General features: G+C 65.9%; 48 protein-coding genes (1 of these 48 running past the window's edge). 21 read left to right on the forward strand and 27 right to left on the reverse strand.

All coding sequences use genetic code 11. From position 1 onward, the window contains the following. The 7 genes from JQ633_RS04390 to JQ633_RS04420 all read left to right on the forward strand — a co-directional run. Nucleotides 1–241, forward strand: a 241-nt coding sequence (locus JQ633_RS04390) for a chemotaxis protein CheW (RefSeq protein ID WP_211982845.1), incomplete at its 5' end; no start/stop codon positions are given. Nucleotides 242–284: 43 nt separating this feature from the next. Beyond that, on the forward strand, nt 285–674 hold the full coding sequence (locus tag JQ633_RS04395) for a response regulator (protein ID WP_211982847.1): 390 nt from the start codon (nt 285–287) through the stop codon (nt 672–674). Nucleotides 675–708: 34 nt separating this feature from the next. Next, entirely contained in the window at nt 709–1,572 is an 864-nt protein-coding gene (locus tag JQ633_RS04400) for a CheR family methyltransferase (protein ID WP_211982849.1), read from the forward strand. A 3-nt stretch (nt 1,573–1,575) separates the two neighbouring features. After that, a complete protein-coding gene (locus tag JQ633_RS04405; protein ID WP_211982851.1) occupies nt 1,576–1,893 on the forward strand; it encodes a PilZ domain-containing protein in 318 nt (105 codons plus the stop codon). A 294-nt stretch (nt 1,894–2,187) separates the two neighbouring features. Next, complete coding sequence (locus JQ633_RS04410; RefSeq protein ID WP_211982853.1) at nt 2,188–2,823, forward strand: response regulator transcription factor; 636 nt, start codon at nt 2,188–2,190, stop codon at nt 2,821–2,823. 213 nt (nt 2,824–3,036) lie between these two features. Beyond that, nucleotides 3,037–4,776, forward strand: coding sequence for an L-arabinonate dehydratase (gene araD, locus JQ633_RS04415; RefSeq protein ID WP_211982860.1), 1,740 nt, complete (start codon nt 3,037–3,039; stop codon nt 4,774–4,776). Between the two features lie 83 nt (nt 4,777–4,859). After that, on the forward strand, nt 4,860–5,579 hold the full coding sequence (locus JQ633_RS04420; RefSeq protein WP_211982862.1) for a ribonuclease activity regulator RraA: 720 nt from the start codon (nt 4,860–4,862) through the stop codon (nt 5,577–5,579). Nucleotides 5,580–5,843: 264 nt separating this feature from the next. On the opposite strand, the gene JQ633_RS04425 is transcribed toward JQ633_RS04420, so the two are convergent. The 8 genes from JQ633_RS04425 to JQ633_RS04460 all read right to left on the reverse strand — a co-directional run bounded on the left by JQ633_RS04425 (nt 5,844) and on the right by JQ633_RS04460 (nt 17,398). Next, a complete protein-coding gene (locus JQ633_RS04425) occupies nt 5,844–7,943 on the reverse strand; it encodes a S9 family peptidase (protein ID WP_211982864.1) in 2,100 nt (699 codons plus the stop codon). Nucleotides 7,944–8,124: 181 nt separating this feature from the next. Further along, nucleotides 8,125–9,846 (reverse strand): ABC transporter permease, encoded by a 1,722-nt coding sequence (locus JQ633_RS04430; RefSeq protein ID WP_211982866.1) that lies wholly within the window; start codon nt 9,844–9,846, stop codon nt 8,125–8,127. Nucleotides 9,847–10,045: 199 nt separating this feature from the next. Beyond that, nucleotides 10,046–11,110 (reverse strand): ABC transporter substrate-binding protein, encoded by a 1,065-nt coding sequence (locus tag JQ633_RS04435; protein ID WP_211982868.1) that lies wholly within the window; start codon nt 11,108–11,110, stop codon nt 10,046–10,048. A gap of 21 nt (nt 11,111–11,131) precedes the next feature. Then, the gene (locus JQ633_RS04440) at nt 11,132–12,184 is read right to left on the reverse strand and encodes an ABC transporter ATP-binding protein (protein WP_349631531.1); all 1,053 of its coding nucleotides are present in this window, start codon (nt 12,182–12,184) and stop codon (nt 11,132–11,134) included. A gap of 306 nt (nt 12,185–12,490) precedes the next feature. Beyond that, the gene (locus tag JQ633_RS04445) at nt 12,491–13,675 is read right to left on the reverse strand and encodes a pyridoxal-phosphate-dependent aminotransferase family protein (protein ID WP_211982872.1); all 1,185 of its coding nucleotides are present in this window, start codon (nt 13,673–13,675) and stop codon (nt 12,491–12,493) included. Nucleotides 13,676–13,810: 135 nt separating this feature from the next. Further along, nucleotides 13,811–14,644 (reverse strand): LssY C-terminal domain-containing protein, encoded by an 834-nt coding sequence (locus JQ633_RS04450; RefSeq protein WP_349631516.1) that lies wholly within the window; start codon nt 14,642–14,644, stop codon nt 13,811–13,813. Nucleotides 14,645–14,709: 65 nt separating this feature from the next. Then, the gene (locus tag JQ633_RS04455; protein ID WP_211982874.1) at nt 14,710–15,435 is read right to left on the reverse strand and encodes a thermonuclease family protein; all 726 of its coding nucleotides are present in this window, start codon (nt 15,433–15,435) and stop codon (nt 14,710–14,712) included. Between the two features lie 235 nt (nt 15,436–15,670). Further along, on the reverse strand, nt 15,671–17,398 hold the full coding sequence (locus JQ633_RS04460) for a hypothetical protein (RefSeq protein ID WP_211982876.1): 1,728 nt from the start codon (nt 17,396–17,398) through the stop codon (nt 15,671–15,673). 379 nt (nt 17,399–17,777) lie between these two features. Here JQ633_RS04460 and JQ633_RS04465 point away from each other — a divergent pair, with 379 nt between their 5' ends. Continuing rightward, nucleotides 17,778–18,617, forward strand: a complete 840-nt coding sequence (locus JQ633_RS04465) for a caspase family protein (RefSeq protein WP_211982878.1) — start codon at nt 17,778–17,780, stop codon at nt 18,615–18,617. Between the two features lie 156 nt (nt 18,618–18,773). Here the strand turns inward: JQ633_RS04465 and JQ633_RS04470 are convergent, their stop codons facing one another. From JQ633_RS04470 to JQ633_RS04485, 4 genes are all read right to left on the reverse strand, one after another. Beyond that, the gene (locus JQ633_RS04470) at nt 18,774–19,649 is read right to left on the reverse strand and encodes an efflux RND transporter periplasmic adaptor subunit (protein ID WP_211982880.1); all 876 of its coding nucleotides are present in this window, start codon (nt 19,647–19,649) and stop codon (nt 18,774–18,776) included. Between the two features lie 244 nt (nt 19,650–19,893). Next, entirely contained in the window at nt 19,894–20,262 is a 369-nt protein-coding gene (locus JQ633_RS04475; protein ID WP_211982882.1) for a hypothetical protein, read from the reverse strand. Between the two features lie 365 nt (nt 20,263–20,627). Next, nucleotides 20,628–23,057 carry an adenylate/guanylate cyclase domain-containing protein gene (locus JQ633_RS04480; RefSeq protein WP_211982884.1) on the reverse strand — a complete coding sequence of 810 codons (2,430 nt, stop codon included), beginning with the start codon at nt 23,055–23,057 and terminating at the stop codon, nt 20,628–20,630. Between the two features lie 117 nt (nt 23,058–23,174). After that, a complete protein-coding gene (locus JQ633_RS04485) occupies nt 23,175–25,226 on the reverse strand; it encodes an AsmA family protein (RefSeq protein WP_211982886.1) in 2,052 nt (683 codons plus the stop codon). 223 nt (nt 25,227–25,449) lie between these two features. On the opposite strand from JQ633_RS04485, the gene JQ633_RS04490 reads away from it, so the two are divergent. Then, nucleotides 25,450–26,124 (forward strand): Crp/Fnr family transcriptional regulator, encoded by a 675-nt coding sequence (locus JQ633_RS04490; protein WP_211982888.1) that lies wholly within the window; start codon nt 25,450–25,452, stop codon nt 26,122–26,124. Between the two features lie 240 nt (nt 26,125–26,364). Here JQ633_RS04490 and JQ633_RS04495 read toward each other — a convergent pair whose 3' ends face one another. The 4 genes from JQ633_RS04495 to JQ633_RS04510 all read right to left on the reverse strand — a co-directional run bounded on the left by JQ633_RS04495 (nt 26,365) and on the right by JQ633_RS04510 (nt 33,042). Continuing rightward, nucleotides 26,365–29,511: an efflux RND transporter permease subunit gene (locus JQ633_RS04495; RefSeq protein WP_211982890.1), complete on the reverse strand. Its 3,147-nt coding sequence runs from the start codon at nt 29,509–29,511 to the stop codon at nt 26,365–26,367. A 12-nt stretch (nt 29,512–29,523) separates the two neighbouring features. Beyond that, nucleotides 29,524–30,441, reverse strand: a complete 918-nt coding sequence (locus tag JQ633_RS04500; protein WP_211982892.1) for an efflux RND transporter periplasmic adaptor subunit — start codon at nt 30,439–30,441, stop codon at nt 29,524–29,526. A gap of 207 nt (nt 30,442–30,648) precedes the next feature. After that, complete coding sequence (locus JQ633_RS04505; protein ID WP_211982894.1) at nt 30,649–31,299, reverse strand: OmpA family protein; 651 nt, start codon at nt 31,297–31,299, stop codon at nt 30,649–30,651. 144 nt (nt 31,300–31,443) lie between these two features. After that, the gene (locus JQ633_RS04510) at nt 31,444–33,042 is read right to left on the reverse strand and encodes a caspase family protein (protein WP_211982895.1); all 1,599 of its coding nucleotides are present in this window, start codon (nt 33,040–33,042) and stop codon (nt 31,444–31,446) included. Nucleotides 33,043–33,415: 373 nt separating this feature from the next. On the opposite strand from JQ633_RS04510, the gene JQ633_RS04515 reads away from it, so the two are divergent. Then, on the forward strand, nt 33,416–34,222 hold the full coding sequence (locus tag JQ633_RS04515; protein ID WP_211982897.1) for an N-acyl homoserine lactonase family protein: 807 nt from the start codon (nt 33,416–33,418) through the stop codon (nt 34,220–34,222). A gap of 41 nt (nt 34,223–34,263) precedes the next feature. Then, complete coding sequence (locus JQ633_RS04520) at nt 34,264–35,145, forward strand: NAD(P)-dependent oxidoreductase (protein WP_211982899.1); 882 nt, start codon at nt 34,264–34,266, stop codon at nt 35,143–35,145. A 144-nt stretch (nt 35,146–35,289) separates the two neighbouring features. On the opposite strand, the gene JQ633_RS04525 is transcribed toward JQ633_RS04520, so the two are convergent. Next, entirely contained in the window at nt 35,290–35,850 is a 561-nt protein-coding gene (locus tag JQ633_RS04525) for a MarR family winged helix-turn-helix transcriptional regulator (protein ID WP_433995624.1), read from the reverse strand. Between the two features lie 163 nt (nt 35,851–36,013). Here JQ633_RS04525 and JQ633_RS04530 point away from each other — a divergent pair, with 163 nt between their 5' ends. From JQ633_RS04530 to fahA, 5 genes are all read left to right on the forward strand, one after another. Then, complete coding sequence (locus JQ633_RS04530) at nt 36,014–37,642, forward strand: FAD-dependent oxidoreductase (RefSeq protein WP_211982901.1); 1,629 nt, start codon at nt 36,014–36,016, stop codon at nt 37,640–37,642. 9 nt (nt 37,643–37,651) lie between these two features. Next, complete coding sequence (locus tag JQ633_RS04535; protein WP_211982903.1) at nt 37,652–37,879, forward strand: DUF2783 domain-containing protein; 228 nt, start codon at nt 37,652–37,654, stop codon at nt 37,877–37,879. 27 nt (nt 37,880–37,906) lie between these two features. Further along, complete coding sequence (locus JQ633_RS04540) at nt 37,907–38,863, forward strand: MBL fold metallo-hydrolase (RefSeq protein ID WP_211982905.1); 957 nt, start codon at nt 37,907–37,909, stop codon at nt 38,861–38,863. A 2-nt stretch (nt 38,864–38,865) separates the two neighbouring features. Then, nucleotides 38,866–40,212, forward strand: coding sequence for a homogentisate 1,2-dioxygenase (gene hmgA / locus JQ633_RS04545; protein WP_211982907.1), 1,347 nt, complete (start codon nt 38,866–38,868; stop codon nt 40,210–40,212). 109 nt (nt 40,213–40,321) lie between these two features. Next, nucleotides 40,322–41,593: a fumarylacetoacetase gene (gene fahA / locus JQ633_RS04550; protein WP_211982914.1), complete on the forward strand. Its 1,272-nt coding sequence runs from the start codon at nt 40,322–40,324 to the stop codon at nt 41,591–41,593. A 120-nt stretch (nt 41,594–41,713) separates the two neighbouring features. Here the strand turns inward: fahA and JQ633_RS04555 are convergent, their stop codons facing one another. Next, nucleotides 41,714–42,025 (reverse strand): DUF1272 domain-containing protein, encoded by a 312-nt coding sequence (locus JQ633_RS04555; RefSeq protein WP_211982916.1) that lies wholly within the window; start codon nt 42,023–42,025, stop codon nt 41,714–41,716. Nucleotides 42,026–42,111: 86 nt separating this feature from the next. Continuing rightward, nucleotides 42,112–42,585 (reverse strand): Lrp/AsnC family transcriptional regulator, encoded by a 474-nt coding sequence (locus JQ633_RS04560; RefSeq protein WP_211982918.1) that lies wholly within the window; start codon nt 42,583–42,585, stop codon nt 42,112–42,114. A 121-nt stretch (nt 42,586–42,706) separates the two neighbouring features. Here JQ633_RS04560 and hppD point away from each other — a divergent pair, with 121 nt between their 5' ends. After that, on the forward strand, nt 42,707–43,825 hold the full coding sequence (gene hppD, locus JQ633_RS04565) for a 4-hydroxyphenylpyruvate dioxygenase (RefSeq protein WP_211982920.1): 1,119 nt from the start codon (nt 42,707–42,709) through the stop codon (nt 43,823–43,825). A gap of 166 nt (nt 43,826–43,991) precedes the next feature. On the opposite strand, the gene JQ633_RS04570 is transcribed toward hppD, so the two are convergent. The 4 genes from JQ633_RS04570 to JQ633_RS04585 all read right to left on the reverse strand — a co-directional run bounded on the left by JQ633_RS04570 (nt 43,992) and on the right by JQ633_RS04585 (nt 49,025). Beyond that, entirely contained in the window at nt 43,992–45,104 is a 1,113-nt protein-coding gene (locus JQ633_RS04570; RefSeq protein WP_211982922.1) for a CaiB/BaiF CoA transferase family protein, read from the reverse strand. Nucleotides 45,105–45,302: 198 nt separating this feature from the next. After that, nucleotides 45,303–46,103 (reverse strand): FAD binding domain-containing protein, encoded by an 801-nt coding sequence (locus JQ633_RS04575; RefSeq protein ID WP_211982924.1) that lies wholly within the window; start codon nt 46,101–46,103, stop codon nt 45,303–45,305. A 13-nt stretch (nt 46,104–46,116) separates the two neighbouring features. Next, on the reverse strand, nt 46,117–48,456 hold the full coding sequence (locus tag JQ633_RS04580; protein ID WP_211982926.1) for a xanthine dehydrogenase family protein molybdopterin-binding subunit: 2,340 nt from the start codon (nt 48,454–48,456) through the stop codon (nt 46,117–46,119). Between the two features lie 83 nt (nt 48,457–48,539). Beyond that, entirely contained in the window at nt 48,540–49,025 is a 486-nt protein-coding gene (locus JQ633_RS04585) for a (2Fe-2S)-binding protein (RefSeq protein WP_211982928.1), read from the reverse strand. A gap of 409 nt (nt 49,026–49,434) precedes the next feature. Between JQ633_RS04585 and JQ633_RS04590 the strand changes: the two genes are divergently transcribed. The 4 genes from JQ633_RS04590 to JQ633_RS04605 all read left to right on the forward strand — a co-directional run bounded on the left by JQ633_RS04590 (nt 49,435) and on the right by JQ633_RS04605 (nt 53,932). Then, nucleotides 49,435–51,150 carry a PQQ-dependent dehydrogenase, methanol/ethanol family gene (locus JQ633_RS04590; RefSeq protein WP_249158827.1) on the forward strand — a complete coding sequence of 572 codons (1,716 nt, stop codon included), beginning with the start codon at nt 49,435–49,437 and terminating at the stop codon, nt 51,148–51,150. A gap of 28 nt (nt 51,151–51,178) precedes the next feature. Beyond that, nucleotides 51,179–52,360, forward strand: a complete 1,182-nt coding sequence (locus JQ633_RS04595; protein WP_349631532.1) for a c-type cytochrome — start codon at nt 51,179–51,181, stop codon at nt 52,358–52,360. 35 nt (nt 52,361–52,395) lie between these two features. Then, on the forward strand, nt 52,396–53,076 hold the full coding sequence (locus JQ633_RS04600) for a response regulator (protein WP_211982930.1): 681 nt from the start codon (nt 52,396–52,398) through the stop codon (nt 53,074–53,076). A 115-nt stretch (nt 53,077–53,191) separates the two neighbouring features. Beyond that, nucleotides 53,192–53,932 (forward strand): response regulator, encoded by a 741-nt coding sequence (locus tag JQ633_RS04605; protein ID WP_211982932.1) that lies wholly within the window; start codon nt 53,192–53,194, stop codon nt 53,930–53,932. On the opposite strand, the gene JQ633_RS04610 is transcribed toward JQ633_RS04605, so the two are convergent. The 4 genes from JQ633_RS04610 to exaC form a co-directional block, all read right to left on the reverse strand. Beyond that, nucleotides 53,927–55,300, reverse strand: a complete 1,374-nt coding sequence (locus tag JQ633_RS04610; RefSeq protein WP_211982934.1) for an ATP-binding response regulator — start codon at nt 55,298–55,300, stop codon at nt 53,927–53,929. The two genes, JQ633_RS04605 and JQ633_RS04610, sit on opposite strands and share 6 nt — an antisense overlap. Continuing rightward, nucleotides 55,297–56,469, reverse strand: a complete 1,173-nt coding sequence (locus tag JQ633_RS04615; RefSeq protein WP_211982936.1) for an FIST N-terminal domain-containing protein — start codon at nt 56,467–56,469, stop codon at nt 55,297–55,299. Before JQ633_RS04615 ends, JQ633_RS04610 begins: the two co-directional genes overlap by 4 nt. A gap of 380 nt (nt 56,470–56,849) precedes the next feature. Continuing rightward, on the reverse strand, nt 56,850–57,221 hold the full coding sequence (locus JQ633_RS04620) for a DUF779 domain-containing protein (protein ID WP_211982938.1): 372 nt from the start codon (nt 57,219–57,221) through the stop codon (nt 56,850–56,852). Nucleotides 57,222–57,345: 124 nt separating this feature from the next. Further along, a protein-coding gene (gene exaC / locus JQ633_RS04625) for an acetaldehyde dehydrogenase ExaC (protein WP_211982940.1) crosses the window boundary here: on the reverse strand, nt 57,346–57,671 show its 3' portion. The gene runs 1,195 nt beyond the window's last position; 326 of the gene's 1,521 nt are visible here — the last part of the coding sequence; its start codon lies off the right edge, out of view; the stop codon is at nt 57,346–57,348.

Raw genomic sequence — 57,671 nt, forward strand, 5'->3', positions numbered from 1 at the left:
GATGGCGGTCGGCGTCGACCAGCGCGGCGAATCCTATGGCCTGCTGATCGACCAGATCGGCGAGGTGCTGCGGCTAGCCGATGCCGGCCGCGAGGACAATCCGGTCAACCTCGATCCGCGCATGGCCAAGCTTGCCGGCGGCGTCCACCGCCTCGACGGCCAGCTCATGGTCGTGCTCGACGTCGATCGTGTGCTCGAATTGATGCCCAAGACAGATCTAAAGACGGCTGCTGCAGCGTAATGCCCCGCCGCGAAGACGGCGGGCTCAATAGGGAGTTCAACAGATGAAGACATGTCTTGTCGTCGACGATTCCGGTGTGGTGCGCAAGATCGCGCGCCGCATCCTCGAAGGAATGGGATTCTCCGTCATCGAGGCCGAGGACGGCGCGGTGGCGCTCGAAGCTTGCAAGCGCGCGATGCCGGAGGCCGTGCTGCTCGACTGGAACATGCCTGTCATGGACGGCTTCGAATTCCTCGTGCAGCTGCGCCGGCTGCCCGGCGGCGATCAGCCCAAGGTGGTGTTCTGCACCACCGAGAACGGCATCGACCACATCTCGCGCGCGCTGCACGCCGGCGCCAACGAGTACATCATGAAGCCGTTCGACAAGGACATCGTCGTCGCGAAATTCCAGGAAGTGGGCCTGATCGCGCTCGACGTGCCGGCCGAAGCGTGAAGCCAGTTTCATCCCTTGTCTCAGTGAGGCTCCCGTGACGCCCCCCGACTACGAGTATCTGCGCAAGCTGTTCAAGGACCATTCCGGTCTCGACCTGTCCTCGGACAAGCAGTATCTGATCGAGAGCCGCTTGCTGCCGCTGGCGCGCAAATGCGGCCTTGCCGGCATTCCCGACCTGATCGCGAAGATCAGAAGCGGCTCGACCCAGCACATCGTGCAGGCGGTCGAGGCGATGACCACCAACGAGACGTTCTTCTTCCGCGACAAGGTGCCGTTCGATCATTTCCGCGACACCATCATGCCGGAGCTGCTGAAAGCGCGCGCCGCACGGCGTGCCTTGCGGATCTGGTGCGCCGCCGGCTCGACCGGCCAGGAGCCCTATTCGTTGGCGATGTGCCTGAAGGAGATGGGCGCGGCGCTGGCGGGATGGCGGGTCGAGATCATCGCGACCGACCTGTCGCAGGAGGTGCTGGAGAAATCCAAGGCCGGCATCTACAGCCAGTTCGAGGTGCAGCGCGGGCTGCCGATCCAGATGCTGGTCAAGTACTTCAAGCAGTCGGGCGAATTCTGGCAGATCACCCCGGAGCTGCGCTCGATGATTCAGCATCGCCAGCTCAACCTGCTGCACGATTTCTCCCAGCTCGGCAGCTTCGATGTGGTCTTTTGCCGCAACGTGCTGATCTATTTCGACCAGGACACCAAGATCAACGTCTTCAACCGGCTCGCCCGGTTGATGGACGGCGATGGCTTCCTGGTGCTGGGCGCCGCCGAAACGGTGGTCGGCCTCACCGACACGTTCAAGCCGGTCCCCGACCGCCGCGGCCTGTACCGGCCGAACGGCCTGCGGGCGGGTGCGGGCGCGATGCCGAGGGCGGCCGCGGTGGCAGCCGGACGTTGAGCCATGACGGAAGAGGGCAAACTCGTTGAGCGAGTCACCTTCAGCCGGGGCTTCGACGTCTGCATCATGGCGATCGACGGCACCTGGCGGCGGGATTGCCTGCTCAATGCCATCTCCGACTCCGACGCATCGCTCACGGTCGAAGGCTCCATCCAGGGGCTCAACCTGAAGGAGTTCTTCCTCCTGCTGTCGTCGACCGGGCTCGCCTACCGCCGCTGCGAACTCGTTCGTGTCAACGGCACGGAGATGGACATCTGCTTCATCAGGGGCCGGCCGGGCAAGAAGCGCGCCGGTGGCGATGCCGATCGGGTCGGGGCCTGAGCTTGCCGCGACGCGGAAGCTCGGAACCGATCGTTGCCGCGGCGGGTTTGACTCTATGGTGAATCAGCAAGGGCGCGTCGGCGTCTGGCTCGGTGAGCGGGGCCTCACTTGCCATCGCCGCCCGCAGGCTGTTGCACTTATTGACGCATTTTCTCCCTGGCCTCACTTTTAGGGAGCGCGCTGCTACTTGTGCGTTAGGCTGGCGTCCCGTACAAATACGGGACCATTGATCGCGAATGATCGAGAGACTTGTTGTGCGGTCACGCACGATGCTGCACCTGACGGACGATGCATATGGCTGAGAATGGTGCTCCCCGCGGGGAGATTTTCGTAGTCGACGACGATCCGGCCGTTCGCGAGACGCTGTCTGTGGTCCTGTCGACGGCCGGCTACAAGGTGATCTGCTTCGCCGACGGCGCCGCGCTGCTGGCCGTGGCGCGCTCGCGAACCCCGGCCTGCATCCTGCTCGACGTGCACATTCCCGGCAAATCCGGCCTCGATATTCTGCGCGAGCTGCACGGCGAGGATTATCCGGCGCCGATCTTCATGATCTCCGGCCAGGGCGACATCGCGATGGCGGTCAGCGCCATCAAGAACGGCGCGCTCGACTTCATCGAGAAGCCGTTCCGCGGCAACGAGATCGTCAGCCGGCTCAATGAAGCGATCGAGGCCTATACCCGGCGCAAGAACGAAAATTCAGCTTCGCGTATCGCCTCGCTGCACTTCCCCGGGCGCGAGCCGCTGACCCGCAGGGAGCGCGAGGTGCTCGAGCAATTCACCGCCGGCGCCTCCAACAAGGAGGCCGGCCGCCAGCTCGGCATCAGCCCGCGCACGATCGAGGATCACCGCGCCAACATCATGAAGAAGCTCGGGGCGCGCAATGCGGCCGATCTCGTCCGCATCGTGATGACGGCGCAGCGCCAAGCCTGATTTCAACGTCTAGCTTGAATGCCTGACTTACGCGTCGCGGCGTTGCCGCGGCGGGCGTCTTTCCGATGTCCGGATGGACGCGGCCGCATGCCCGTGTGCGGACGGTGGTGGGCGACAGGTCCGATAATCCGGTATATGCCGTGTTGCAGGGAGCGCGTGCGGGCTGGTGACGGAACCTCGCGCGTGCGAGCAACGAAACATGGCGCATCGATCATGACCAGCAAGACCAGGACCCCCGATCAACTGCGCAGCGCGCGCTGGTTCGCGCCGGACGATCTGCGCGCCTTCGGCCATCGCTCGCGCGCGATGCAGATGGGCTACGCGCCGGAGGAGTGGCGCGACCGCCCGGTGATCGCGATCCTCAACACCTGGTCGGACGCGCAGCCCTGCCACATGCACTTCAAGAGCCGGGTCGACGACGTCAAGCGCGGCGTGCTGATGGCCGGTGGCTTTCCGATCGAGCTGCCGGCGCTGTCGCTGTCGGAATCGCTGCTGAAGCCGACGACGATGCTCTATCGCAACATGCTGGCGATGGACGCCGAGGAATTGCTGCGCGGCCATCCGGTCGACGGCGTCGTGCTGATGGGCGGCTGCGACAAGACCACGCCGGGCCTGTTGCTCGGCGCCACCAGCATGAACCTCCCCGCGATCTATTTGCCGGCGGGGCCGATGCTGCGCGGCAACTGGAAGGGCAAGACGCTGGGCTCGGGCTCGGACGCCTGGAAATACTGGGACGAGCGCCGCGCCGGAAAAATCTCCGACAAGGACTGGGTCGACATGGAGGCCGGCATCGCCCGCAGCTATGGCACCTGCATGACGATGGGCACGGCCTCGACCATGACCGCGATCGCGGAAGCGATCGGCATGACGCTGCCCGGCGCCTCGTCGATCCCCGCGGCTGATGCCAACCACATCCGTATGAGCTCGGAGGCCGGCCGCCGCATCGTCGAGATGGTGTGGGAGGATTTGACGCCGCAGAAGATCCAGACCCGCAAGGCCTATGAGAACGCGATCACGGTCGCGATGGCGATGGGCTGCTCGACCAACGCCATCATCCACCTGATCGCGCAGGCGCGCCGCGCCGGCCAGGATATCTCGCTCGACGATTTCGAGATCGCGAGCCGCAAGGTGCCTGTGATCGCCAATGTGCGGCCGAGCGGCGACGCCTATCTGATGGAAGACTTCTTCTATGCCGGCGGGCTGCCCGGCCTGATGGGCCGCATCAAGCAGCATCTGCACCTCGACTGCATGACGGTGTCCGGCAAGACGCTCGGCGAGAACATCGAGGGCGCCGAGGTCTACAACGACGACGTCATTCGCACTGTCGAGAACCCGATCTACAAGGAGGGTGCGCTCGCCGTGCTGAAGGGCAATCTCGCGCCCGACGGCTGCGTGATCAAGCCGAGCGCCTGCGATCCGCGCTTCCTCAAGCACACCGGCCCGGCGCTGGTGTTCGACGACTATCCCTCGATGAAGAAGGCGGTCGACGACCCCGATCTCGACGTCACCGCCGACCACGTGCTGATCCTGCGCAATGCCGGCCCGCAGGGCGGACCGGGCATGCCGGAATGGGGCATGCTGCCGATCCCGACCAAGCTCGTGAAGCAGGGCGTGCGCGACATGGTGCGGCTGTCCGACGCGCGGATGAGCGGCACCTCCTATGGCGCCTGCATCCTGCACGTCTCGCCGGAATCCTATATCGGCGGCCCGCTGGCGCTGGTGAAGAACGGCGACCGCATCACGCTCGACGTCGCCGCGCGCACCATCGATCTCGATGTGTCCGAGGCCGAACTTGCAAAACGTCGCGCGGAATGGAAGCAGCCCGAGCGGCGCTTCGAGCGCGGCTATGGCTGGATGTTCTCCAAGCACATCAAGCAGGCCAATGAAGGCTGCGACTTCGACTTCCTCGAGACCGGCTTCGGCAAGCCGGTCGGCGAGCCGTCGATTTACTGATGCCGTCATCCCGGGCTCGCGCTGCGCGCGCCCTCAGGTGCGCGATTGCGCACCGAGAATGACGAAAGGAAAGAGCAGGCACCATGTCAAAACTCAGCGACACCACCCGCACCAAGTTGAAGTCGGTCTCCACCGCCACGGTTGCCACCGCGCTGTTCAAGCGCGGCTTCCGCATCCAGATGATCCAGGATGTGCATCCGCTCGGCCCCGATCAACCGACCATGGTGGGCGAGGCCTTCACGCTGCGCTACATGCCGGCGCGCGAGGACCTCAACAAGATCGAGGTGTTCCGCGACCGCGCGCATCCGCAGCGCAAGGCGATCGAGGATTGCCCGCCCGGCGCCGTGCTCGTGATGGACAGCCGCAAGGACGCGCGTGCCGCGTCGGCCGGCGCCATCCTGGTGACGCGGCTGATGAAGCGCGGCTGCGCCGGCGTCGTCACCGACGGCGGCTTTCGCGACGCGGCCGAAATCGCACGGCTCGGCTTCCCGGCCTTCCACCACCGCCCGAGCGCGCCGACGAATTTGACGCTGCACCAGGCGATCGAGATCAACGTTCCGATCGGCTGCGGCGACGCGCCGGTGTTCCCCGGCGACGTGATCCTCGGCGATGCCGACGGCGTCATCGTGATCCCCGCGCACCTCGCCGACGAGACCGCCGACGAGACTTTTGAAATGACCGCGTTCGAGGATTTCGTCACCGAGCAGGTCCACGCCGGCCGCGGCATCTTCGGCCTCTATCCCGCGACCGACGAGCAGACGTTGAAGGATTTCGCGGCGTGGCGAAAGGCGAAGGGGCGGTAGTCTCCGCGCACTCCACCGTCGTTCATCGCATCTGCAGTTGCCGCACATTCCGCCGTCGTCCTGGCGAAGGCCAGGACCCATAACCACAGGGAGTGGTTTGGCGAAGACTGTGAGTTGCGTTGCGCCGTGGTACGCCGACCGCCGCAATGGAGAGATCACGCGGTATGGGTCCTGGCTTCCGCCAGGACGACGGTGGGGAGAGATCGAGCCAATTAACCCACGCCCATAGCCCGGATTTCGCTTCGCTCCATCCGGGCTACATGGTCACACCCCGGCTTCCGCCATACCGACGGCCCACAGCGCGAACGCGTAGACGATCGCGATCTCGTCGAGCCGGTTGAAGCGTCCCGACGCGCCGCCGTGGCCGGCGCCCATGTTGGTGCGCAGCAGCACCGGGCCGCCGCCGCGCATGGTGGCGCGCAGCCGTGCGATCCATTTTGCCGGCTCCCAGTAAGTGACCCGAGGATCAGTGAGCCCGCCCATCGCGAGGATCGCCGGATAGTCCTGCGCCGCGACGTTGTCGTAGGGCGAGTACGACAGGATGGTGCGAAAATCCTTTTCGCTCTCGATCGGGTTGCCCCATTCCGGCCACTCCGGCGGCGTCAGCGGCAGCGTGTCGTCGAGCATGGTGTTGAGCACGTCGACGAACGGCACTTCGGCGACGATGCCGCCGAACAGTTCGCCGGCCCGGTTGGCGACCGCGCCCATCAGCATGCCGCCCGCCGAGCCGCCATGGCCGACGATGCGCTTCTCACTGGTATATTTCGCCGCGATCAGCGCGCGCCCGGCGGCGGCGAAATCGTCGAACGTGTTGGTCTTCTTCTCGCGCTTGCCGTCGAGATACCAGCCCCAGCCCTTGTCGGCGCCGCCGCGGATATGCGCGATTGCGTAGACGAAGCCGCGGTCGACCAGCGACAGCCGGTTGGCGTTGAAGGAGGCCGGCATCGCCATGCCGTAGGAGCCGTAGCCGTAGAGCAGCAGCGGCGCCTTGCCGTCGCGGGCAAGGTCCTTGCGATGCAGGATCGAGACCGGCACCTCGGCGCCGTCATGCGACGTCGCCATGATGCGCGTGGTGACGTAATCCGCCGGGTTGTGGCCGGACGGAATCTCCTGCCGCTTGCGCAGCACCCGCGCTCGCGTCGCCATGTCGTAGTCGTAGACTTCCGACGGTGTCGTCATCGACGAATAGGCGAAGCGCAGATTGGTGGTGTCGAACTCGTAGCCGCCCATGGTGTCGAGCGAATAGGCAGCCTCGTCGAACGCGATGGCGTGCTCCTCGCCGGTCGAGAGATCGCGGATGACGATCGCCGGCAGCGCGTTGGCCCGCTCCAGCCGCACCATATGGCCGGCATAGAGCTCGACGTCGAGCACATAGACGCCTTCGCGATACGGGATCAGGTCACGCCAGTTGCCGCGGTCGGGCGCCACGAGCGGCGCGGTCACCACCTTGAAGTCGATGGCGTCATCGGCGTTGGTGAGGATGTAGAGCGCATCGCCGCGGTCGGCGATCGAATACTGCACGCCTTCCTCGCGCGCGGCGACGAGACGCGGCGGCGCATCGGGATCGGCGAGGTCGATCAGCCGCTGCTCTGACGTTTCGTGATCGCCGCCCGCGATCACGCAGAAGCGGCCGCTTGCGCTCTCGTGCAGATGGGTGAACCAGCCGGAATCCTGCTCCTCATAGATCAGGAGGTCATCAGCCTGCCCGGTGCCGAGCTTGTGCCGCCACACCTGCATCGGGCGGTGATTGTCGTCGAGCTTGACGTAGAAGAAGCTTTTCGAATCCGCCGACCAGACCACGCCGCCATCGGTCTCCTCGACGAGATCGTCGAGATCGGCGCCCGTGGCCCAGTCGCGCACGCGGATGGAGAAGTATTCCGAGCCCTTGGTGTCGGCGCTCCAGGCGTGCAGCCGATGATCGTTGGAATGCCGGCTGCCGCCGAACTTGAAATATTTGTGGTCCTTCGCCAGCGCGTCGCCGTCGAGCACGACATGCGCCTCGCTGCCGTCGCGCGGCGTTCGGCAGAACTGCTCATGCTGGCCGCCCTCGCGGAACTTCCTGAAATAGGCGAACGGGCCGTCCGGCGACGGCACGCTGGAATCGTCCTCCTTGATCCGCCCGCGCATCTCCTTGACGAGCTGCTTCTGCAGGCTGTCGGTGTGGCCAAGCAGGCTCTCGGTATAGCCGTTCTCGGCCTCGAGGTAGCTACGGATATCGGGATCGAGGATCGCGGGATCGCGCAGCACCTCCTGCCATTTGGCGTCCTTGATCCACGCATAGTCGTCCGTCACCGTGATGCCGTGGGTGGTGAAGGAATGCGGCCGACGCGGTGCTGTGGGGGGCTTGATGGCAGGTTTGGTCACGCGGTCCTCATTGTGCGGGGATACCGCCTTATATCGGGATCAATGCGGGGAATGCCAGATGGGCGGTTCCGTAGTCCCGGACGCAGTTCTGTAGGGTGGGCAAAGCGAAGCGTGCCCACCATCGCGAGCACGTCACTCAAGGCTGGGCACGCTGCGCTTTGCCCACCCTACGAACCACGCCTTACCCATTCCTCAACTTCGTCCCCGCGCTCCCGCCGGACATCGGAATCTGGTTCACCGCGAGCACCACGGCGAAGGTGATCACCAGCATCGCGATGCCGAGCACGGCGATCGCGGCGAGGTCGCCGCCCTCGTTGAGGTCGTAGATCAAAACCGACAGCACCTTGGTCTGCGAGGTGAACAGCACGATCGCCGCCGACAGCTCCCGCATCACGCCGATGAAGATGAAGCACCAGGTCGCGATCACGCCGGTGCGCAAGAGCGGCGCGGTGATCTGGCGCAACGCCTGCAGCCGCGTGGCGCCGAGGATGCGGCTGGCTTCCTCGAGCTCCGGGTGGATGGTCGCGAATGCCGCCTGCAATTGCTGATAGGCCGAGGGCAGGTTGATGGTGAGGAAGGCGAGCAACAGGATCCACAGCGTGCCGTAGAGCACGAAGGGCGGCCGCGTGTAGCTCAGGAACAGGCCGACGCCGAGCACGATGCCGGGGACGGCGACCGGCGCGGTGGCGAGGAAGCCGAGCACGCGGTGGCCCGCGATCGCCTTGCGCGTCGTGACATAGGCGATGACCAGCGCGAGGATGGTGCCGATGGTCGCGGTTGCGGTGCCGAGAATGACCGTGTTCTTCAACGCAAGCTGCGTCGACGACAGCTCGGTGAACACGAAGACGATGTTGTGCAGCGTTGCCGTCGACGGCGTCACCAGCGTGGTCGCGTTCGGCGAGAACGCGGCATTGAGCAGCGCGAAGTATGGCAGGAACACCGGATTGAGCAGCACCAGAAGGCAGAAGCCGAGCGCCGCCCAGCGCCAGCCCTTCAACTCCACGCGGCGCGGCGCGCCGTATTTGCCGCCGATCACCGAATAGCCGCGGCGGCCGAGCAGCGCCTTCTGGCCCTGCAGCAGCAGGATGGTCAGCAAGAGCAGCGGCACGGCGGCGGCCGCCGCCAGCTCGAGCTTCGGCGGATACTGGAACAGGCTCCAGATCTTGGTAGTCATGGTGTGGAAGCCGGCCGGCAGCGCCAGGATCGCCGGCGAGCCGAACAGCGTCATCGCCTGCAGGAACGCGATCAGCGCGCCCGCCACCAGCGCCGGTAGCGCCAGCGGGATCGTCACCCGCCGCGCCGTGGTCCAGGCCTTGCCGCCGAGGATTGCGGAAGCGTCTTCCAACTCGCCCGGCATGGTGTCGAGCGCATTCGCCACCAGCACGAACACGAACGGAAACGTGTAGCAGGAGATCACGAAGATGATCCCGGTCAGCGAATAGATGTTGAACAGCGCGTCCGCGTCCTCGCCCGCGAACAGCCGGTAGAGCTGGTTGAGCAACCCCGAGTTCGGCGCGGCCAGCAACTCCCAGGCGACCGCGCCGAGGAACGGCGGCGTCACGAACGAGGCCGTCACCAGCGCGCGGATGGTCTGCCGCCCCGGCATGTCGGTGCGCGACACCAGCCAGCTGATCGGCGCGGCGACGATGCAGCAGATCACGGCCGAGGTGGTCGCGATGATCGCCGTGGTCAGCAGCGGATCGAGGAAGTCCGGGTTGCTGAACAGCGTGACGAAGTTCTGCAGCGTTGGATGCCGGCTCTTGTCGGTGAAGGCGTAGACCGCCAGCCATGACAGCGGCAGCAGGATGAGGAGGATCAGCACGGCTGCGAACAGCCACAGGACGGGACGCGTCCAGTCGAAGCGGGGTTTTGCGGCGGGGGAGGTGGTTGTGGTGATAGTCATGCCGACCTGAACCGAACTGCTTCAGCCCCCTCGCCCCGCTCTTCGCGGGGAGAGGGAGGGGTGAGGGGCTGCTTCCGCGCGTGCTCGTGTTGGTGAGACCTGTACCCCCTCACCCGGATTGCATCTAGCGATGCAACCCGACCTCTCCCCGCAAGCGGGGCGAGGTGAAGGCAGGCGCTCCATCTCCGCACCATGAGGCTCACACCCGAAACAGCCGCGCATAGCGCGTCTTGATCTCTTCGGTCATCGCCTCGACGCCGGCCGGGTCCTCCTTCATCAGCTTGATGTCGGAGAGCTTGCGCCGGCCGGCCTTCGGCTGCACCTGGGCGTGCAGCGAATGCTGTCCGGTGAAGTCGACGAAGAACTGCTGGGTCTCGCGGGTGTGCAGCCAGGCTTGGAACAGTTTTGCCGCATTCGGATGCGGCGCGCTGGCGAAAATGCCGGTCGGCCCCGAGATCGTCGGCGTGCCCTCGGCCGGATAGACCGGCTCAACCGGCTGGCCGGCCTCCTTCAGCAGCACGATGCCGTATTCATTGCCGTCGGCCATCACCGCGCGCTCGCCGAGCGAGAGCTTCTTCGGCGGATCGGTCGAGGACTGCACCTGCATCACGCGCTGCTTGGACAGTTTTTCCAGATACGGCCAGCCGAGCTCGCGGACGATCTGGAACGTCGCGGTCATGATGGTGCCGCTATAGGCCGGATGGCCCTTCACCATCTTGCCGGCCCACTTCGGGTCGAGCAGATCGGCAAAGCTCTTCGGCGCATCCTCCGCCTTCACCAGATTGGTGTTGTAGGCGATCGACGACAGCCACAGCCGCGTGGTGACGGCCATACCGTCGGGCTCGCGATAACTGTCCGGAAAATACTTCGCGACATCCTCGGGCACGAACGGCATCAGCCAGCCGCTCTTCTTCCACGGAATGAAGTGCGAGGCATCGGCGCTGTTGACGACGTCGGCGGCGTGGATGTTCGATTCGAATTCCTGCGCGACGCGCTGGAACAGCCGCTCCGAGCCGGAGCGCTCGATCTGCACACTGATGCCGGGATACGCCGCCTCGAACGCCTTGCCGAGCTTCTCGCCGACCGGCAGGTCCATCGAGGAATAGAAGACGAGCTTGCCTTCCTTCTTCGCGGCAGCAACGAGATCCGGCGTGATCGCGGTCGGCTCCGGTGCCGCGGCGCGCACTGGCGATGCGAACGCGGCGCCGAGCGCGAGCGCGGCCGAGCCTTTCAGGACATCGCGTCTGGAAATTCGCTTCCGCATCGCGTGCTCCGTTTCTTGTTGTTATCGGCTGAGCGCCCGGCAGCGCTCGGGCGGCAAGGTCAGCCAGACCTCGCTGCCCTTGTCGACCGCGGTCTCGGTCGGCGTGCTGACGCGTAGCGAGGTGCCGTCAGCCGCTTCCACCATGTAGTCGCGGTTCATGCCGAGATAGACCTGCCGCGTCACGACGGCCTTCAGCGTGTTCTGCTGCGATGCCGGCGCCTGCGTCGAAAGCCGGATCTCATGCTGGCGGATCGCGACCGGCGCGCTCTGTCCTGCGGTGAGCTTCGCGCCAACCACCTCGAGCGTGGCACCGGCGAACGTGACATGGTTCGTGTCACGGGCGGTGCCCTTGATCACATTGGCTGCGCCGATGAAGCGCGCGACGAATTCGGACTCCGGCCGCGCGTAAATGTCCTCGGGCGTGCCGAGCTGGTCGATCTTGCCGGCGTTCATCACCGCGATGAGGTCGGCGGTGGTCATCGCCTCCGACTGGTCGTGGGTGACATAGACGGTGGTGTAGCGATACTCATCGTGCAGCCGGCGGATCTCGAAGCGCATTTCCTCGCGCAGATTGGCATCGAGGTTGGACAGCGGCTCGTCGAGCAGCAGCGTCTCCGGGCCGACGATCAACGCGCGCGCCAGCGCGACGCGCTGCTGCTGGCCGCCGGAAAGTTCGCCCGGATAGCGCTGCGCCAGCGGCTCCAGCTTGGTCGTCGCCAGGATCGCGGCGAGCTTCTTGGCGATGGTGTCGCGGTCCATTTTGCGCAAGCGCAGGCCATAGACGATGTTCTCGGCCACCGTCATATGCGGCCACAGCGCGTAGCTCTGGAAGATCATCGACATGTTGCGCTGCTCGGGCGGCAGCGTGCGCGCGCGCGACGACACCACGCGTTCGCCGACCCGGATCTCGCCGTCGGTGGGTTCCAGGAACCCGGCGATCAGCCGCAATGTCGTGGTCTTGCCGCAGCCCGACGGCCCGAGCAGGCAGACCAACTGGCCGTGATCGATCGTGAGCGAAACATCATCGACCGCGACAAACGACCCAAACCGCTTGACCAGCCCACGCAACTCCACCGCCGCCAAACGATCCCCTCCATCTCACATTGTCGCAGGGATCAGTGCCCGGCTGTTTCAGGCAGTAAAGCGGAAAAAGATGACGACGGAAAGTGTTGGGGCCCTTAGCAATGCGTCACACGCATCCCTTCCCCGTCATCCTGAGGAGCGCGCTCTTGCGCGCGTCTCGAAGGATGCACGGCCGGGTGTTTACCGCGCATTCTGATTCTCTTCGGCAAGAGCCGGGCCGTCGATCTTTCGAGACGGCCGCTTCGCGGCCTCCTCAGGATGACGGGTCTGGCGCATCAAGCCTCGGTCGCTCCGCCCCTACGCCTTCACATTCTCCCCAAGCCACTGCACCGCCGCGTCGACACCGCCGCGGCCGTGGGGGATCTTCAGGGCGGCGAGGGCGACTTCGATGACGCCGAGGGTGCCGAGCACCATCGGCGCGTTGACGTGGCCCATATGGGCGATGCGGAAGGCCTGGCCTTGCAGGTCGCCGATGCCGGTGCCGAGCACGACGCCGCATTTCTCCTTGGCGTAGCGCTGGATCGCGGCGGGATCGGCGCCCTTCACGGTGACCGTGGTCACGGTGTTGGAGCGCTCGGCGGGCTCGGTGATGTTGAAGCCGAGCACCTGGCCTTCGGCCCACGCCGACACGGCGCGGCGCACGGCTTCGCCGAGCAGGCGATGCCGTTCGAACGCGTTCTCCAGTCCCTCGGCATGGATCATGTTGATCGCCTCGCGCAGCGCGAATAACAGATGCACCGGCGCGGTGCCGGCATATTTGCGGTAGTGCTCGCTTCCCTCGCGCTCGGTCCAGTCCCAATAGGGCGTGCGCAGGTCGGCCTTCTTGTGCGCCTCCCAGGCGCGGTCGTTGGCGGCGACGAAGCCGAGGCCGGGCGGCGTCATCAGGCCCTTCTGCGAGCCCGACATCGCGACGTCGATGTACCATTTGTCCATCTCGAACGGCGTGCAGCCGAGCGAGGCGACGGTGTCGACCATGAACAATGCGGGATGGCCGGCGGCCTTGATCGCCCTGCCGATCGCCTCGATGTCGTTATAGGCGCCGGATGCCGTATCGACCTGCACCGCGAGGATTGCCTTGATCGTGTGCTCCTTGTCGCGCCGCAACCGCTCCTCGACCTCGGCCGGGCGGATCGCGCGGCGCCAGTCGCCCTTCAGCACCTCAACATCGGCGCCCATCGCAGCCGCGGCCTGGCCCCAGCCGATCGCGAAGCGGCCGCTCTCCAGCACCAGCACCTTGTCGCCGCGCGACAGCACGTTGGACAGCGTCGCCTCCCAGGCGCCGTGGCCGTTGGCGATGTAGATGTAGGACTTGCCCTGGGTTGCGAACAGTTTCGACAGGTCGCGCAGCAGGCCCTCGGTCAGTTCGACCATCTCGGTCGAGTAGATGTCGAGCGCCGGGCGATGCATCGCCTGCAGCACCTGATCCGGCATCGTGGTGGGCCCGGGGATGGCCAGAAATTCCCGGCCCGCGCGAACGGTCATCGTCCTGTTCCTTGTGGGTAAAGCGCGCAAATCATGCGTGTGAGGGGTCGAGGCCGGAGGATAAGCCATCAGGGCGGCGATTGCGAGCATGGCGAAGCAATCCAGAGCTTCGGAATCTGCAAGGCCGCGGCGTATTTACTGGCCGATTGCCTCGACCACCGCGTGCCAGACCTGGTCCTTGAACTCGGTGGCGGCCGGGCTCGGGATGGTCTCGACGCTGCCCTCGTGCTTCGCGCAGGCCTCGACCAGCCGCAGCGCCCAGATCTCGCCGTCGGTGAAGTAGAGATCGCCGCCGCCGTTGCGGCCGTTGAAGGTCGGCCCGATGCCGGTGACCTGATATTTCGCCGTCACCATGCCGGCCGCTTCCAGATCGCCCGCCAGCACCTCGCGTTCGGCGTCGAGGTTGGCGGCGATGTGATGGGTCACCGCGCCGGTGTAGTGGCTGACGCCGACGCCGCGATCCAGTGTCGCGGCGCCGAGCCACACCGGACGCTTCTCCTCGCCCTGGTCGAGCACCTTCCAGAACCGTACATGGTTGCGGCGATCGGCGCTCGATCCGACCGGCTTCTCGAAGGCGAAGTCCTCGCGGCGGCCGAGATAGAACAGGTTGCTGACCGGCGCATCCTTGTAGGGACGATCGAGCAGCACGCTGCCGACGATCGCGATCGAGGATCGCAGCGTGATCGGATCGGCCGGATACCAGCCCGCTTTGTGCATCGCGCAGATCACGTCCGTGCTGTCGCCGATCAGGCTGACATTCATCGGATCGCCCGGAATGTCCTGCGCGGTGCGCGTCACCATCGGCAGATTGGCAAGGCCCTTCTGATGCTCGTAATGCGTCCAGTACAGCGGCAGTAGCAGATAGGCCGCGAGCAGATAGCCCGCCAGCACGAGCAGCAGCAACCATCGCGCCCGCTGCAGGCGGCTGCGCTTTTGCGCGGTCGGTTCGATACTGCTCTGGTCGTCCACCGCCTTATCCGCGCGCTAGGTTGCCCTCCCCCCGCAGGCGGGAGAGGGGGCTATTCTAGCAGAGATCAGCGCCGCGTCTCGCGGCAGCCGGCGGCTTCGGCCTCCTCGACCGAGCAGAACCAGCGTGTGCCCTTGGAGATCTTCATCTCGATCTTGGCGTACCAGCGGCTGGTGCGCTGGTGGAAGATGCATTCGCCGGAGCGGTTGACATTGCCCTTGATGGTGCAGTCGGGCGAGGGCGCGACCGGGCCGGAGGCGGAGGCGAGCAGGATCGAGAGGGCGCCCTCCGGCGGCTTCACGGCGCCGAGCACGTGGGTCTTCTTGTTGCGGATGCGCCAGTCCCACGGTGCGATGAACGCGCCCTGCCACATCCCGGCCTTGGCCTCGCGCGCGGCCTTCTCGTCCGGCTCGTAGTCGCGCGAGATGCGGGTAAAGGCCAGCGCCCAGCCGCTCGCGACCAGCCATTTCTGGATGTCCTCGCCGTCGACCTCGCAGCGCGCCACGGTGCGGCCGCGGCGGTCGACCGAGCGGGTGTGACAGGTCCAGCTCTTGTGGCCGACATGCTTGATCAGCTCGTCGCGCGCGGCGACGCCGCAGGTCCAGCGTTCGCCCTTGGTGTTGAGGCAGAGCTGGTCGGTCGAGGGAGCGTCGATGCCGCCGAGCCGGATTCGGTTCGAGCCGATCACGATCTGGTCGCCGTCGCGGATCTTCGGCACGCCGGTGATGTCGGCAGCGAATGCCAGTGACGGCAGCGACAGCAGCGCGGCGGCGGTAAACAACGTCTTGAGCATCGGCAATCCCGATGAGGTGAAGCAATCAATTGTCAGTGCCCAAGGATTGTGCGGGCAATTGGGCAGCCGTGCCAGTGGCGATATGTTGCAGGCCGTTTCAACTTCGCGTCATTCATCGGGGTTTTCGACCTTCGTCGCCGTCGTCCGTAGGATGGGTGGAGCGCAGCGATACCCATCACCCTTCGTGCCGAGCGTTGAGATGATGGGTATCGCTGCGCTCCACCCATCCTACGAATTACGCACCCACCATCCGCTTGCGCGCTAGCGCCAGCGCCATCAGCACGAAGGCCGACGTCACCTCCGGCCCGCCGACCAGGATTCGCGTCGGCGTCTTCATCTTGTTCCACTCATAGGCCTTGTACGGCCCCTTGCGGCCGCCTTCGCCGAGGCCGTGCACGATGCAGTGCAGCGCCGGCGTGAAGCTGGAGACCTCGGCGCCGAGATGCGCCAGCGCGATCAGCGCAAGCGCGGCGTCGAACGGGTTCATCTCGTGGGCGATCAACTCGCCCATGACATAGCCGAGCACGCGGGCGCGGATCAGCGCGAACACGTTGCCGGGATCGATGATGCGCTGGGCGGCCAGCGGCAGCGCGACGAACGCCGCGTAGCAGCGGCCGAAATAGGCCGAATAGAGCTCCGGCAGATAGTAGATGTGCGAGCGCGGATCCTTGAACGCGCCACTCTCCACCAGGCGGGCCTGGAAGGCGATGATGCGCTGCAGCGTCTGCAGCCGCTCCGGCGTCTCGATGATCTTCCAGCGCTTGAGGTTGCGGAACGAGACCTCGAGGATGTCGAGGTTCAGCGTCGGGTCGAGATCGTTGCCATAGGGCCGCTCGCCCTTGAGGTTGTCGATCCAGGTGACGACGCCGCCCTCATAGTCGATGTGGTCGTTGAGCGGCACGGTGACGCGCGGCTCGTTGGCGCCGGAGCGCACTTGGTAGCCGCGATAGAAATCGACCAGCGGCTGCTCGAGGAGCGGATCATCGGCGCCGGCCTGCGTCGCGGCCGACAGCGCGCAGGCCGTGGTGTCGCAGTCGGGCACATAGATACCGAAGCCGAGGTCCTGCTTGATCTGGGCGAAGAACCGCGAGAAGCGCGGATGCCGCCCCGGCGCCAGCGCGGTGATCACCTTCACCGTGGCGCCGTCATGCGACGGCACCTCCTCGGCGCTGGTCTTGATGCAGAATTCCACCATCTCGTCGACCGCGCGCCGCGCCGCCGCCGCCTCGTCCGCCGGCGCCAGCCCGCTCTCGAGAAAGCCGAGCAGCGCCTCGGTGAAGAAGGCGTCGTAATAGGCCGAGCGGTGGCGGATCTGCACCGGCTCCCACATCGGCTCGGCGATGCCGCGCCACGGCGGGTTGATCAGCGCGCGCGCCGGCGAATGCGCGATGAAGATGCGGGCGAGCGAGAACAGCAGGGTCGAGTTCTTGTAGCCGCGCGCGTTCAGCCCGGTCAGCGCCATCAGCATCTCGCGCCCGCCGATGTCGGCATCGCCGAGCAGGTTGAACGCGGCATAGGTCGGGATGAAACCGTTCTTGCCGAACGAGCCGACCAGGTGCGAGCCGGTGGCGCGGATCACGCGGTCGATCTCGGCCAGCGCTGGCGGGCGGCCCGGCGCGCCGGCAACGGGCGGGGCAGGGTGGCGGACGTCGATGCCGTCCATCAGCGCGGCGACCGGCGCGCCCACGGCGGCCCAGTCCGGCGCCGGCTCGTCGCGCGCCGCGATCAGCGCCGCGCGCAAGTCCGCCAGCCGCTCGGCATCGTTGAGCGCGGGGAGGCCAGTGCGGCGGAGCAGCGCCCGCAGCGGCGGATTGCCGAGCGCGGTCTTGTAGAATTTTCCGAGATGGGCGTCGCCACCCTGGTAGCGCGCGAGCACGGGGTCGCAGACGTCATACAGCGACGGGCCGTCCTTCGTTACCGTCAGTGCCCGGCACAGCGCCCCTGCGATCCCGTGAAAGCCCATGAAGTCCTTTCCTGGGAAACCCTTTCCCAAGGAACCGGTTAACGCCGAAGGCCGCGGTGATGTTTCTCCCCGTTGTGCCCCCGACCGCCCAAGTCCTTGGAAAGCTACATGAATCGTCAGGGAACGCAAATGTGATGGAGGTCACATAACGGGATCTTAACCGCGTCAAGTCTCTCTGCCGGTCGGCCGCATGCGCCAAATCGGGTTGCCCCAGGGGCCCGGCCGGGTTAAGGGAGTGTTTGTTGCGGCGCCGCAAATTGAGACCAATTCAACGGCACAGACCCCACAACCCCATTAAACCTGACTGTGATTGAAGTGACTAACAGGCGCCGCCTTAACTGGAAGCGCCTTCGGGAAAATGATTGGGACCAGGAACGCCATGAACCTTAGGCAGCTTCGCATTTCCCGCCGCACCATCGCGGTCGGCGTCGCGGTGGCCGGCACCGTGTCGCTGGCGATCGGCGCCCATGCCGCGCTGAACAAGCGTCCGCTCGAGGCTGCCAAGACCGTCGCTACCGAGCACACCGGCAGCATCGCCGTCGGCGCTCCCCGCCTCGCGCTGGTGATCGGCAACGGCCACTATCCCGACGCCGCCGCCCCGCTCACCCAGCCGATCAATGACGCCCGCACGCTGTCGGCCCGCCTGCGCCATGAGGGTTTTGACGTCGACATGGTCGAGGACGCGACCCGCGACGACATGCTGCGCGCGGTCGAGCGCATGAAGGCCAAGATTCGTCCCGACACTGTGGTGATGCTGTTCTTCGGCGGCTACGGCGTGCAGGCCGGCCGCGACAGCTACATGATCCCGGTGGACGCCACGATCTGGAAGGAAGCCGACGTCAAGCGCACCGGCGTCAGCGTCGAGGCGGTGCTCGACGCGATGAAGGAGCAGGGCGCCAAGACCAAGCTGGTGGTGCTCGATGCCTCCAGGCGCAATCCCTATGAGCGCCGTTTCCGTTCGTATTCGCACGGCCTCGCCCCGATCTCGCCGCCCGAGAACACGCTGGTGCTGAGTTCGGCCGCGCCGGGCAAGGTGGTCGACGACGCCCGTTCCCCGAACAGCGCGCTGGTCGCCGAGCTGCTCAACAACCTCACCGGCGACGCCGGCGCCGAATCCGCCTTCAACAAGACCCGCCTCGCCGTCACCCGCGCAAGCGAAGGCGAGCAGGTGCCGAGCGTGTCCTCGTCGCTGCTGGAAGACGTCAAGCTCGGCAGCTGAGGCCGCTTTTCTCTCTGCTGTCGTCCCGGCGATATCTCTCCGCACGGCCCGCTTCGTAGCCCGGATGCAGCGAAGCGAAATCCGGGAACCGTGCGTCCGCGCGTGAAAAACCCCCGGATTGCGCTGCGCTCCATCCGGGCTACAAATCCCTATTCGCTACTTCGCCGCGCTGTCCCCCACCGGCCGCACCGGATCGCCCTCGCGCAGCAGCGCGCCGGCGCGGGCGACCACGATGTCGCCTTCCTGCACGCCGTCGCGGATCTCGACCTGTCCGGCCGACATCAGCCCGGTCTCCACCCGCCGCGTCTCGACGCGGCCGCCGCGCACCACCTGCACCACGGTGCCGGCGGTGGAATAGAGAATCGCGGTCAGCGGCACCGCGACACCGCAGCTCTGCCCGGTCTTGATCTGCGCGCGGCCGCTCGAGTTCACCAGCAGCTTGCGGCTCGCGCCGATCGCCACGAACACCTGGCCGAGCTGGCTGTTCGGCTCGATCGTCGGCGCGATCCGCCGCACCTTGCCGTCGAGCTCGCCGGCGCCCGAGATCTTGATCCGCGCCGTCTGGTCGGCCTTCAATTTCGCGATGTCGCGGGTCGGCACCATGCCGACGAGGTCATACTCGCTCTTGGCGATGATCGAGAACAGCGCCTCGCCCTTGCCGGAGGCCGGCGCGCCGACCACCGCCGTCGATGCCGACACCGTCCCCGCCACCGGCGCCGTGACGTTGACCGAATTGGCCCCATCCGTCAGCCGCGCCAGCGCCTGTCCCGCGCTGACCGTGTCCCCCGCATCGACCATCACCTCCGCCACCTTCAGCCCGAACCGATCAGGCCGCACCTGCTGCTCATCACGCGGCAGCACGAACCCGGTGACCTCGGCGATATTGTCGAAGCAGAATTTGGAGGCCTTCAGCACGGTGACCGCGGCGCCTTTAGGCGCGGCGTCGGATTCGCCGGCCGCGAGGGCGGGGTGCGCGGCGAACAGCAGCGCGCAAGCGGCGAGAGCGGAGGCGCGCGTAAACCGTGACGTCATCGGCGGATCATTTCCCGGAAATATGCCGTCCCTGATTAGCAGATGGTCGGATGGGCGGCCAGCCTGCGAGCAGCGCCAGGACAAGTCCGCTTGCCTGGTGTCGTCCCTGCTGAAGCAGGGACCCATAACCACGCTGTTCATGGTGACGTTATGCTGGGGCCACAGCCCGCTTTGGCAACGTATGGGTCCCGGGTCGCGCTTCGCTTGCCCGGGACGACGAGGGGAGAGACGTTCGCTTACCGCTTCAGAAGAAGTTGACGCAGCCGCAGCCGTAGAACGGGATGCTCGGGTCGTGGATCTTCAGGCAGCGGAATTCGGGCGAGAGTTTGCCGCAGCCGTTGCCGCAGCTCTCGTCGCCGATGTGGTGGCAGGCGGCCATCTCGACCGGAGCGACATCGGGGAAATCCGGCATCGCCGTGCGCAGCACCTTGAGGCGGTCCTCCCAGGTCGCAGGCTCGACATACTTCTTGCCGTTATCGTCGCGGATGAAGAAGCCGTTGGGAAACCGCACGTCGCCGAGATTGACTGCCTTCAGGGCCTGGTTGGCCGGGTTGTTGGGGTCGCGGGCTTCCTCGGCGGTCATGAAGGTGATGCCGTTACGCACGATAGCCATGGGTCGCCTCCGTTGTGGGGTGCGTGGATACTATCGTGCTCGCGGGGGTTGCCGTGTGAGACTGTTCACAATGGGCATAATGCCGCGCTCTTTGCGCCGCGCACGCTATCCCAAGTCGCGTCACTCAGTTCTGTGTCCCGTCACCCCGGAGCAAAGGCTTCGCCTTTGTCGCTGGAGGAGCGCGCAACACGTCTCGAAGGGTCAACGGCCTAGTTGGCATGATTTCGGAATATTGGAATAATGCTCCTGAGTTGCCCGACGTGTCAAGAGCCTGGTCGAATGCGGATGCCGCCGGCTACTTTGCATGGGGTTGTTTTCGCTGTTTTGGCGGCGCGCCCCTGCGGGACGGCGTGGACAGGACGTGGCTACTCCGCCGCCGCTTCCGCTGATGGCTCACCTTTCCAGCGCAGGATCTCCGCTGCCAGCACCGGATGATTGAATCCCTTCACGATGAGATCGTCGATCGGGCGGCCCTCGACGAGCGGCTCGACGGTGCCGTAGACCCTTCGGCTCACCACGATCTGGTTCGGCTTGGCTTCGCCACAGAGGCGGGAGGCGAGGTTGGTGACGCTGCCGATCGCGGCGTATTCCAGCCGCTGCTCGAAGCCGACCTGGCCGAGCGTGGCGTAGCCGACTGCGATGCCGATGCCAAAGCCGAGGCTGTGGCCGCGGTTGCGCCAGCGCTCGGTGAGCGGGCCGATGACGTCGCGCATCTCGACCGCCATCTGCACGGCGCGCGCGGTGTGGTCCTTGAGCAGGATCGGCGCGTTGAACAGGATCATCACGCCGTCGCCGGCATATTTGTCGAGTGTGCCCTCGTATTTGAAGATCAGCTTGCCGAGCGCGGCGTGATATTCGCGCAGCACGTTCATCGCCTCTTCCGGCTCGGTCGCCTCGGTGAACGCCGTGAAGCCACGCAGGTCGCAGAACACCACCGTCACCTCGCGGCGGTGGCTGTCGAGCAGTCCCTCGGGATTGTCGGATGAGGCGATCAGCTGCGCCACCTGCGGCGCCAGGAAGCGCTCCAGCCGGCGGGTGCGCTCGAGCTCGCCGAGCTGGGTCTCGACCCGCTGCTCCAGCGACCTGTTCCAGTCCTTGAGCTGCTCGGTCTGCTCGCGCAGCTTGTCGGCCTGCTCGCGGACGATGCTGTTGGCCTCCTCCAGTGCGTGGCTCTTCTGGTCGACTTCGGTGAACAGCCGCGCGTTGCGCATCGCCAGCACCGCCTGGTGCGCAAACGTCTTCATCAGGCCGATCAGGCTGCCGGGGAAATCGCCGGCTGCCTTGCGCAGCACCACCAGCGCGCCGAGCACGCCCTGCTGGTCGACCAGCGGCACGACCAGCACGGCATGGAAGCCGGCGCCGACCACGACGTCGCGCAGCGGATGGTCGTTGCTGGCTTCGAGGTCGGGGATCGCCAGCGGCTCCCCGTTCGCCGCGGCTTCGCCGAGTGCGCTGCCGCTCGCTTCGATCGCGCGATGCCGGCCCTCGGCCACGACGTCGATGCCGATCGATTGCGTCAGCGTGAAGCTGCGCCGCGCGGCGTCGTAGCCATAGATCAGCACGGCATCGGCGTGGGTGATCTCCAGCGCGCGGGCGGCGACCGTCGGCAGCACCGCGTTGAGGTCGAGCGAGGAGGCGACCGCGCGGCCGACCTCTTCCAGCACCTTCAGCTCGTTGTTCGATTGCGCGAGGTCGCGCGTGCGCTCCTTCACCTTGGCCTCGAGGCCGGAATAGGTCTCGGCGAGCTGGCCGGCCATGCTGTTGAACTGGCCGGCGAGCTCTTCCAGCTCGTCCGATGTCTTGACCTCGATGCGGTGGCCGAAGTCGCCGGCGCCCAGCCGCCGCGCGCCGGTGTTGAGCGCGGTGATCGGGACCAGCATGCGCCGTGCGAGGATCGTTCCAGCGATGATCGCGACCACGAGGCCGAGCGCAATCAACAGCGCGATGCGCACCAGCTGGTCGCGGACCGGGGACAGCGCCTGCGCGGTCGGCTGTTCGTAGAGCACCGACCAGCCGAGGCTCGGCACCGCGGCGGCCGCGGTCAGTACCGCGTGCCCGTCGCCGTCGGTGCCGGAGCCGACGGCGGCACCGGGCGAGGCGAGCAGGGCTGCGACCTGCGGCAGCGCGGAGAGGTCCTTGCCGATCTCGGGGCCGCGCGACGACGTCGCCAGCACGCGGCCCTTGCCGTCGACGACATAGGCCAGCGCGAGGCGGCCGACCTGGGAATCGCCGAAATAGCTGCCGAGGAAGCGCAGATCGATCTCGGCCACGGTGACGCCGGCATTGATGCCGGAATGCTGCTCGCCGATCGCAAGATAAGGCCGCGCGTCGCGGAAATAGGCCGGCGCGAACGCGGTGCCGCTTCTGATGGTCTCGGTGAATCTGGCATCGCGCGAGAAGTCGGCGTTGGAGTTCAGCGTCGTGCTCTGCCGCGACAGCCGCAGCACCTCGCGGCCGCTGCCGTTGATCAAAGTGAGCTGGTTCACGGCCGGCACCTGGCCGAGCAGCTGGGCGTAGTCGGCGCGGCGCAGCTCGATGGTGTTGGAGGAGGCGCGCGTCACCCAGGAGATCTGGCGCTCGAGATCGGCGGCCGCCTGCTCGATGCGTTTTGCGGTGGCGTCAGCCTTCTCGCTCATCGCATCGGTGAGCGTGCTCTTGATGCCGCGATAGCTGATCCAGGTCTCGAGCGCGCCGTTGACCGCGAGCACGAACACGACGAGGCCGACCAGGGCGAGGACGTATTTGGCGAACAAGCCCCCGCGCAGGAACCAGCCCTTGTTCTCAACCCCGTTCATCCAGCCTCGTCCGCCCCTTCCACGGGTGCGCCGCACTTATCCGTGCTGTTTAGCACGGATCGGCGGGCAAAGGCGGCCCCCGCCGGCCGCATGGTTAGCTGGGGATGTCGGAGTGCGTCAGCGGTTGAAGAGCTGCCGCAGCACCTCGTTCATCGCCGGATTGTCCGGGGTCGCGGGTTCAGCCGCGGGCGGGGCGGCCGGCGGGGCCGGCGCGGGCTGGTCGGCGGTAGGGGCGGGTGGTGCCACGCTGCGTCTCGGACGCGACGTGCCGCTGCCCTGATTCAGGGTGGAGAGGCCCTGCTGCAGCAGATTGCCGATGGTCTCGCCGAGCTGGCCGCCGAGCGGGTTGCCCTGGCCTGCGTCACCGTCCGGCGGCTGGCCGCTGCTGCCCGGCTGCGCGGCGTTGCCGCCGCCTTGCACGCCGTTGAGCAGGTTGGTGAGGCCGCTCAGACCCTGGCCGTTCGGCCCGAACAGGCCCTTGCCCATCTCTTTCAGCCTGGCATAGGCCGCCTCGGGGTTGTCGAGCATGCCCTGCATCTCCGGATAGATGCGCGGGGACACCCAGGGACCCTCGATCATCACCGGAATGCCGAAGCCGACCGGATTGCCGGCGCGGCCCTGGCCCTCGGTCGTCATCACCAATTGCGGATCGACGCGGAACCCGACCTGCCTGGTGTTGAGATCGATGGTGCCGACGCCGGTCATCTTCACCAGCGGGCCGATCAGGTTGAGGTCGGTGGTGACGGCCTGGCCCTTGTCGATCTTGAACGACGCCGAGAGCTGGCTGAGGTCCGTCGACAATTCCTGGCTCTCCTGCCAGCCCGACAGGGTGCTGGCGGTGAGGTTGCGGATCATCTGCGCGACGTTGAGGCCGAGGATCTTGCCGTCCTGGAACACGGCGAATGCAGTGCCGCCGAGATTGCCGACGATGGCGCGCTCGCTCGTCCCCTGCGCGTGCAGCGAAATCTTCGCCTGCATCTTGCCGTCCAGCTTGTCGAACGCGGCAAGGTTTTTGAGCACCGGCAACGCGCGCACGCCGGCGAGATCGAGCTGCAGCGCGTAAGTTGGATCAGCCGCGGTGACGTCGATGCTGAGGTCGCCGTTTGCGGTCCCTTCATAAGCGCCGAGATTGGTGAGCCGGCTCTTCAGCACGCCGCTATTCAGCGTCGCGTCGATGGCGGCCGGTGCAAACCGACCATCGCCGATCACGACTTCCGACGCCGAGATGCGCGCCTGCGCGTCGACATAGTTCAGCCCTGTGAGGTCGATCGTGGCGTTGCTCCACGTGTTGGTGCCCTGCGCCTGCCCCGTACTGTCAGGCCGGCTTGGTCCTGCGAGCGCGATGCGTTGGAAGTCGAGATCGAGCTTGACCAGCGGCTTGTTGCTGGCGAGATCGACCGAGGCCCAGCCGGTGAAGCCGCCGTCGCCGAGCGTGCCCGACACGCCGTTGAACATCACGACCGTGCCGTTCAGCCGTACTTCTGCATTGGCCTTCAGCGCGGCGGGCAGCAGGCCCGGTGCATCGATATTGATCTCGGCCGGCACGTTCTGACGCTCAAGTGGCGGCGGAGGCGCGGTGGCGCGGATCTCGAGTTTCAGCGGCTGGTCGCCGGCGCGCGCGTTGCCCGTCACGACGATCTTGCGGTCGTCGCCGAACGTCGCATCGGCATTGAGCGCCTCGATCCGGCGTTCGATCCGGTCGCGAATGTTGGAGAAGATGATGGTGCCGTCGCTGACGCCGACATGCCGGATCGTGACGCCGCCCGCGCCGGAGGAGGACTTCGCCGGCGGATTATGATCGCGGGTGCGTTCGCGCTGCAGCGGCAGATTGACCACGGGCCTGGTGATGACGAGGTCGGTGATGTCGGGCTGGCCCGACCAAAGGCTCGACAGCGTCAGCTCGGCCTCGACGCTATCAGCAGCGAAGCGGTTGTTGGCCTCGCGCTCAGCGGGATCCTGCAGCACGACGTCGCGCAGCGTGATGCTGACCGTCGGCCCAAGCGCGATCCTGGCGCCGCCGTTGACGACGAGCTTGTAGCCGGTCGCGCGCTCGACGCGCGCGGTGATCGCCGAAGTCAGGAATCCGGACGGAATCCCGACCAGGACAAGCAGCGCGATGATCACGGCCACCGCGGCGAGGGCGGCCCCGGCAAGTTTCAGTGCTCTCATGTCGTCGTTCCAGACCCGGCAGGCGGCATCAGATCGGTTGCATCGCGGGCGGGTGAAGCCGGCCAGACGCAATTATCCCCGCAAACGGGACCTTGCACCAACGTCCGGAAAAATAATCCGGTCCCGGCATGAACTTATGTGATCCCTGACACACTTCCATGAGGGTGAATTTTGCTAACCGCGTGGCGGGGACTGCGCAGAAATCGATTTGGAAGGCAGTACAATGAGCAAACAGGCCGAATTTGCGGTCATTTTGAAGATGAACCCCATGTTCGCGGATATCGGCGCGGACGAATTGCAGCGGCTCTCAAATCTTTGTCACACCCAGCAGGTCGCCACCGGCGAAATGCTGTTCCAGAAGGGCGATCCCGGCGATGCCCTGTTCGGGGTCCGCCGCGGCCAGATCCGCATCGAGACCGGCGCCTCCGACGGCAGCCGGCTGACGCTGAATTTCATGGGCCCCGGCGACCTGTTCGGTGAGGTCGCGGTGCTCGACGGCCAGGACCGCACCGCGGATGCGACCGCGGCCGAGACCAGCGAATTGTTCGTGCTGCGGCGGGAGGATTTCCTCAGCTTCCTCGAGCGCGAGCCGAAGGTCGCGGTGAAGCTGATCGAATTGCTGTGCCAGCGCATCCGCTGGCAGAGCGAGCGGATGGAAGAATCCGTGCTGCAGCCGCTGCCGGTGCGGCTGGCGCGGCGGCTGTGCGCGCTGGCCGAGGATTTCGGTTCCGAGGTGCACATCTCGCAGGAGCAGCTCGGTGTGTTCGTCGGCGCCGCGCGCGAGAGCGTCAACCGCCAGCTGCAGAGCTGGCGCCGGGACGGCATTGTCGACCTGCAGCGCGGCCGCATCCTGCTGCACAACATGACCAAGCTGACCGCGGTGGCACGCAACGATTGAATGCGGCGTGCACGCGCGCGGCAAAATGGAATCGCGTCGCGCAATTGCGTATGCAATGCGCGGCCGAGTGCACAAAAGACTCGCTTGCGGGAACCGGTCCGGATCGCTTTGATTTGACGTGCGGGTCCTTGAGGCGACACCCGGCTTGCCGGCCTCGCGTCATCCACCTGCAAACCCCTGCGGTCCTCCCGTTGACCGCGGGGGTTTTGATTCCTGCAGAGGTGAAATCTCCCGACGACGTCACTCGGCCGCGGGCGACACCATGCCGGGCGGGCCCTTGGAGGGCGGCTTCTGATCGTGGTCGGTCGGGGTCAGCTCGTGGTCGGCGTGAGACACCACCAGCCGCTTGCCGAAGCGCCAGAACAAATTGCCGATATCGTCCATCACCATGAACATCGCCGGCACGAACACCAGCGACAGCACCGTCGAGAACAGCAGGCCGCCGATCACCGCCAGCGCCATCGGCGAGCGGAATTCACCGCCGGCGCCGAATGCCAGCGCCGAGGGCATCATGCCCGCGACCATCGCGATCGTGGTCATCACGATCGGGCGCGCGCGCTTCATGCCGGCGTCGATCATCGCGTCCTCGCGGGTCTTGCCGTCGCGGATCGCCTCGATCGCGAACTCCACCAGCATGATGGCGTTCTTGGTGACGATGCCCATCAGCATCAGGATGCCGATCCAAACCGGCGTGGTGAGCTGCTTGCCGGTGAGCAGCAGCGCGCCGATCGCGCCGCCGATCGACAGCGGAAGCGAGAACAGGATGGTGATCGGCTGCAGGAAGGTGCCGAACAGCAGCACCAGCACCGCATAGACCATCATCAGGCCGGCGGTGATCGCGGTGGCGAAGCCGTCGGACAGTTCATTGAGGCTCTCGGCGTCGCCGGATGGCGAGACCTTCACGCCCTTGGGCAGGCTCTTCATCACGGGAAGGTCGTAGATCAGCTTGGTGGCGTCGCCGAGCGCGGCGGTGCCGACGAGGTCCGCGGCGACCGTTGCCTGCCGCTCTCGGTCGTAGCGGTTGATGCTGGTCGGCCCCTGGTCGAGCTGGATGTCGGCGATGACGGACAGCGGCACGCCACCGCGTTCGCCGCGCTGGCCGAGCGGCACGCGCAGTTGCTCGAGCATCTGCAGGTCGCTGCGCGCGTTGTCCTCGAGCTGGACGCGGATCGGCACCTGGCGGTCGCCGGCGTCGAATTTCGCCAGCGCCGGCCCGACATCGCCTATCGTCGCAACGCGGATGGTCTGCGACAGGCTCTCGGTCGAGACGCCGAGCCGTGCCGCCAGCTCGGCGCGCGGACGAATGCGCAACTCGGGCCGGTCGAGCGCGGTCTCCGAGATCACGTTGGCGATGATCGGGATCCGCTTCATCTGCGTCGCCAGCTCGCTGGCGACGTTGTTGACGATGTTGCTGTCGGTGCCGGTGACGACGAGCGAGATCGCGCGCAGGCCGTTCTCGTCGAGGAACCAGAACCTGATGTCGGGGACGTTCTCGAGCTCCCTGCTGATCGAAAGCTCGAGCGCGCGCTGGGTGATCTTGCGGTCGGCCTTCGGCGTGTAGTTGATGATCAGCGCGGCACGGCGCACCTCCTGGGTGCCCGGCGGCACGCGGCCGCCGTCGACGAAGACGCTTCGGACCTCGGGCCGCTTGCGCAGCCGCGCCACGATCTCCTCGGTGACCTTCTCGGTATAGGCCAGCTGCGATCCGGGCGGCAGCTCCATCGCCAGCAGCGAGCGCGCGGTGTCCTGCGCCGGCAGGAAGCCCTGCGGCAGCAGCGTGATGCTCCAGATCGAGGCGGCGAACACCGCGAAGCCGACCAGCACGGTGATGAAATGATGCTTCACCGACCAGGAGACGAGGCTGTGATAGTTGCGCAGGATAAAGCCCGGCGGCGGTTCGTCATGGGCATGGTGCTTGAGGAAATAGGCAGCGAGCATCGGCGTCACGAAGCGCGCGGCGAGCAGCGAGAAGAACACCTGCACCGAGACGGTGATGCCGAACTGCTTGAAGAACTGGCCGGCAATGCCCGACATGAAGCTCGCCGGCGCGAAGATCGCAATGATCGTGAGCGAGATCGCGATCACCGCAAGGCCGATCTCGTCGGCGGCTTCGAGCGCGGCGCGGTAAGGCGTCTTGCCCATCCGCATGTGGCGGACGATGTTCTCGATCTCGACGATGGCGTCGTCGACCAGGATGCCGGTCGACAGCGTGATGGCGAGGAAGGAGACGAGGTTGAGCGAGAAGCCGAGCAGGTCCATCGCCCAGAACGCCGGGAAGATCGACAGCGGCAGCGACACCGCGGCGATGATCGTCGCCCTGATGTCGCGCAGGAACAGCAGCACGATGATGACGGCGAGGATCGCGCCCTCGAACAGGGTGGAAATCGCCGCCTCGTAATTGCCCTTGGTGAATTCGACCGAGGTGTCGATCAGCTTGAGGTCGACGTCCGGATAGGCTGCCTTCAGCACCTCGATGCGCTTCTGCACCGCGGCGGCGACCACGACGTCGCTGGCGCCCTTGGAGCGCTTGATGCCGAGCGCCACGACCGGCTCGCCGTTGAAACGGGCGAAGGTGCGGCGGTCGGCGATGGTGTCGGTGACGGTGCCGAGATCGTCGAGCCGCACCTCGCCGCCGCCGAACAGCGGGATCATGGTGCCGGCGAGCTCGTTCAGCGTCTTGGCGCCGGCCAGCGTGCGGATCGCCTGGTCGTTCTTGCCGATCTCGGCGCGGCCGCCGGCGACGTCGACATTGGTGCCGCGCAGGATCTGGCTGACATTGACCGCGGTGAGCCCCACCGCCTGCAGCTTGTCCGGATCGAGCGAGACCAGGATCTCGCGCTCGACACCGCCGATGCGCTCGACCTGGGCGACGCCGCGCACGCCCTGCAGCGCGCGCTTGACCACGTCGTCGACGAAATAGGACAGCTGTTCCGGCGTCTTGCCGGGCGAGATCGCGGCATAGGTGACGATCGGCAGGCCGATCACGTCGACGCGCTGAATCAGCGGCTCGGTGACGTTCTGCGGCAGGTTGGCGCGCACGCGCGTCACCGCATCCTTGACGTCGTTCAGTGCGCGGTCGGTGTTGGTCTCCAGCGCGAACTGGATCGTGGTGACGGAAAGGCCGTCGGTGATCGACGAGGAGATGTGGCGCACGCCCTCGACGCCGGAGACGCCGTCCTCGATCGTCTTGGTGACCTGCGATTCAAGTTCCGACGGCGCGGCGCCGAACTGCGAGACCACGACCGAGATCACCGGGATGTCGGCGCTCGGCAGCCGCGTTACCGCGAGCTTGGTGAAGGAGATCCAGCCAAGCGCCAGGAGGATGATCGAGAAGACGATCGAGGGAAGCGGGTTCCGGATCGACCATGCCGAAATGTTCAAAGCCATTGGTGTGTCCGATTACCGTGACCGGGTGCGATCGAGTTCGTCGGCGAACATGGTCCGGATCTGGTCGCCGTCATGCAGCGAGGTGCCAGCATCGGCCACGACGATTTCGCCGACATCGAGGCCTTCGAGGATTTCGGTCGAGGTCTCCGAGGTCAGCCCGACGCGGACCCGGCGGGTCTCGACCGTGTTGCCCTTCACGACCTGCAGCGTCAGGCGGTCGATCGCGGTGCGTGGCACCGCGACGCCGCAGGAGCGTTTGGCGTCGATATTGGCGCGCGCGAACATGCCGACCTTCAGCGTCGGATTGTTGTTCAGGGAGATCCGGACATGGCCGAGCTGGGTATTGCGGTCGATCTGCGGCGAGATCTGGCGCACCTTGCCGACCATGTCGGGCGCGTCATCCCGGCTGATCCGCACCGTGGCGCCGGGATTGAGCTTGAGCAGCTGGAAGCCCGGCACCTCGGCGTCGAGCTCGATCTCGTTGTTGATCGAGATCTTGAACATCGGCGGCGCCTGCGGCGATGCCGGTGCGCCGGGCGCGGTGCGTACCTCGGTGACGAGGCCGGCCGCCGGTGCGCGCAGCGAGATCGGCTTGGTGTTGCCCTGCGCGGCCTGCTGCGGCGGCGGCGTGAGCCGCGCCAGCTCCTGGTTTTCGGTGACGGTGTCGCCTTCGCGGACCAGCACGTCGGTGACCTTGGAGCCCTCCTGGTCGACATTCACCTGCGCCTCGCGGCGCGGCACGATGAAGCCGGTGACGCGGACCATGTCGGAGAAGCAGGCATTGGTCGATTTCGTCACCACGACCAGCGCCTGGCCCGGCGTCTCCTTCGGCTCGGGATGCGAGCGATGCTCGAACGCGTAGTAGGCGACGACAACGCCGACGAAGAACACCGTGCCGAGCGCCGGCTTGAGGTATTGGGAAAATTTCATCGCAGGATCAATCCAGAGCTTGGCACGTCATGCGCGATTCTCGAAACCTCATCCCACCCGTCATCTCGTTGCTTGAGCATATGGATCGCCCGGCGTCCACATGGGGCTGAACTTCGAGCCTCGCCAAAAGCAAATGCGTCCCGCCGGGTGCGGAACGCATTGTAACCTCAAAGAAAGCCGGCCCGCCACGCCCTTCACGCCAGGCCATTATTTGGACGCGGTGGTCTTGTTCTCCATGTTCACGACCTGCACGCGGCGGTTCACCTCCGCCATCGGATGGCCCGGGTCCTTCAGCTTGCTCTTGCCGTAGCCGACGGTGACGAGGTCGGTGCCGTTGATGCCGTATTTGTCGACCAGATAGCGCTTGATGGCGTCGGCGCGGCGTTCGGAGAGGCCTTGATTGTAATCTTCGCCGCCGGCGGCGTCGGTGTGGCCGGCGACCACGAAGGTCGAGCCCTTCAGTTCGGGATTGACCAGAGCGCGGCCGAGCGCCTGCACCGAGGCCAGCGATTTCGCGCTGATATCGGCCGAGTTGTAGTCGAAGTTGATCTCGAGATCGATCTTCGGCCTGTCCTGGACGATGGTCGCTATCTCCTCGCGTTCGGCCGAGGACAGCGAGCGCGTGGCGCGGCCGCGGATGCTCTGCACGAATTTGGCCTGCTCGTCGTTCAGTCCGGGCGAGGTCTGCGGTCCCGCCGACAGGCCGCGGGTCAGCGGCTTCTTGTCCGGCGACAGCGCCCTCAGGATCTGGTCCTCGGTGACGTCCTCGGCGGCGCGCACCGCCACCGTCCCGAGCGACAGCACGGCGGCCATGGTCATGATCGAAAGCATCGCTGTCGTTGCGGACGGCTTGAACATGTCGGTCCCTCCTGCGCGCTGGCCGCGCCGTACAAATAACCAGTCGGATCGATCGCCGGCGTCGGCCGGGATGCATCTTCTGGTTTGTCTCCTGATTTTATCCGCGGTTCGAGGTCGGCCGCAGTCCGGCGCCCGATTTTATGGTCATTGCACGCCGTATTCGGCGAATTCCTTCACGATATTCGGGTCCATCGCCTTGGCGTTGGCGATATCGAGATCGCCCTCGGCGGTCGCGCCGTTGCGCTTCTTGGCGAGGCCGCGTCCGTACAGCGACGAGGTCAGCCGCGGGTTGATCTTCAGGGCCGCGTCGAAATCGGCGATCGCGTTCTTGTTCTGGCCGCTCTTCAGGTTCATCAGCCCGCGGCTGTCGAGCGCGTCGACGAAATTCGGGCGCAGCCGCAGCGCCTCGTTGCAGTCCTTCAGCGCCGCCGGCAGGTCACCGATCACGGTGCGGACCCAACAGCGGTTGTTGTAGGCCTCGACGTCCTTCGGGTTCAGCCGCAGCGAATTGGTGAAATCCTTCACCGCGAGCTCATAGGCACCCTTGCTGGCATAGACCTGGCCGCGGCGGTACAGCGCGGCCGCGTCGTCCGGGTTCTTGTCCAGCTTCTCGCTCAGGCCCTTGATCGTCGGATCGTCGGCCAGCGCAACGGCGGTCGGATTAGGCTGCGCCGGAGCGGTCTGGATCACCGTCGGCGCCGGAGGCGGCGGTGGCGGCAGGGCGATCTCGGCCGGCTTCTGCGGCGGAGCGGGTGGAGCAGGCGGTGCCGCAGGCGGCGTGGCAGCTGTCGCCGTCTGGGCGGGAGGAGCCGGAGGCGGCGTCGGCGGCGTTGCAGCCTGGGCGGGCGATGGCGGCGGAGGCGCCGTCGCGGCTTCAGCGGGCGGTGCCGGCGGAGATGCCGGTGCTGTCGCAGTCTGAACCGGTGGTGCGGGCGGCGCCGGCGGTGTTGCGGTCGCCTCGGCGGGTGCGGCGTTTGCCGGCGGCGGCGCGCCGCTCGGGCTGAAGGAGAAATCCTCGGCCAGCGACGACGAAATCCACGGCACCTGTTCCTGGCGCGAGGCGCGGGTGACCCCGACCCGGGTGCGGTTCAGCGTCTCCTCGGCCATCAGGTCGGGGGTGCGGATCTCCTTCAGCAGTTCCCGCACGAACAGGCTGTGGTCGCTGCCATTGTCGGAGACCACCGACGACAGCGCCGCCGAATACATCACCAATGTTCCATTGGGCGCGATCACGGGGGCGAGGCCTGCGGAGAAGCTGCGGAAGCGGCGCTCGAACGGATTGCGCCGGGAGGCGTCGATCAGGGCGATCTTGACGCCGGCGCCGCGGCTGTTGATCTCGCCGAGCACGGTCTCGAGGCTGAAGCCGTCGCGGCGAACGTCGCCCTCGGCCCAGATCTGGGCGTCGACGGGGATCATGTAGCTCTGCCGGTTCGACTGGATGCCGTAGCCCGAGAAGAAGATCAGCGCGACCGCACCCGGCTTGATCTTGCCGTAGAGCTTGTCGAAGGCGCGGCGCATGCCGTCGCCGGTCAGGTTCTCGCCGACCTCGACGGTGAAGCCGTCGCGCTTGAGCTCGTCGGCGACGTCGCGCGCGTCGTTGATCGGCTCCTTCAGCGGCGCATCGGCGTCCGGATATTTGGCGTTGCCGATGACCAGCGCGAAACGATCGCCGGCGGCGACGGACGCAGCGGGCAACGCGATCGAAAAAATCAGCGTGGCGAGCAATGCAAGGCGGATTCTCATGATCGCGGCAATCCAGATCGCGGCATTCCAAATGAAATGGCGCCGATCCAAGCCTGCGCCCCGGCGACCTTACCCCACGGAAAATCCATTATCAAACCACCGCAAAAGCCCGTCAACGGCTTGGAGTATCGTTGGTAATTGCGACAATTGATCGCGATGCCGCGGGATCGTCTCGCCGCCGTCATGGCGCCATCGCCGCATCCGCATGGTGCAGGTTCCCGCAGGCGGAAAATGTGACCGGCTGCACAATGGCTGTGGCGGTTCTGGCATGCGCCCGCCGCCGGCGTTGCGCGTTTGACCTTTGCGCGCGGCGATGGCTTTGTGTCGGGCACTGGGTCACGCCGAACAAGCTTTGCAAACAAGAGCGAAACCGATGGGAAACGCCTACGAGATCTATGCCCTGCGCTATGCGACGATGTCGCCGCGCACCCCCCACATGAATTTCCTGGTGCCCGATCCGCATGACGGCGCCGCGCAGGACCTCGACTATTTCGTCTGGCTGGTCCGCGGCCACGGCCGCGAGATCCTGGTCGATACCGGCTTCAACGCCGAGGAGGCGGCGGCGCGCGCCCGCAAGTTGACGCTCAATCCGGTCGATGCGCTGGAGCGGTTCGGCGTCAGCGCCGACGCGATCCGCGAGGTCATCGTCACGCATCTGCATTACGACCATGCCGGCAATCTCGACCGCTTCCCGAACGCCCGCTTCCATCTGCAGGAGCGCGAGATGAGCTACGCCACCGGCCGCTGCATGTGCAACGGCATGCTGCGGCATCCGTTCTCGGTCGAACACGTCACGCAGATGGTGCGCCACGTCTATGGCGAGCGCGTCACCTTCCATTCCGGCGACGGCGAGGTCGCGCCGGGGATCACCGTGCATCGGGTCGGCGGCCATTCCGACGGCCTGCAGGTGGTGCGGGTCGAGACCGCGCGCGGCCCGGTCGTGCTGGCGTCCGACGCCGCGCACTACTATGCGAATCTGCAGAAGCGCAGCCCGTTCCCGATCGTCTACAATATCGGCGACATGGCGCAGGGCTGGGAGACCGTCGAGCGGCTGGCCGGCCATCCCGACCGCTTCATCCCGGGTCACGATCCGATCGTCAGCGAGATCTATCCGCGCGCCAGCGACAAGGTCGATGCGTTCGCCCTGCATCTGGCGCCGTCGCGCTCGTTCGCGAAATAGCGCCGCCGATCCATCAAGAAGCGTCAAGAAGAAGCAGCGATATGACTGACTATAAGACCCTCGGCTTCATCGGCCTCGGCGTGATGGGCGAGCCGATCTGCCGCAACCTCGTCAAGAAGAGCGGCAGGCGCGTCATCGCGTTCGACCTCGCGGCCGAGCCGTTGCAGCGGTTGCGCGGCGACGGCGCCGAGGTGGCGGCTTCGGTCGCCGATGTCATCAGGCAGAACGATCTGTTGTTCCTGTGCCTGCCCAGTGCAAAGCACGTCCGCGCGGTGTTCGAGGGTGACGGCATATTGCAAAACATCAGGAGCGGCCAGGTCGTGGTCGATCTCGGGACGTCCTCGGTGAGCCAGACCCGCGACTTCGCCGCGCAATTGCAGGCCAAGGGCGCGGCCTGGGCGGATGCACCGATCGCGCGCACGCGGCAGGCGGCGCAGGACGGCACGCTCAGCGTGATGGTCGGCGCGGCGCCTGCGCTCTACGCCGCGATCGAGCCCTTGATCCGCTGCTTCGCCACCGACGTCACCAATTGCGGCGAGGTTGGCGCCGGGCAGGTGACCAAGATCCTCAACAACATGGTGCTGTTCGAGACTGTGAACGCGCTGGCGGAAGCCGTCGCGGTGGCGAAGCATAACGGCGTCGATCCGAAGCTGTTGCTCGACACGTTGTCGAAGGGCTCGGCCGATAGCTTCGCGCTGCGCAACCACGGACTGAAGGCGATCGTGCCCGGCGTGTTTCCGGAGCGCGCGTTCTCGACCGAGTATGCGCTGAAGGATCTGTCCTACGCGCTGGAATTGGCCGCCGATGCCGGCATCAAGATCCGCGGCGCGGAGCTGATCGGGACGGTGCTGCAGGAGGCGATCGACAAGGGATCGAAGGACAATTATTTCCCGGTGATCGCAAAGCATATCGATAAGGCGTAAGTCCGAAAAAGCCGCGCACGCAAAGCTATCACCGTCACCCTGAGGAGTGCGAAGCGCGTCTCGAAGGGTCGACGGCCCCCAGCCGGGCCGTGCATCCTCCGAGGCTCGCAAGGGCTCGCGCCTCGGGATGACGGGGAGAAATAACTAATACGCGTCCTTCGCGTCGGCTTCCTCGCTGGTCTGCACCAACTCGAGGCTCTGCTCGACCTTGCCGAGCAGGCGGCCGAGATCGCGGCGCTCCTGGGCGGTGAGGCAGGACAGGATCTCCTGCTCCTTGCGCAACAGGCGCGGGATCAGTTCCTCGTAGAGCGCCTGGCCTTGCTTCGTCAGCTGCAAGCGGAATTCGCGGCGGTCGACCTCGTTCTCGACGCGCTCGACGATCTCGCGCTCCATCAGCGCCGAGACGGCGCGGCTGATCGTGGACTTATGCGTGCGGGTGCAATGCGCGATGTATTGCGCGCTGCAGGCATCGTTGCGGAAGCCGAGCGTCGCCAGCACGCGCCATTCCGGAATGTCGAGGCCATAGCGCGCCTGATATTCGCTCGACAGCGCCGACGACACCTCGGCCGCCAGCCGGTTCAAGCGGAACGGCACGAAGTGGAAGAGATCGAGGCGCTTTTTCCTCGCTGCGACGTCGTCGCGCAGCTCCGCCTCCACCGTGCCGCGCGGCCGGAGCGGGGGCTGGCTTGTGGAAGTCCTTGCCAAGAATTTCTCCAATTTGAGTTGACGGCGGGCCCGACTGGGAGTTTAAGATAGTTGCATGTGAGACTAATTTAGCAAGGTCGCGGTCCGGTCGCAAGGTCTTGATAGCAAGCCTGTCACACGAGATCGAAGGCCGGCGCCACAGGGAACATCCAGGGTTACGCGCATGGCAGACGCCCAGACGGCACAGGCCAGAACCCAGTTCGGCTATCGCCGCCATCCCGATCAGGACCGCTCGGGTGCCGCGATGGCGGAGCATCCGGTCGTCGTGGTCGGCGCCGGTCCCGTCGGCCTGTCGCTGGCGATCGACCTCGCGCAGCGCGGTCAGCGCGTGGTGCTGCTCGACGACGCGGACCGGATCGGCGAGGGCTCGCGCGCGATTTGCTTCTCGAAACGTTCGCTGGAGTTCTGGGATCGCCTCGGGGTCGGCGACCGCATGGTCGACAAGGGCGTGGTGTGGAGCGTCGGCAAGATCTTCCACGGCGCCTCGCAGCTCTATCAGTTCAACCTGCTGCCCGAGGAAGGCCACAAGCGGCCGGCCTTCATCAATTTGCAGCAGTTCTATGCTGAAGCCTATCTGGTCGACCGGGTCGAGCAATTGCCTGAGATCGACCTGCGCTGGCGCAACAAGGTGATCGCGCTGGAGAGCCGCAATGATGGCCTCGCGCTGACGATCGCAACGCCGGATGGCTCCTACCAGGTGCACGCGGCTTTCGTCGTCGCCTGCGACGGTGCGCGCTCGTCGCTGCGGCAGATGGTCGGCGCCGACTTCGCCGGCCAGGTGTTCGAGGACCAGTTCCTGATCGCCGACGTCAAGATGACTGCGGCGTTCCCGACCGAGCGCTGGTTCTGGTTCGACCCGCCGTTCCATGCCGGACGCTCGGCGCTGCTGCACAAGCAGCCGGACGATATCTGGCGCATCGACCTGCAGCTCAATCCGGATGCCGATCCAGTCGCCGAGAAGCGGCCGGAGAACGTGCGGCCGCGGATCGAGCGCATGCTTGGGCACGACAAGTTCGAGTTCGAATGGATCTCGCTCTACAAGTTCCAGTGCCGGCGGATGGCCAAGTTCATCCACGGCCGCGTGATGTTCGCCGGCGACTCCGCGCACCAGGTGTCGCCATTCGGCGCGCGCGGCGCCAATTCCGGGCTCGAGGACGCCGAGAATCTGGCGTGGAAGCTCGACCGCGTGCTGCGCGGCCTCTCGCCGGAAGGATTGCTCGAGAGCTATCACGTCGAGCGCAGCGCGGCGGCGGATGAGAACATCCGCGAGTCGACTCGTTCGACCGATTTCATGGCGCCGGTGACGCGGCAGGAGGCGCGGCTGCGTCAGGCAGTGCTGTCGCTCGCCAGGGACACCGAGTTCGGCAAGCGTATGGTCAATGGCGGCCGGCTGTCGGTGCCCTCGGTCTACGACACGCCACTGTCGACCGGGGACGGCGATAGTTGGCGCGGCGGCCCACGGCCGGGCGCCTCGATGCTGGATGCACCGGTGACGGAGCCAGGCGGCGGTTCCAGCTATCTGACCGATGTCTTCATCAAGCAGGGAACGCGCTTCACGCTGCTGGAGTTTTGCAATGGCGCGGCCGCCGATGTGCCCGAGGGCGTCGGCAGCATCCGTGTCGGTGGCGAGAATGGCTTGGTGGATGCGCAGGGCCTCGCCGGCAAGCGCTACGACGCCGAGCCGGGCACCACCTATCTGCTGCGGCCTGACGGTTATGTCGCGGCGCGCTTCCGCAAGGCGCAGCGGCCGGCGATCGATGCGGCGCTGGCGCGCGCATCCGGCGTGAATTGAGGCCTGACGATGGCGCTGTCGACCAATTCGAACTTCGCAAAGCCCGACGATGCCTTCCGCGCCGTCGTCGAGGCGCATCGCGGCCTCACCGAGGCGCAGAGCGCCGACCTCGATGCCGCGCTGGTTCTGGTGCTCGCCAATCATATCGGCGACATCGACGTGCTGCGCGAGGCGATCGCGCTGGCGAAACGGCAGATGCTGGACGCGAGCCAGCAGCAGCAACAGCAACAACAATAGCACTACGAGACGAACAGGATTGAACTGATGGCCAAGGGTTTTGCTTCGACCACGGACCTTACCGAGAAGAAGGTCACCTTCTCCGAGATCGGTACCGATCTCTATGCCTTCACCGCCGAAGGCGATCCCAACACCGCCGTGATCGTCGGCGACGACGGCTGCCTGGTGTTCGACGCGCAGGCGACGCCGGCGATGGCGAACAAGGTGATCGAGCGGGTCAAGACCGTCACCGACAAGCCGATCAAATATGTCGTGCTGTCGCACTATCACGCCGTGCGTGTGCTCGGCGCCTCTGCCTATCACGCCCAGGGCATCGTCGCTTCTCAGGAGACCTATCGGCTGATCCAGGAGCGCGGTCAGGAGGATTGGGATTCCGAATACGGCCGCTTCCCGCGCCTGTTCCAGGATGCCGCGAGCATTCCGGGCCTGACCTGGCCGACGCTGACCTTCGAGGGCGAGATGTCGATCTATCTCGGCAAGCGCGAGGTGCGGCTGATGCAGCTCGGCGCCGGCCACACCTCGGGCGACATCGTCGCCTGGGTGCCGGATGCCGAGGTGATGTTCTCGGGCGACCTCATCGAATACCACTCGGCTTGCTATTGCGGCGATGCGCATTTGCGCGAATGGCCGATGACGCTGAATGAGATCCGCGCCTTCAATCCGAAGGCGATCGCGCCGGGCCGCGGCGACGCGCTGAAGGGCCTCGCCACCGGCCGCGATGCGATCGCGATGACCCGCGATTTCGTCACCACGCTCTATGGCGCTGCCGAGTCTTCGGTCGCCAAGGGCCGCACGCTGAAGGAGTCGATGGCGGCAACGCGCGAGGTGATGGATCCGAAGTTCGCAAGCTTTGCAATCTACGAGCACTGCCTGCCGTTCAACGTTTCGCGCGCCTTTGACGAGGCGTCGGGGATCGACGACCCCGTGATCTGGACCGACAAGCGCGACCAGGAAATGTGGGCCGCCCTGCAAGGAGGAGGATAGTCATGAACATCAACACCTCGCCGGATCAGATCGTTCGCAGCACCGCGCAGGTGACGCCGGGCTACATGTCCGGCTTCGGCAACAGCTTCGAGACCGAGGCGCTGCCTGGCGCGCTGCCGATGGGGCGCAACTCGCCGCAGCGCTGCGCCTACGGGCTCTATGCCGAGCAGCTGTCCGGCTCGCCGTTCACGGCGCCGCGCGGCACCAATGAGCGCTCGTGGCTGTATCGCATCCGCCCCTCGGTGCGGCACTCCGGCCGCTTCGCCAAGGTCGATGCCGGGCTGTGGCGCACCGCGCCGTGCTACGAATACGACATGCCGATCGCGCAGCTGCGCTGGGACCCGGCGCCGATCCCGAAAGAAGACACGACCTTCCTGCAGGGCGTGCAGACCATGACCACCGCAGGCGATGCCAATACCCAGGCCGGCATGGCGGCGCATGTCTACCTGATCAACAAATCGATGGTCGACCAGCATTTCTACAATGCCGACGGCGAAATGATGTTCGTGCTGCAAGAGGGCAATCTGCGCCTCGTCACCGAGTTCGGCCGCATCGATGCCGAGCCGGGCGAGATCGTCGTGATCCCGCGCGGCGTCAAATTCCGCGTCGAGATTCCGTCCGGCCCGGCGCGCGGCTATCTCTGCGAGAATTACGGCGGCGCCTTCACGCTGCCGGAGCGCGGCCCGATCGGCGCCAATTGCCTGGCCAATTCGCGCGACTTCCTGACGCCGGTGGCCAGCTTTGAAGACAAGGACACGCCGTCCGAGCTCTACGTCAAATGGGGCGGCTCGCTGTTCAAGACCACGCTGCCGCATTCGCCGATCGACGTCGTCGCCTGGCACGGCAATTACGCGCCGTACAAATATGACCTGCGCACGTTCTCGCCGGTCGGCGCGATCGCGTTCGATCATCCCGATCCGTCGATCTTCACGGTGCTGACCTCGCCGTCCGAGACCGCGGGCACCGCCAACATCGACTTCGTGATCTTCCCGGAGCGCTGGATGGTGGCCGATAACACCTTCCGTCCGCCGTGGTACCACATGAACATCATGAGCGAGTTCATGGGCCTGATTTACGGCGTCTACGACGCCAAGCCGAAGGGTTTCGTGCCCGGCGGCATCAGCTTGCATAATTGCATGCTGCCGCACGGCCCGGACCGCGACGCGTTTGAGCACGCCAGCAACGGCGAGCTGAAGCCGGTGAAGCTGACCGGCACGATGGCCTTCATGTTCGAGACCCGCTTCCCGCAGCGCGTGACCCAGCACGCGGCGATGTCGTCGACGCTGCAGGACGACTACTCGGATTGCTGGAAGGGCCTCGAGAAGAAGTTCGATCCGAGCAAGCCGTGAATTCGTATTGGTCGTCATCGCCGGGCTTGACCCGGCGATCCATCGCACTTCGTGAAGATGGATGCCCGGGTCAAGCCCGGGCATGACGACTTTCTGATTGGAGAGATCAGTGCCCCATCCCAACGACCCCACCCTCCGCTCCTTCATCGACGTCGCGCCGACCTCGGATTTCCCGATCCAGAACCTGCCCTACGGCGTGTTCTCGTCGAAGGACGGCCTCGCGCCGCGTGTCGGCGTCGCGATCGGCGACTATGTGCTCGATCTCTGGGAGCTCGAGCAGGACTCGCGGCTCGATGTCGGGCCGCTCGGGGTGTTCTCGCAGCCGTCGCTCAACGCCTTCATGGCGCTCGGGCCGAAAGTCTGGTCGGCGACGCGGGCGCGGATCAGCGAGCTGTTGCGCTCCGATCATCCCGAGCTGCGCGACAACAGGGAATTGCGCGCGCGGGCGCTGGTGCCGATGGCCGACGTCACGCTGCACATGCCGTTCGCCGTGTCCGGCTACACCGATTTCTATTCGTCGAAGGAGCACGCCACCAATGTCGGCGTCATGTTCCGCGGCAAGGACAATGCACTGCAGCCGAACTGGCTGCACATGCCGATCGGCTACAACGGCCGCGCTTCGACCGTCGTCGTGTCGGGCACCAAGGTGCGCCGGCCGCGCGGCCAGCTGAAGCCGCCGACCGCCGAGGTGCCGAGCTTCGGCGCCTGCAAGCGGCTCGATTTCGAGCTCGAGATGGGCGTGGTGGTCGGACAGGCCTCACCGATGGGCGAGATGCTGACCGAGGAGCAGGCCGAAGCGATGATCTTCGGCTTCGTCATCCTCAACGACTGGAGCGCGCGTGATATCCAGCAGTGGGAATACGTGCCGCTCGGTCCGTTCCAGGCCAAGGCCTTTGCCACCTCGATCAGCCCGTGGGTGGTGACGCGCGAGGCGCTGGAGCCGTTCCGCCTGCCGGGCCCGGCGCAGCAACCGGAGCCGCTGGCCTATCTGAAGCAGACGCAGCCGAACAATTACGACATGCAGCTCGATGTCGGGCTGCGCGCCGGTGCGATGAACGCGGCGAAGACGATCTGCAGCACCAACTTCAAATACATGTACTGGTCGTCGGTGCAGCAACTGGTGCACCACGCCTCCAGCGGCTGCGCGATGAATGTCGGTGATCTGCTCGGCAGCGGCACGATCTCCGGCCCCGAGAAGCATCAGCGCGGCAGCCTGCTGGAGATCAGCTGGAACGGCACCGAGCCGGTCGAGCTCGCGAATGGCGTCACGCGCTCGTTTCTCGAAGACGGCGATTCGCTGGTGATGCGCGGCTGGTGCCAGGGCGACGGCTATCGCGTCGGATTTGGCGAGGTCGAGGGGACGATCGTGGCGGCGGAGTAGGCGATGTAGTCATTCCGGGGCGATGCGCAGCATCGAACCCTCAGGTGCGCAATTGCGCACCGAGAATCTCGAGATTCCGGGTCTGGTCCTTCGGACCATCCCGGAATGACGGCTGGCAAACTACCGATCCTCCGGCCTGACATCCCTCAGCCGGGCCGAATGCGCCGCACAGTCCTCGACGCTGTATTTCAGATGTACCCGCTTGTCTGACGGCGGCTGCTTGACTGCGCAGACGCCCGGCCGCCATTCCTTGGCGGGACGGATCGGCCGCGGCGCGAAGCCGCCGCCGCAGTTCGGGCAGACATTGCCGAGCTTCTGCTCGGCGCAATCCGCACAGAACGTGCATTCATACGAGCATATCCGCGCCTCGAGCGCGCTCGGCGGCAGGTCCTTGTCGCAATATTCGCAGTTCGGTCGCAGCTGCAGCGCCATGGTCGTCTCTCTTCCCGGTTCTTCACGCGATCATTTCAAATCATCGGGCCAAAGCGAATGCCGCAATTCCCTCGATTTACGCCACCCTAACCTAACGTCTTCAGCGGCAACTTCGCGCTCTCCTTCAGCCGGTCCAGCACGATCGAGGAGCGCACATGGGCCACGCTCTGGTGCGGCATCAGCACGTTGTTGATGATATCGGACAGGCTCTTCAGGTCGCGCAGGATCACCTTCAGCAGGTAATCGGCATCGCCGGTCAGCGCATAGGCGTCCTGGATGTCGTCGACGCGGTTGACCAGCTCGCGAAAGCGTTTCGCGTTGTCGGGCGAGTGGGTCGCAAGCGTGATGTGGATGAAGGCGATCAGGCCGAAGTCGAGCGCCTCGCCGGCGAGGTCGGCGTGGTAGCCCGATATCACCTTCTCCTCCTCCAGCCGCATCCGCCGCCGCGAGCATTGCGAGGCCGAGAGGCCGACCAGATCGGCGAGCTGCTGGTTGGTCAGCCGGCCGTCGTCCTGCAGGGCGGCGAGCATTTTGAGGTCGAAGGCGTCGATTTCGATCATGCGCGTACGGTCCATTTCATGCATGGATTGTGCATGATCATGCCGGATTGCGGCCTATTTTGCACGCACCTTGCGCGACAAACGGCGGAAAATCGTCCCAGACAAATCAGGGAGTTCCGCCATGGGTCCGTTTCCGCACGATGCGCCGCCGGCCACGATCGGCGCCGAGAACCCGATGGGTACCGACGGCTTCGAGTTCGTCGAGTACGCCCACCCCAATCCGCAGGAGCTGCACGCCCTGTTCAGGCTGATGGGCTTTGTCCCGGTCGCCCGCCACAGGACGAAAAAGATCACCGTCTATCGCCAGGGCGACATCAACTATCTCGTCAACGAGCAGCCCGGCACCCATGGTTTCGACTTCGTCGCCGCGCATGGCCCCTGTGCGCCGTCGATGGCGTTCCGCGTGGTTGACGCGAAGCAGGCCTACGCGCGCGCGATCTCGCTCGGCGCCGAGCCGGCGGATGCGTCGCCGACGCAGAAGACGCTGGACGTCCCCGCGATCAAGGGCATCGGCGGCAGCCTGCTCTATTTCGTCGACCGCTACGGCGCCAAGGGCTCGGCCTATGATGCCGAGTTCGAATGGCTCGGGGCGGTGAACCCGCGCCCCGCCGGCACCGGGCTCTATTACATCGATCACCTCACCCACAACGTCCATCGCGGCCGCATGGATGTGTGGACCGGCTTCTACGCCAAGCTGTTCAACTTCCGCCAGATCCGATTCTTCGACATCGAGGGCCGCGCCTCCGGCCTGTTCTCGCGCGCGCTGACCAGCCCGGACGGCAAGATCCGGATTCCGATCAACGAGGATGCGGGCGATTCCGGGCAGATCGAGGAATATCTCAACATCTATCGCGGCGAGGGCATCCAGCACATCGCCTGCGGCGCGCGCGATATCCATCGCACGGTCGAGAGCCTGCGCGGGGCCGGGCTGCCGTTCATGCCGTCACCGCCCGTCACCTATTTCGAGCGGATCGACGCCCGCCTGCCGAAGCACGGCGAAGACGTCGCGCGGCTGCAGCGCAACGGCATTTTGATCGACGGCGAGGGCGTGGTCGACGGCGGCCAGACCAAGGTGCTGCTGCAGATCTTCTCGGCCAACGCGATCGGGCCGATCTTCTTCGAATTCATCCAGCGCAAGGGCGACGACGGCTTCGGCGAAGGCAATTTCAAGGCGCTGTTCGAATCGATCGAGGAAGACCAGATCCGCCGCGGCGTGCTGAAGGCCGACCACGCGGCGTAGGTGGCAGAGCACGCCTGCGCAAAACCCACCGCTGTCGTCCCGGCGAAGGCCGGGACCCATACCGCGGAATCTTTCGAGTGTGTCAGGTGATCGTCCCGCGGTAGAGGCGTGCGTCACAACTGCGTTCGGTGGTTATGGGTCCCGGCCTTCGCCGGGACGACGGCAACTAATTCCCCGCCTTCCACGCCGCCGTCACATCGCCGATGCTCGCCAGCTCCGGCTCGCGGATCGCCGATGGCGTCCGCGAGAAGCGCGGCGCGGGGCCGGGCTGGGTGACGCCGTGGCGCTCGACGAACACGTTGCGCGCCGCCATGTGCGGATGCTTCGGGGCTTCCTCCATGGTCAGGATCGGCGCAAAGCAGATGTCGGTGCCTTCCATGATCTCGCACCAGTCGGCGCGAGACTTGGTCTTGAACACCGTCGTCAGCTTCTCCTTCAGCGCCGGCCAGGCCTTGCGGTCCATCTGCGCGTCGAAATCGGCGTCGGTGAGGTCGGCATGCTTGCGCAGCAGCGCGTAGAACTGCGGCTCGATCGAGCCGATCGAGATGAAGTTGCCGCAGGAACATTCGTAGACGCCGTAGAAATGCGCGCCGCCGTCGAGGAAGTTCTGGTCGCGGCCGCCGCTCCAGCGGCCCTGCGCGGCCATGTCGTAGAACATCGCCATTAGCGACGCCGCGCCGTCGCACATCGCGGTGTCGACGACCTGGCCCTTCCCGGACTTCTGCGCCTCCAGCAGCGCGGCGAGCACGCCGACCACGAGATAGAGCGCGCCGCCGCCGAAATCGCCGACCAGATTGAGCGGCGGCACCGGCTTCTCCTTGGTACCGATCGCGGCCAGCGCGCCTGTTATCGAGATGTAGTTGATGTCGTGGCCGGCGGCGAGCGCCAGCGGGCCTTCCTGGCCCCAGCCGGTCATGCGGCCGAACACCAGCTTCGGATTGCGCGCGAGCACGACGTCGGGGCCGAGACCGAGGCGCTCCATCACGCCGGGACGAAAGCCTTCGATCAGCGCGTCGGCGTGGCCGAGCAGCTCGAGCACCTCCGCGATCGCCGCCTTGTTTTTCAGGTCGAGCTCGATGACCTTGCGGCCGCGGGTCGCCACCGCCTTCAGATTCTTGCCGGCGCCGACGCGGTCGAGGGTGATGACCTCGGCACCCATGTCGGCCAGCAGCATGCAGGCGAATGGGCCGGGACCGATGCCGGCGAATTCGACGATGCGGAAGCCGGCGAGCGGACCCGAGGCGCGGACGGCGGATTGGGGAGCGGGCTTGTCGAGCACGTTGTTGTTCCGTTTGGTGCGGGGAATTTGGTGGCGTTTCCGATCGTCGTCAGACGGTATTCTTAATTAGCTGATTAGCTAAATTGTCTCGCCTAATGAGCGAGGTGGCAAGCGGCTTTTGCCGGTAAAATGCGAACGGCGCGCATCGCTGCGCGCCGTTCGGTAGTTGTGTTTAGACGCTATGGCCGGGCTACGGCTCTAGCCGGCGCCAGCCACCGCGCGCTGGCCCATCACCTTGACCAGGTTGGCGCGATAATCCGCCGTGCCGTGGATGTCGGCGAGCAGGCCGCTTGCCGAGATCGTCACGTTGTCGAGCGCACCCGCCGACCAGTTCGCCTTCAGCGCCTGCTCGATCGCCGGCACCCGCATCACGCCGCTCTGCGACGCGCCGGTCGCGGCGACGCGGATGTCGCCGGACTTGGTCTGGGCGACGAACACGCCGGTCAGCGCGAAGCGCGAGGCCGGATGCCGCATCTTGGCGTAGCCGGCCTTGGCCGGCACCGGGAACGAGACGGCGGTGATGATCTCGCCGTCTTCGAGCGCCGTCGTGAACAGGCCCTTGAAGAAGTCGTCGGCTGAGATCGAGCGCTTGTTGGTCTTGACCGTCGCGCCGAGCGCCAGCACCGCCGCCGGATAGTCGGCGGCCGGGTCGTTGTTGGCGAGCGAGCCGCCGATCGTGCCGCGATAACGCACGGCGGGATCGCCGATCATCGAGGCCAGATGGGCGAGCGCCGGGATCGCCTTCCGGACCGCGTCGCTCTGCGACACGTCGTAATGCGCCGTTGCCGCCTTGATGGTCACGGTGTCGCCGGACACGTCGATGCCGATCAACTCCTGCAGCTTGGAGAGATCGACGACGTCGGAGGGCGAAGCGAGCCGCTGCTTCATCACCGGGAGCAGGGTCTGCCCGCCGGCGAGGAATTTCGACTCGCTGCCCTTGGCGAAGGTGGCCGCGGCGTCCGCGACCGAGGAAGCGCGATGATAATTGGTCTCGTACATGGCTCTGCCTCCCTCAACCGTGAATGGCGTGCCAGACGCGATCGGGCGTCGCCGGCATTTCCAGCTTGTTGTTACCGATCGCGTCCGTGATCGCGTTGATCACGGCCGCGGAGGCGCCGATCGCGCCGGCCTCGCCACAGCCCTTGACGCCGAGCGGGTTGCCCGGACACAGCGTCGTGGTGTGGGAGAGCTGAAACGACGGCAGGTCGTCGGCGCGCGGCATGGTGTAGTCCATGAACGACGCGGTCACGAGCTGACCGGTGCCGTCATAGACCACGCCTTCGAGCAGCGCCTGCCCGATGCCCTGGGCAAGGCCGCCATGGACCTGGCCCTCGACGATCATCGGGTTGATCAGCCGGCCGAAATCGTCGGCCGCGACGAAGTTGACGAAGGAGGTCTTGCCGGTGCCGGGGTCGACCTCGAGCTCGCAGATATACGCGCCGGCCGGGAAGGTGAAGTTGGTCGGGTCGTAGAACGCCGTCTCCTTCAATCCGGGCTCCATGCCGTCGGGCAGGTTGTGCGCGGTGTAGGCCGCGAGCGCGACCATCGGCAGCGCGATCGACTTGTCGGTGCCGGTGACCTTGAACTCGCCGTTCTCGATCACGATGTCGCTCTCGGATGCCTCGAGTGCGTGGGCCGCGATCTTCTTGGCCTTGGCCTCGACCTTCTCCATCGCCTTCACGATTGCCGTGCCACCGACCGCGAGCGAGCGCGAGCCGTAGGTGCCCATGCCGAACTGCACCTTGTCGGTGTCGCCATGGACGATCGAGACCTGGCTGATCGGCACGCCGAGACGCTCGGCGATGATCTGGCAGAACGTCGTCTCATGGCCCTGGCCGTGGCTGTGCGATCCGGTGAGCACCTCGATGGTGCCGACCGGATTGACGCGGATTTCCGCGGACTCCCACAGGCCGACGCCGGCCCCTAAGCTGCCGACCGCCTTCGACGGCGCAATGCCGCAGGCCTCGATGTAGCAGGACACGCCGATGCCGCGCAGCTTGCCGTCGGCCTTGGCTTTGGCCTTGCGGGCCGGGAAGCCGGCATAGTCGATCGCCTTCATCGCGGCGTCGATCGAGGCGTGGAAGTCGCCGATGTCATAGGCCATGATCACGGGCGTCTGATACGGGAACGTCGTGATGAAGTTCCGCTTGCGCAGCTCGGCCGGATCGACCTTCAACTGCCGCGCCGCGGTCTCCATCATCCGCTCGATCAGATAGCTCGCCTCGGGACGGCCGGCGCCGCGATAGGCGTCGACCGGCGTCGTGTTGGTGTAGACGCCGATCACCTCGGCATAGATCGCCGGAATGACGTACTGGCCCGACAGCAGCGTCGCGTACAGATACGTCGGCACCGCCGAGGAGAACAGCGACATATAGGCGCCGAAATTGGCGTGGGTCTTGACCCGAAGTCCAAGGATCTTGTTGTCCTTGTCGAACGCCATCTCCGCCTTCGAGACATGGTCACGGCCATGCGCATCGGTGAGGAAGGCTTCGGAGCGGTCGCCGGTCCACTTCACTGGACGGTTGACCTTCTTCGATGCCCACAGCGCCACCATCTCTTCCGGATAGATGTAGATCTTGGAGCCGAAGCCGCCGCCGACGTCGGGCGCGATCACGCGCAGCTTGTGCTCGGGCGCGATGTTGTAGAACGCCGACAGCACGAGGCGGGCGACGTGCGGGTTCTGCGAGGTGGTGTAGAGCGTGTAGTGCTCCTCGGCCTGGTCGTAATGCGCGACGGCCGCGCGCGGCTCCATCGCGTTCGGCACCAGGCGGTTGTTGGTGAGGTCCAGCGTCACCACATTGGCGGCCTTGCTGAACGCGTCCTTGACTGCTGCCTCGTCGCCGAGATGCCAATCATAGACGATGTTGCCGGGAGCTTCGGGGTGCAGCTGCGCCGCGCCGGAAGCGATCGCGGCCTTGATGTCCGGCACCGCCGGCAGCTCTTCGTAATTGACGACGACCGCTTCGGCAGCGTCCTTGGCCTGGTTCTTGGTCTCGGCGATCACGACCGCGACCGCCTGGCCTACGAAGCGCACGGTCTCCGGCGCCATCGCCGGCCACGCGCCCATCTTCATCGGCGAGCCGTCCTTCGAGGTGATCGCCCAGCCGCAGATCAGATTGCCGACCTTGTCGTCGACGATCTGCTGCCCGGTCAGCACCGCGATCACGCCGGGCATCTTCATGGCCTCGGCTGAATCGATGCCCTTGACCTTGGCATGCGCGTGCGGGCTGCGGATGAAGTGAGCGTAACTCATGCCCACCATCTTGACGTCGTCGACGTATTTGCCTTGTCCGGTGATGAACCGGCGGTCTTCCTTGCGCACGACGCGTGCGCCAATTCCTTCAACACCCATTGTATGATCCTCCCGACCGGAGATTTCGAATGCCGCCGTTTCCATCGAGACCGGCGGTGATGAGCTTGATCGTGTGCGGTCCGCTATTCGGCGGCCTGCGACACCTGCATGCGGCCGGCGGCATCGAGCACGGCCTTGACGATGTTGTGGTACCCGGTGCAGCGGCAGATATTGCCTTCGAGCTCGTGCCGGACCGTTTCCTCGTCGAGCTTGCCGCCGTGGCGGTGCACGATGTCGACCGCGGACATGATCATGCCGGGGGTGCAATAGCCGCACTGCAGGCCGTGATTGTCGCGGAAGGCGGCCTGCATCGGGTGCAGCTCGTCGCCCTTGGCGAGGCCTTCGATCGTGGTGACGTTCGAGCCGGCGGCCTGGCCGGCCAGCATGGTGCAGGACTTGACCGCACGTCCATCGACATGGACGACACAGGCACCGCACTGGCTGGTATCGCAGCCGACATGGGTGCCGGTCAGGTTCAGATTTTCGCGCAACAGATGCACGAGGAGGGTCCGGTCCTCAACGTCGACCGAGACCGCCCTGCCGTTTACCGTCAGTTTGACTGTAGACACGCGTTCCTCCCAACTCTCAATTATTGGCCCACTACAGCACGCTTCATCGGGGACGTAACCGCGATCAAAGTCGTAGTCGCGGTCTTGTCATGAAGGCGCGCCGGGCTTGTGCCTTCGATCCTAGCAGCCGGCCATTGAATGGGCAATTTGCAAGCTGACGCAAGGCCGCTGCGGCGCGGCGAAATAGCGTCCGCGTGCGAGGTTTGACGTCGATCCGGCGCGCTTTCGGTATGCCGGAATCGCCCCGCGCGTCCGCTACTACCTTCCGCCTATAACGAGCAAAAAGCGTTGCTGTCATTTTCGTCGCCGACGCAGCGACGGAAGATCGCGTGTTCACGAATTTGGGTAGAGAGCCGCGCGCGCGATGCATGCATCGCGGCAACGAAACCATTTTGCCTGGAGGAAACAGATGAAGCTGAGAAGCGGGATTTTCTTTGCCGGCGTATCGCTGGCTGCCATGCTGATGGCGGGTATCGGGCCGTCGAAGGCCAACGATACCGTCGCGAAGGCGGTGTCCGATCCGAACGGGTGGGCGATCGCGGGCCATGACTACGGCAACACGCGGTTCAGCGGCCTGAAGCAGATCAATGCCGAGAATGTCGGCAAGCTGCAGCTGGTATACTCGCTGTCGCTGGCTTCGCTCCGCTCCAACGAAGCCTCGCCGGTCGTGATCGGCAAGACGCTCTACGTCTCGACCTCCTGGGGGCCGAAATACGTCTACGCGGTCGATGCCGCCACCGGTGCCCGTAAATGGACCTGGCAGCCGGATATCCCCGATGACGTGCTCCAATACGCCTGCTGCGACGTCAACAGCCGCGGCGTCTCCTATGCCGACGGCAAGATCTTCGTCGGCCGGCTCGACGGCAAGCTGACCGCGCTCGATGCCGAGACCGGCAAGGAGCTGTGGACCTCGACCGTGGTCGACTACAAGCAGGGCTCGGTGATCACCTCGCCGCCGCTGATCGTCCGCGACAAGGTCATCACCGGCTTCGGCGGCGGCGAATACGGCGTCCGCGGCGCGCTGCAGGCGTTCTCGCTCAAGGACGGCAAGCTGCTGTGGCAGACCTACACCGTGCCGGCGCCCGGCGAACCCGGCAGCGACACCTGGAAGGGCGACACCGGCCTGCATGGCGGCGGCGCCGCCTGGCTGGTCGGCTCCTACGACGCCAAGAGCGACACGGTGTATTGGGGCACCAGCAACCCGGGTCCGTGGAATACCGCGGTGCGCTCCACCGGCGACGGCAATTTCGGCAAATTGACCAACCTCTATACGGCGTCGACGCTCGCGATCGATCCCAACGATGGCAAGATCAAGTGGCACATCCAGGGCACGCCGGCCGACGCCTGGGACTATGACGGCGTCAACGAGCTGCTGCTCGCCGACCTCAAGATCAAGGGTTCGGACACGCCGGTCCTGATGAAGGCCGACCGCAACGGCTTCTTCTTCGTCGCCAACCGCGAGACCGGCAAGATGATATCGGCCGAGAAGTATGTCTTCGCCAACTGGGCCAAGAAGTGGGACATCAACACGATGCGCGCCGAGGAGGATCCGGACAAGCGCCCCGGTCCCGGCCATCCCGCCAAGGACATCTGCCCGAATCTGATCGGCGGCAAGAATTGGCAGCCGATGTCGTTCAACCCGCAGACCGGCCTCGTCTACATCCCGACCAACAATGTCTGCATGGACTGGTCAGTCAGCGACGTGAACTACAAGCGCGGCGTGTTCTATCTCGGCGCCGAATTCCCGACCAAGGAAGGTCCGGGCGGCTTCCTCGGCGAACTCGTGGCCTGGGATCCGGTCGCCAACAAGAAGGTCTGGAGCATCAAGGAAGACCTGCCCTTCAACGGCGGCACGCTGACGACCGGCGGCAATTTGGTGTTCTCCGGCAATCTGCATGGCGACTTCCGCGCCATCGACGCCAAGAACGGCAAGGTGCTGTGGAGCAAGAACCTCGGCAGCGGCATCGGCGCGGGTCCGGTGACCTACTCGGTCGACGGCAAGCAGTATGTCGCGATCGTGGTCGGACGCACCGCGGCGCTGCCCGCCTTCCTCGGCGACATCGGCAAGAAGATGGTCGCCGCGGCGCCCGAGGGCGGCTCGCTGTTCGTGTTCGCCCTGCAGTAACGATCCTCGAACGGAGGCAGCATTGACCGTGACTTGCATCGCCCGAAACGAATTGCGCACCCCCTCGCGCAACATGCGGTTGGACCATGTGATCCGGACCGTGCTGCTCTCCACCCTGCTGATGGCGCCGGCATTGCCGGCCGGCGCCGAAGCGACAAAGCCGCTGCGGCTCTGCGCCGATCCGACCAATCTGCCGTTCTCGAGCGACGATCCGGCGAGGCCCGGGCTCTACCTCGAGATCGGCCAGGCCGTGGGCGCAAAGCTCGGCCGCGCCGTGACCTACAATTGGTACAAGTCGTATTTCGGCAAGCGCACCGTCCGCGAAACGCTGCTCGGCAAGCAGTGCGATGCCATGGTCGGCCTGCCGCTGGCCGACGATTTCATGGGCCCGGTGGTGATCTTCTCGAAGCCGATCGCGCATGAAGGCTACGCGCTGGTCGGTGCGAAGGATCGCAAGCTTGCCGGCATCGACGATCTGAAGGGACTGCGCGTCGCTTTGCAGTACCAGTCGACGCCGCAGAACCTGCTCGCCTCGCGCGACGAGATCTCGAAGGTCACCGTGCTCAGCCCGGACGAGGGCATGGCGGCGCTCGACCAGGGCAAGGCCGACGTCGCCTTCATCTGGGCGCCGGTGGCGGGCTGGCTCAACAGGACCGCTTATGGCGACAAATATCAGGTGGTGTCGACCGAAGGCGACGGGCTGCTCTGGCCGACCGCGATCGGCTTCGCCAAGGGATCTGGCGCACTGCGCGACGAGGTCGATGCGGTGCTGCCGTCGCTGCAGGCGGATATAGCCGCGCTGTTCGCCAAATATGGCGTGCCGAACGGAGCGCCGGTGAAGTTCGGTGAGGCCGGTCAGGCGACGTCGTCAGTCGGAGCAAGGGAACCCGTCACCGTGGGGCAGGCTGCGGCCGACAAGCCGGTGCAGACCGCCGCCGTGACCGGGGACACCAAAGCGGGGCGCGAAATCTTCAACGGCACCTGCGCGCATTGCCACGGCCCGGACGCGGTGCAGGCCGAACGCAAGATCGACCTCAGGCTGCTGAGGAAGCGCTACGCCGACGAGATGGAACAGACCTACTGGAAGACGGTTCATGACGGCCGGCCCGCCAAGGGGATGCCGGCGTGGAAGGACGTTTTCAGCGACGATGAGCTCAAAAACGTATATGCCTATCTGCAGACGGTGCAGGAGGCCGGCGGGTCGAACTAGCCGCGGGGAGCATCAACATCGCTGCGAGGCCGCTCATGATGGGCTTCCTGATCATCGACGATCATCCCCTGTTCGGGGAGGCGCTCGGCAATGCCATCCGGATCTCGCATCCGGATGCGCGCATCTTCGAGGCGACCTCGATCAAGGGCGCGCTCGGCATTCTCGCCACCGAACCGAATATCGATCTGGCGCTGCTCGATCTGCTGCTGCCCGATGTCGTCGGCTTCTCGGGCTTCCAGAAGCTGCGCGACCGCTATCCGCGGCTGCCGATCGCGATCGTGTCGAGCGAGGAGGACAAGCATACGATCCGCGAGGCGCTGGAGATGGGCGCAGTCGGATACTTGCCGAAATCGACCTCGCTCGGCGAACTGTCGCAGGCGATCGCGCGGGTGCTCAGCGGCTCGGTGTCGGCGCCGCGCGATTTCGTCGCGGTCGGCGCGCTCGAGCAGTCGGAGACGGCGCGTACGCTGCGTGAGCGGGTGCAGAAGCTGACCCCGCAGCAGATCCGCGTCCTGCATCTGATCACCCGTGGTTTGCAGAACCGCGAGATCGCCGCCGAGCTGAAGCTCGCCGAGTCCACGGTGAAGGCGCATGTCACCGAGATCCTGCGCAAGCTGAAGCTGTTCAGCCGCAACAAGGCGATCATCGAGCTCAGCAAGATTCCGCTTCCCGTTCCCGAAACCTGCCCGACTGTGAAGTCGGACAAGGCGTCCTAGTTTGCTGCGTTGCAAGGCGAGCACGGCAAGCCTCGCCTATAGGCCGCATCCGCCCTTTGCGTTAACGTCGTCCCGCACTGGCTGTCATGAACGATCGGGAGAGGACTGCACAGCGTTGACCACAACCGCGTCCGTGGCGGACCAGCCGCCGGTCAGCAAGGAGGGTGCCCCTCGGCTGCTCATCGTCGAGGATCACCCGCTGTTCCGCGCCGCTTTGGTCGGTGTGATCAGCGCGGAATTTCCGGATGCCGAGGTGCTGCAGGCGACCTCGATCGACGCCGCGCTCGACCTGATCGCCGCGCGCGACAATCCCGATTTGATCCTGCTCGACCTCTCGATGCCCGGGACCACGGGCCTGCTGGGCGCCTACCGGGTGCGCGCCGCGGCGCCGCGCAGCGCCCTCGTCATCGTCTCTGCGCATGACGATTCGCGGATCGTCGGCAGCGCGATCGCGCTCGGCATCTCCGGCTATATCCCGAAGTCGACGCCGAAGGCCGAGCTGGCGCAGCTGCTGCGCGGCATTCTGGGTGGCGATGTCAGCCTGCCCAAGCGCTTCCCGGATGCGGCCGCCGCCCGCAAGGGCCAGGCCGACACAAAAGACCTGCTCCGGCACCTCGGCCAGATGACCGCGCAGCAGCTGCGCGTGCTCGACATGATCTGCCGCGGGCTGCAGAACAAGCACATCGCCTATGAGCTGGATATTTCGGTGACGACCGTGAAGGTCCATGTCTCGGAGATCCTGCGCAAGCTCGACGTGCGCAGCCGGACCGAGGCCATCATCGCGCTGTCGAAGCTCGACTTCGGCAAGCAGGACCACGCCGCCGTGACGCCGCCGGCGCGCGAGAGCGGATCATAGCCGCCCCGCCGGCTGCTCGGCCGCGAGCAGGAACGACAGCAGCGAGCGCATCTCGGCCGGCTTGATCGGCTTCTTCAGCAATTCATGGCCGAAGGCCGCCACGTCGGAAGCGGCCTTGGCGGAATAGTCGGCGGTGACGATGATCGCCGGGACTGACGTCCTGATGGCGCCGCGGATCACGTCGACGGCCTCGATCCCGGTCTCGCCATTGTCGAGGTGAAGGTCGGCGATGATGGCGTCGGGAATGCCGTCCAGCGCGCGGATGCGCTCCAGCGCTTCGGTCTGCGAGATCGTCACCGCGACATCGCAGCCCCACTTCTCGAGCAGGCTGGCAAGACCCTCCGCGCTCGACAGGTCGTTCTCGATCAAGAGGATCTTCGCACCCTGCATGCCGCCATAGCGATGGTCGACGCTGGCCTCTTCGCGTGCCGGGATCGCGACCGGGACGGCGGAGCGGGGCACGGTGACCGAGAACACCGAGCCCTTGCCCGGCCGCGACGTCAGGCGGATGTCGTGGCCCAGCACATCGGCAAACCGGCGCACGATCGAGAGGCCGAGCCCGATGCCGGCGGTGTCGCCGGCGCTGGCCTCGCCGCGCTGGAATTCGACGAAGATCGCCTCGCGCTGGGTTTCGGGGATGCCGGGGCCGGTGTCGTGCACCTCGATGCAGATATCGTCGCCGCTGAAGCGGCATCCCATCAGCACGCTGCCGCGCTGGGTGTAGCGCAACGCGTTGGCGAGCAGGTTCTGCAGGATCCGCCGCAGCATCAGCGGGTCGGACTGAACCGCGACAGACGACGGCATGATCGTCAGCGCAAGATTGCGCTTGGCCGCGATCGGGCTGAATTCCTGCTGCAGGGCCTCGAACAGCGCGGCGATCGCCACCGGGCCGAATTCGGGCTTGAGCACGCCCGCATCGAGCTTGGAGATGTCGAGCAGCGTGCGCAGCATGTCCTCGAGCGTCGCCAGCGAGCGGTCGATCTGGTCGGTCAGCGCAACGCCCTTCGGCTCAGCCACCATCTCGGTCAGCGCCGACAGCGTCAGCCGCGCCGCGTTCAGCGGCTGCAGCAGATCGTGGGTGACGGAGACCAGCACCGACGACTTCAGCGAGCTGGCCGCCTCGGCCTGCTGCTTGGCCTGCAGCAGGCGGCCATTGGTCTTTTCCAACGATTGCAGCACCTGCTTGAGCTGCTGGGTGCGGTCGCGTACCTGGTGATCGAGCGCGATCGCGGTCTCGAACAGCGAGAACGCGTTGAGCTGCTGGTCGGTCGAGCGCTCGACCCGCGACATCAGCGCCGCGTTGATCTTGCGCAGCTTCTCGGCCTCGCGCTCGAGCGTTGTGATCCGGCTGGTGCCCTTGTCGGTCATTTCGGAGCGACAGCCCGCTTGCCGATGGCGACGCCGGTCAGCGTCTGATTGACGTGCATGGAGCGATACTGCTCGCCATAGGTCTGAAAGCCAATCACATTGTTGCGGCGATACAGCTCCGACATCTCGCGCGACAGCTGGTGCTGCTCGACATCGAGCCGCCGCAGCACGCATTCGAAGCCGATGAACGCCGCGACCTCGCCGAGGTCGTCGGTGATCTCCTTGAGCAGCTCGCTGGTGGCGTCGACCGGATTGCGCTCGCGAGCCACCGTCAGCACCATGCCCTCGTCGATGGCGCAGAAGAATTGCAGCGAGCCGTCCGGGTTGGTGCGCTGGATCGAGCGCGCGTAATAGGCGCCGCCGACGCGGACCAGCAACGGATGGGCGGCGAAGGAAAACAGCTCGAGCTTGCTGTCGCTCAGGCCCACCGCGCGCGAATATTCCAGCGCCGCGGGTTCGGCGTTGATCTCCTTGACGATCCGCCGCTCGATATCGGCCTCGGTCACGACCATCTTGGTCGCGGTCGGCTCGAAATGGTCGCATTTGAACAGCCGGAACGGCAGCCGGGTCCGGATCAGGATCACGACGGCGGCATCGGTGTAGGCCTTGCCGCCGTGGAAGACCCAGGATTTCTCGAAGCGCAGGCCGTCGCCGGCCGAGCCGCCAACGATCGGAATGTCGCCCAGCGAGGCGTAGATCGCCGACATGATGGTCTCTTCGCGCTGGCACATCCCGTCGATGAACAGCAGCCCGAAGGAATCGTCGGCAGGGTCGCAATGCTCGGTGCGCTGCGCGAACTCCTGCTGCAATTCGGTGCAGATCGAGCGGCCGTGCTCGACCCGGAACGTCGCGAGCTCGAACAGCGGGCGGGCCGCGATCACGAAGTCGGCTGCGCTGAAGCCCAGCGCGACAACGCTGTCCTCGTCCCAGCCGGCCGGCGCGAGCTCGCCGGCGGTCGAGCAGCCGAAGATCGGGACATCGGGCATCAGGCGCGACAGTTCGGCGATGAAGATCGCGGGATCGTAGAACGGCGACACGAACACGGTGATCATCGCCAGCTTGGCCTCGGCCAACTGGCGCGCGATCTCGGCCGCGGCCTCAAGCGGTCCGTCGGTCTTCGCCTGCGCCACGACGATACTGTCGGCGGCGCCGCCGTTCTTCTCCGCCAAGGGCCTTCTCCCAGACCGGGTCACTTTATTCTTGGCACGGGCAGACCCGCGCAAACCGTGACGATAGCTCGGGCCGGGTGCGATCGCAGGACTGCGTGGCCGGCTGGCAACCGTATTGTGCAAGGGAGACAACATTTGCCGGCCATGCCGCCGGCACGTCCGTTCGACGCAAGCGCCACTGGCGCCGTGCGACGCAATGACATGGGACGCCTCCCGATGTGTTGTTCCGGACCGCGGGCAGCGGCCGGTCGCTTATAATGAGTCTAAATTATCGGGGCCGGCCCTGCCGTCAATCGGGAACGCGGGGGGACCAAGGTAGTAGCCGGTAACGCCGGCTGGCCTGGATCGTCCGGCCAGCGCATCGCGCCTGGCGCGGCGCGTCAGGCTGTGCGCTCGGCGGCCTCGAGTTCCGCGACCTCCTGGTCGCTGAACACCCGGCTCCGGGTCAGGAAGCGGACGCCCTCGGGCGCCTCGAGCGAGAAGCCGGCTCCCCGGCCTGGCACGACGTCGATGATGAGCTGGGTGTGGCGCCAATATTCGAACTGGGCGGCGCCGATATAGAAGTCGCAGCCGGCGATCTGGCCGAGATGCACATCCTGGCCGCCGATCCGGAATTCGTTGACGGGGTAGCACATCGGCGCGCTGCCATCGCAGCAGCCGCCCGACTGGTGAAACATCAGCGGGCCGTGCTGCGCCTTCAACCGCGCGATCATCGCTTCGGCTTTCGGCGTGACTTCGACCCGGGCTACCATCGCCGTTCCCCTTGGTTCGAGTAATCCCCACGGTCCGGGACGCGGCGTCCCGCACCGGCGGAGAAGCGTTGGCGGGCGCGCCTCGGGAGGAGGGAAGGGGCACGCCCGCCTGGTCGCCGTTGCCTCAGAAGAATCCGAGTGCGTTCGGCGAGTAGCTGACCAGGATGTTCTTGGTCTGCTGATAGTGCGACAGCATCTTCAGATGGTTCTCGCGGCCGATGCCGGACTGCTTGTAGCCGCCGAATGCCGCATGCGCGGGATAGAGGTGGTAGCAGTTGGTCCACACCCGGCCGGCCTGGATGGCGCGGCCGAAGCGGTAGGCGCGGGTACCGTCGCGGGTCCACACGCCGGCGCCGAGGCCGTACAGCGAGTCGTTGGCGATCGCCAGCGCTTCGTCTTCGCCGTTGAATTTGGTCACCGACACCACCGGTCCGAAGATCTCCTCCTGGA

Origin of the sequence: Bradyrhizobium tropiciagri, from assembly GCF_018130505.1 — a bacterium.
Classification (GTDB): domain Bacteria; phylum Pseudomonadota; class Alphaproteobacteria; order Rhizobiales; family Xanthobacteraceae; genus Bradyrhizobium; species Bradyrhizobium tropiciagri_B.

Excerpts from the sequence above, each read along its gene's own strand:
- JQ633_RS04395 (WP_211982847.1), top strand. The coding sequence starts at position 285 with ATGAAGACATGTCTTGTCGTCGACGATTCCGGTGTGGTGCGCAAGATC.
- JQ633_RS04405 (WP_211982851.1), top strand. The coding sequence starts at position 1,576 with ATGACGGAAGAGGGCAAACTCGTTGAGCGAGTCACCTTCAGCCGGGGC.
- JQ633_RS04410 (WP_211982853.1), top strand. The coding sequence starts at position 2,188 with ATGGCTGAGAATGGTGCTCCCCGCGGGGAGATTTTCGTAGTCGACGAC.
- araD (WP_211982860.1), top strand. The coding sequence starts at position 3,037 with ATGACCAGCAAGACCAGGACCCCCGATCAACTGCGCAGCGCGCGCTGG.
- JQ633_RS04420 (WP_211982862.1), top strand. The coding sequence starts at position 4,860 with ATGTCAAAACTCAGCGACACCACCCGCACCAAGTTGAAGTCGGTCTCC.
- JQ633_RS04430 (WP_211982866.1), bottom strand. The coding sequence starts at position 9,846 with ATGACTATCACCACAACCACCTCCCCCGCCGCAAAACCCCGCTTCGAC.
- JQ633_RS04435 (WP_211982868.1), bottom strand. The coding sequence starts at position 11,110 with ATGCGGAAGCGAATTTCCAGACGCGATGTCCTGAAAGGCTCGGCCGCG.
- JQ633_RS04445 (WP_211982872.1), bottom strand. The coding sequence starts at position 13,675 with ATGACCGTTCGCGCGGGCCGGGAATTTCTGGCCATCCCCGGGCCCACC.
- JQ633_RS04455 (WP_211982874.1), bottom strand. The coding sequence starts at position 15,435 with ATGCTCAAGACGTTGTTTACCGCCGCCGCGCTGCTGTCGCTGCCGTCA.
- JQ633_RS04460 (WP_211982876.1), bottom strand. The coding sequence starts at position 17,398 with ATGGGCTTTCACGGGATCGCAGGGGCGCTGTGCCGGGCACTGACGGTA.
- JQ633_RS04465 (WP_211982878.1), top strand. The coding sequence starts at position 17,778 with ATGAACCTTAGGCAGCTTCGCATTTCCCGCCGCACCATCGCGGTCGGC.
- JQ633_RS04470 (WP_211982880.1), bottom strand. The coding sequence starts at position 19,649 with ATGACGTCACGGTTTACGCGCGCCTCCGCTCTCGCCGCTTGCGCGCTG.
- JQ633_RS04475 (WP_211982882.1), bottom strand. The coding sequence starts at position 20,262 with ATGGCTATCGTGCGTAACGGCATCACCTTCATGACCGCCGAGGAAGCC.
- JQ633_RS04480 (WP_211982884.1), bottom strand. The coding sequence starts at position 23,057 with ATGAACGGGGTTGAGAACAAGGGCTGGTTCCTGCGCGGGGGCTTGTTC.
- JQ633_RS04485 (WP_211982886.1), bottom strand. The coding sequence starts at position 25,226 with ATGAGAGCACTGAAACTTGCCGGGGCCGCCCTCGCCGCGGTGGCCGTG.
- JQ633_RS04490 (WP_211982888.1), top strand. The coding sequence starts at position 25,450 with ATGAGCAAACAGGCCGAATTTGCGGTCATTTTGAAGATGAACCCCATG.
- JQ633_RS04495 (WP_211982890.1), bottom strand. The coding sequence starts at position 29,511 with ATGGCTTTGAACATTTCGGCATGGTCGATCCGGAACCCGCTTCCCTCG.
- JQ633_RS04500 (WP_211982892.1), bottom strand. The coding sequence starts at position 30,441 with ATGAAATTTTCCCAATACCTCAAGCCGGCGCTCGGCACGGTGTTCTTC.
- JQ633_RS04505 (WP_211982894.1), bottom strand. The coding sequence starts at position 31,299 with ATGTTCAAGCCGTCCGCAACGACAGCGATGCTTTCGATCATGACCATG.
- JQ633_RS04510 (WP_211982895.1), bottom strand. The coding sequence starts at position 33,042 with ATGAGAATCCGCCTTGCATTGCTCGCCACGCTGATTTTTTCGATCGCG.
- JQ633_RS04515 (WP_211982897.1), top strand. The coding sequence starts at position 33,416 with ATGGGAAACGCCTACGAGATCTATGCCCTGCGCTATGCGACGATGTCG.
- JQ633_RS04520 (WP_211982899.1), top strand. The coding sequence starts at position 34,264 with ATGACTGACTATAAGACCCTCGGCTTCATCGGCCTCGGCGTGATGGGC.
- JQ633_RS04530 (WP_211982901.1), top strand. The coding sequence starts at position 36,014 with ATGGCAGACGCCCAGACGGCACAGGCCAGAACCCAGTTCGGCTATCGC.
- JQ633_RS04535 (WP_211982903.1), top strand. The coding sequence starts at position 37,652 with ATGGCGCTGTCGACCAATTCGAACTTCGCAAAGCCCGACGATGCCTTC.
- JQ633_RS04540 (WP_211982905.1), top strand. The coding sequence starts at position 37,907 with ATGGCCAAGGGTTTTGCTTCGACCACGGACCTTACCGAGAAGAAGGTC.
- hmgA (WP_211982907.1), top strand. The coding sequence starts at position 38,866 with ATGAACATCAACACCTCGCCGGATCAGATCGTTCGCAGCACCGCGCAG.
- JQ633_RS04555 (WP_211982916.1), bottom strand. The coding sequence starts at position 42,025 with ATGGCGCTGCAGCTGCGACCGAACTGCGAATATTGCGACAAGGACCTG.
- JQ633_RS04560 (WP_211982918.1), bottom strand. The coding sequence starts at position 42,585 with ATGATCGAAATCGACGCCTTCGACCTCAAAATGCTCGCCGCCCTGCAG.
- hppD (WP_211982920.1), top strand. The coding sequence starts at position 42,707 with ATGGGTCCGTTTCCGCACGATGCGCCGCCGGCCACGATCGGCGCCGAG.
- JQ633_RS04575 (WP_211982924.1), bottom strand. The coding sequence starts at position 46,103 with ATGTACGAGACCAATTATCATCGCGCTTCCTCGGTCGCGGACGCCGCG.
- JQ633_RS04580 (WP_211982926.1), bottom strand. The coding sequence starts at position 48,456 with ATGGGTGTTGAAGGAATTGGCGCACGCGTCGTGCGCAAGGAAGACCGC.
- JQ633_RS04590 (WP_249158827.1), top strand. The coding sequence starts at position 49,435 with ATGAAGCTGAGAAGCGGGATTTTCTTTGCCGGCGTATCGCTGGCTGCC.
- JQ633_RS04600 (WP_211982930.1), top strand. The coding sequence starts at position 52,396 with ATGATGGGCTTCCTGATCATCGACGATCATCCCCTGTTCGGGGAGGCG.
- JQ633_RS04610 (WP_211982934.1), bottom strand. The coding sequence starts at position 55,300 with ATGACCGACAAGGGCACCAGCCGGATCACAACGCTCGAGCGCGAGGCC.
- JQ633_RS04620 (WP_211982938.1), bottom strand. The coding sequence starts at position 57,221 with ATGGTAGCCCGGGTCGAAGTCACGCCGAAAGCCGAAGCGATGATCGCG.